The following is a 57,671-nucleotide window of genomic DNA, read 5'->3' as shown; positions in this document are numbered from 1 at the left end:
GAGGAGGTCGTACGCCTTGCGGGTGGTGGTGTCGGCCGCGTCGGTGCCCGCGTCGGCGAAGGCGAGCCGCATCTGGGAGACCGGCACGCAGAGCGCGCCCACGACCACCACGGCGGTCAGCAGCGCCGCGACGGGGCGGCGCTGCGCGCCGGCGGCCAGCTTGCGCCAGGCCGTGCCCTCGGTGCTCCTGCCCTTGGCCACGCGCTTGGCGGCGCGGGCGGTGAACTGGCGGGCGAAGCGTTTGCCGAAGATGCCGAGCAGGGCCGGCAGCAGGGTGAGTGAGGCGATCATCGTCAGCAGCACGGTCATCGCCAGGGCCAGCGCCACGCCGCGCAGCGAGCCGAGGCCGAGGGTGACCAGGCCGAGCAGGGCCACGATGACCGTGCAGCCGGCGAAGAACACCGACCGGCCCGCCGTGTCCAGCGAGTCCTTGGCGGCCTTGTCCGGCTCGACGCCCTCGGCCAGCTCGTGGCGGTACCGGGCGAAGATCAGCAGGGCGTAGTCGATGCCGACGCCGAGGCCGACCAGGACGATGACGTACTGGATCCACTCGGCGATGGTGAACGCCTGCGAGGCGAGCATGATGCCGCCGACCGCGGATCCGACGGCGAAGACCGCGGTGATCAGCGGCAGCCCCGCGGACAGCAGCGTGCCGAACATGAAGACGAGGATGACCAGGGCGGCGAGCAGGCCCAGCAGTTCGGCGGTGTACTCCTGCGACTCGGCCAGCTTCCGCGCCGCCTGGCCGCCGACCTCGACCTGGAGTCCGTCGCCCTTGGCCACCTGCGAGGCGTCGTAGATCGCCTCGGCGTCCTCCTTGGTGAACTCCTCGGCGGGGACGGTGAGCGCCACCGTCGCGTAGCCGGTGGTGCCGTCCTCGGAGATACCGGTCTCGTCCGCGTACGGGCTGTGGACGAAGGCGACCGTCTCCTCCTTCGCGACGTCGTCGAGCATGCTCTCGATGCGCTGCTCGACGTCGCCGCCGGCGAGCCCCTCCTCGTGGTGGAGGACGATCTGGATGGTGTCGCCGACCTCGCCCCCGCTGTGCCTGGCCAGGGTCTCCGCGGCCTGCTGGGACTCGGTGCCGGGCAGCGAGAAGTCCTCGCGGTAGTCGTCGCCGAGCGCCGACGCGCCGGCCAGGATGCCCACGACCAGGAGCACCCAGACGCCCACGACCAGCCACTTCCTGCGAAGTGACGCGCCGGCGATGCGTCCGATGACCCCTTCCTTGCGTTCGATGCGGGTGAGCTCTTCGGTGGCTGTCATGGTCTCCTCGGATTCCTTCGCTCGCATCTGGTCGGGCACGGAAAACAGCCGTGCCCCTGCCTGGAGCGGCAGAGGCACGGCTGGATGGACGCGTCACCGGTCGACCGCCCTCGGGCACGTGGCTGAACGATGCTCCAGTACTAGAACACTGTACGGGTACCGGAACAACGTACCAGAGGGGCCGGCCGGCACGCAGGTGGGGCGTGTCGTTCGGGGTATCGGCCGGTCAGACGTCCATGGACATGTCGGAGAAGTTGTCGAGCACGTCCTGGACGGAGGCGTACTCGATCTTCGACTCGGTCTGCTGGAGCCCGAGCTGGAGAGCGGTGGTCACCTCCAGCACGCGCTGGGTCTGGAACTCCATCAGCGCGAGGTTGTCCTCGTGGACGTGGCCCACCTTGTGCCGCGAGATGCTGCACGTGCCGTACGGCGAGCCGTTCTCGGGCGAGAGCTGGAGCTTGACGCTCGCGCCGGTCGGGACGATGACGCAGCCCCAGTGGGCCAGCATGTTGTAGAGCTGGATCAGCGTGGTCTGCGCGCCGGAGTGCGAGGCGGAGCCCGACGCGAAGACGCTCGCGGTCGTGGTCATCAGATGCCCCGGCACCGCGATCGGCGCGGTGTGGTCGAAGAAGTGGACGATCTCCGGCGCCGGCCCGCCGAAGTGGACGGGGGAGCCGATCATGATGGAGTCCGCCCAGATCAGGTCCTCGTCCGTGACGAAGCCGTTCTCCTTCGTCTCCTCCGCCAACTGCGCGTAGGCGTCCTTCGCCACCACCATCGTCTGGGGCAGCTCGGGGAACCGGCGCAGCCGCACCTCGGCGCCGGCCTTCTCGGCGTAGGCCGCGGCGGTGGTCGCGAGCTTGTGGACGTTCAGGCTCCGGGAGTGGTAGAGGATCGCAATCTTGACCATGGGACATTCCTCCTAGGCCGCCGCACATTCGAGTGCACCACTGCGCAGCGCTCGTCGATGCTATTGCTGGGAGAATCGACACGTTTCCGGTCGGGCCATAAGCATCGTCGGCGCCCGGCAGGGGCGTCCAGATGAGCGCGGAATAGTTCGTCAGGTACGTGTTCCAAGGCGCTGCCGCTATGACCGCCGGGACCTGCGTAAACGGGTTCCTTCGCGGACGCGCGGGGGCGTTGGCGGACGACCTGACAGACTCGCCGGAACGCCGTTGAGCAGCCAGTCCCGAGCGACTTTTACTGGCCGCATGTCGAATCCTAACGGCAATGGAAAATACGAACTGCCGCGCACACCGCGGGAACTCATCGAGGTGTGCGAGAAGGCATGGAACGACGGTAACTTCGAGGAACTCGACCACCTGTGGGAGCCGGGCGCCGTGCTCGTCGAACTCCCCGGGAAGATGCAGTCGATCCAGGAACTGCGGGCGTCGAGCGAGAAGTTGCACGTCCGGTCCCTGTCCGCCGAGATGAACGTGCAGCACGTCTACGAGGTCGGCGACCTCGCGCTCGTCATCACGGACTACGTGCACGAGGGCAAGGGCCCCGACGGCCGGCACATGCGGCTGGCGGGCACCGCGACCGACATCGTGCGGCGCGGCGGCGACGGCGTCTGGCGCTGCGTCATCAGCAACCCCGCCGGCATCCGGCGCTGACCCGCCGGCCGCCCAGAATCCAGAACCCCCTTCGGTCGCAATCGAGGTTCCGCACATGCAGCCAGACGGGCAGGTAAAGAGCGGCAGGCCGTGGGAGCGCGCGGTCGACGTGCACCACCACATTCTCCCGGACTTCTACACAGAAGAACTGGAGAAGATGGGCGTACGGACGATGGTCTCCGGCATCAAGAGGCCGTCGTGGAACGCCGGGAGCAGCCTTGCCATGATGGACCGCCAGGGAATCCGGGCGGCCGTGGTGTGCGTATGGCCGGGCGTACCCCCGATGCTGGAGGAGAAGCCCGCCGCCGCTTTCGCGCGGCGGGTCAACGAATACCTCGCGGAACTCGTGGCGGCCCATCCCGGGCGGTTCGGTGCCTTCGCCACGCTGCCGTTTCCGCACATGGACGCCGTACTGGAGGAGTTCCGGTACGCGGTGGGCCCGCTGGGCCTCGACGGGGTCGGCCTCATCAGCAACTACGCCGGCGTGTACGTCGGGGACCCCTCGATGGACCCCCTCTTCGCGGAGCTGGACCGCCGGCGCACCCCGGTGTTCGTCCACCCGACGGCCCCGCCGTACGGCGACCGGGCCACCGCGGGTCTCCCGCTGCCGCTCTTCGAGTTCCCCTTCGAATCGGTGCGGGTGGCCGCCCAGCTCCTCTACAACGGGGTGCTCGACCGCTACTCGGACCTGCGGCTGATCCTGCCGCACGGCGGCGGCGGCGTCCCGTACTACGCCGGCCGGCTCGCCGCCGGCGCGGACATCACCCCCACCCTGGCCGACCGGCTGCCGGCGGACCCCGTCCGCTCGCTCCAGAGGCTCTACTTCGACACCGCCATGGTGAGCGACCGGCTGGTGCTGACCGCCCTGCGGGCCTTCGCCGCGCCGGACCGCGTCCTGGTCGGCTCGGACTTCCCGGCGATGCCCGAGCCGTACATCAGCGGCGCCGGGCACCACGTCGTCGCCAACGCGGGGTTCAGCACGGAAGAGAAGAAACGCGTGGACCACGAGAACGCCTTGGAACTCTTTCCTCGGTTCAACAAGGACGGAGAGTGAGCAGCTTGCTGAGCGATGAGAAGGTTGCCGCCTACCTGGAGCGCATCGGGGCGAGCCGGCCGGAGAAACTCGACGCCGCCGCGCTCCGCATGCTGCACGAGCGGCACGTGCTGTCGGTGCCGTTCGAGACCCTCGACTACCACCTCGGCCGGGAGATCTACCACAAGGACGAGCGGGCCGTCGACAAGATCGTCTACGAGCACCGCGGCGGTGGCTGCGGCGAGGTCAACACCAGCTTCTACTTCCTGCTCCTGGCCCTCGGCTTCAACGCCAGGCTGCACCACGGGCGGGTCTGGTTCGGCGACCACCTGCACGGCCCGTACAACCACATCGTGGGCACGGTGGAGATCGACGGCGAGCACTGGATCGTCGACGTCGGCTTCGGCAAGATCAGCCGGTACCCGCTGCTGCGCAACGACGGCACGCCGCAGAAGAACCGGCACGGCGAGTTCTCCGTCCGCAGGGTCGACGACCGCACCACGGACGTCTACCGCAACGGCACCCCGCAGTACCGGTTCTACGAGGACGAGGTCGACCTGGAGCGCGACTTCGACCAGGTGGTCTGGTACTTCCGGTTCTCGCCCGACTCGCCGACGCTTCAGAACCTCGTCTGCTCCCGCCCCACCGAGGACGGCTGGGTGACGCTGAAGGACGACGTCCTGATCCTGGTCACCGGCAAGGAGCGGACCGTCGAGAAGCTCGCCGACGACGGCGAGGTGCTGGCGGCTTACGAGAAGTGGTTCGGGTTCAAGCTGGAGCAGCGGCCCGTGCCCAGCCCCTACGTGTCCACCGACCCCGCCCGGGTGATGTCCGTCGAGCAGGACTGACCCGGGCCCCGGAACGACGGGCCGAGCGGCCGGTCCGGTTGCGCAACCGCCTGCGCAACCGGGCCGCTTCGTGCTGTCCGGGGGCCGGCGGACGCCGTACTACTGGCGAGTACTCCCGCGGGAGTAGCGGCCGGCCCGGGTCGCCCGGGGAGGTAGGGCGGGTCTCGATCGCGGGAGCGAAGACATCCCCCGGGGCACGCGGGACGCTGGATACGTACAGCACAGGACCAGCAGTCGTCCCGAACGGGTGGGGGAGGTGACCGGGTAGCGGCGGCGCGTCCTCCCCCCTCGGCAGGCCCGCTTCCCCCGGCCGGGCCCGCCGCGGAGGAGGAGCCGGCGCCGGCCCGGTGCACAACCCACCATCGTGCGGGCCCGGTTCCCCCGGCCGGGCTCGCCGAGCGGGTGGGCGGCGGCCGTGCACGACGGCCGTACGCTCCACCAGCCTGCGGGCTCCGGTTCCCCCGGCCGGAGTCCGCGGTCCCCGCCCCGCCGGGCGGCCGGCCTCTCGAAGGCCGCCCGGCGGGGCTGCCGCCGTCGCCCCGGGGCGCACCGGTGGGAATGACACGATCGGGCCGTCTGGGTGAGGATGAACCGCATGCCGTCACCGTTATCGGGACAGGGGAGGCTCGTCCTGCCCCTGCGCAGGGACCTGGCGCTCGCGGCGGTCGTGGCGGCCACGGCGGTGGGGATGGCGCTGCTGGCGGAGGTCGAGGTGGGCGCCCACCGCCCGGACGTGCCGGGCTGGATCATGCTGGTGGCCGCCTGCGGTGCGCTGGCGTGGCGGCGGCAGGCGCCGATGCTGACGTTCGCGGCGGTGATCGGCTGCCAACTCCCGTACCACGCCCTCCAGAACATCCACAGCGCGCCGGTCCCCGCCACCGTCCTCGCCGTCTACTCGCTCGCCTTCGCCGGGCCCCGGCTGCGCACCGCGCTGGTCGTCGGCGGGATGCTCGCCGGGCTGATGGCGGTGCTGACGACGGTCGACATGAGCCGGGCCATGGACATCCTGCGGATCTCCGGCTGGGTCATCGCCGTCGCCCTGTTCGGCGAGGCGGTACGGGTGCACCGCAACTACCTCTCCGCGATCGTCGAACGCGCCGAACGGGCCGAGCGCACCAGGGAGGAGACCGCCGCCCGGCGCGTGGTCGAGGAGCGGCTGCGCATCGCCCGCGACCTGCACGACCTGCTGGCGCACAGCATCACGCTGATCGGCGTGCAGACCTCCGTCGCCGCCCACCTCGTCGTCTCCGACCCGGACCGGCTGGACCGCAAGGCGATCGCCGAGGCGCTGGACGGGATCGCCGGCACCTGCCGCAGCGCCCGCGCGGAGCTGCGCACGACGCTCCAGGTGCTGCGCGCCGGCGAGGGCGGCCAGGACGGCACCGGGCCGCTGCCCGGGCTCGCCGGACTCGACGGGCTGGCCGAGGCGGCGGAGGCCGGCGGCGCCAAGGTGGCGCTGTCCGTCACGACGGACCTGGAGGTGCCGCAGGCGGTGGGGGCGGCGGCGTACCGCATCGTGCAGCAGTCGCTGACCAACGCCGTGCAGCACGCCGGACCCGGCGTGCGGGTGCTGGTCGAGGTCCACTACGACGAGGACGCGGAGGCGCTCTCGGTCTCCGTCACCGACGACGGCCCGGCGAACCGCAGGGAGCCGCCGCGCCCGGCGGGCCCGCGCCACGAGGGGTACGGCATCGCCGGAATGCGCGAACGGGCCCGGAGCGTGGGCGGGTTGCTGGACGCGGGCCACCGCCCGGGCTCGTACGGCTTCGCGGTGGCCGCCATGCTGCCCTGCGGTCAGGAGGCGGACCCGTGAGCGGTCCGGACCGCGCGGCCGGGAGGCGCCCGGCGGGAATCTGACCCAACGACCGTCCGTCCTCCATCCGGTCGAGATCACCGCAGCGGACAGTTGAGGTGATCGAACGGCCACCATGGGTGACCATGGCGACCGCCCCACTTTGGGTGGTCACGGCGCGGGGGCGGCCTTGTTCTCCTGCTACCCGTACGCTGTGCTAGAGCCCGTACGTTGTGCCATAGCTCGTACGACGTGCTGTGACTCGTACGCTGTATGTGTGGGGGGCAGTTGGTCCGAGAAGGAGGAGTGGATGGGGAAGCAGAGTCAGGTCGTGGCTTCGGTCGGTTGGAACCACGCCCCCGGCGCCGCGGTGGCCGGCAAACAGCAGGCCGCGCTGAGCGCGGCGCAGGAGTTACTGCTCGACGGCGGCTGGTCGGCGGTGACCCACCTCGCGGTGGCCAGCCGCAGCGGCGTCGGGCGCACCACGTTGTACCGCTACTGGCCGAACTCCGCCACCCTGATCCGGCAGGTGCTCAGCCAGATCTTCGGGGTGGAGCACGCCGTGCCGACGGGGCGGCTGCGGGAGGACCTGATCGCGGAGTTGCAGACGGTCCGGGTCATGCTCCAGGACCCGACGCGCGATCGCGCGCTGCGGCTGCTCATCGACCGGTCGGCCATCGACCCGGCGTGCGCCAAGGTGCTCGACTCGTGCCGGCAGAAGGGGTCGGAGGTGGTGAGCGAGATCCTCAGCCGGGCGGAGGCCGAGGGGCGGCTGGTCGAGTCGTTCGACCTCGACGAGGGGATCGAGCGGCTGCTCGGGCCGGTCATCTTCCGCCGGCTGTTCGGCGGGGAGGACTTCCCTGCCGAGGAGGTGCCGTTGCTCGTGGACGCGTATCTGCGGGTGAACCTCCGCGGATCCGCCGCAGCCTGACGGGGGCCTGCACTTTCATCGATCCTTCAGCGGGTCTGGATGTGCGAGGCGCACTCTGGTCACGCGATTTGTGGAACGAGATGCACCGGAGAGAGGCGACGTTGTTGGTGCTCTCGGGGGACCACCTGATCGACGCTTACAAGGGGGCATTCTGGTGAGCATTCTCGTGGAACTTAGCCGCTGCACAGTGCCGAGCGAATGGTCCGCCGACATCGCGCCCGGCCACGCCCCGGCCCTCAACGACACCCTGATCGGCCGGGAACGGGAGATCGACGAGGTCCGGGCCAGGCTGGCGGCCCCCGGCTGCCGGCTGCTGACGGTCACCGGGCTGGCGGGCGTGGGCAAGAGCGCGCTCGTACGCGCCGTGCTGGCCGAACGTACGGGCAAGGACCCCGACGCCGCGCTGAGCGTGGACCTGGCCGCCGCCGCGGACGCCGGCGGGGTCTGGGCGCGGGTCGCGGCGGCCCTGTGCCTGCCGCAGGACGGCGACGCCCGGGAGGCGGCCTGGACGGCGCTGGCCGAGCGCGCCGCCGACCGTGAACTCCTGCTCGTACTCGACAACGGAGACCTGGCCGCACGCGCGGTCGCCGGGGACATCGCCGCGCTGCTCCAGCGCACGCCCCGGCTGCGCGTGGTGTTCACCAGCCGGGTCGCACTCGACATCCACGCCGAGCGGATCTTCCCGCTCGGCCCCCTGTCCACCGGCGAGTCCGGCCCGTCGGCCGGCTCGGACGCGGCGCGGCTGTTCGTCGCCCGCCTCCAGCCCCACTACCGCTGGGCCGCCACGTCGGCCGCGGACCGCGACGGCATCGCGGAGATCTGCGCCCTGCTGGAGGGGGTGCCGCTGGCGGTGGAGGAGACGGCCCGCTCGGTCGGCGCGCTCAGCCCGCGCACGATGCTCAAGCGAATACGCGACGGCGAACAGCTCTACAGCAGGCGGCTGGTGGACGTACCGTCCCGGCACGGTTCGATGAACGCCGCGCTCTCCTGGGGCGACGCCGCGCTCACCACCGGCGAGCTGCAACTGCTGCGCCGCCTGTCCGTCTGCGAGTCCACGTTCGACCTGACCGTGGCCCAGCACGTCGCGGGCCTCAACTGGGTGCAGACCGTGCAGGGCCTGGACGCGCTGGTACGCAAGAGCCTGCTGCACAGCGTCAAGCGCGAGGGCGCGGAGCCGGAGTTCCGGATGTTCCGTGCCACCCGGCACTACTACCGCAAACGGTTCGCCGGCGACCCCGCGGACCTGGCCGCCACCAGGGCGCGGCACGCCGCCCACACGATGGAGTTCGCACTCCAGGCCCGGCAGGGGCTGCGGGTGCCCAAGGAGCGCGAGTACTGGCTCGAACTCGTCGCCGAACGCACGCCCGACCTGTACGCGGTGGCCCGGCTGTACCAGGAGGACGGCAACCACACGGCCGTCGTACGGATGCTGCTGGCGCTGGAGGAGGCGTGGACCGTACACGACCTCCTCGGCGTCGCCGGCACCCTGCTCGACGGCTCGATCCCGGCGCTCAAGGGCGCCGAGGCCGCCGAGGCCGCGGAGGCCGCCGCCCGCTGGTCGCTCACCGAAGGCGACCTGGGGCGCGCCGAGGAGTACGTCGAACACCTCGGCCGCAGCCGCGACTTCGCCACCCGCGCCGCGGCGCTCCGCGCCGAGCTGATGCTCGGCCTCGGCGACGCCGCGGGAGCCGTACAGCAGGCCGAGTTCGCCCTCGGCGGCAAACGCGGCCCGGGCGACACCGTGGCCGCCGCCCGCCTGCTGCGCACCCTCGCCGCCGCCCGCGCCGCACTCGGCCGGCGGCAGCCGGAGGAGCCGCTGGCGAAGGCGGCGCAGGGGCTGATGAACGCCGGCGAGCCGCGGCACGCGGCGCTGACCCTGGCCGCCCTGGCCCGGGAGCAGCGCGGCGACGCCCGGGCCCGGGCCAGCGTCGGGGAAGCGGTGGAACTGCTGCTCGCGCACGCCGGTCCGGTACGGGACGTACGCGCCGTGCTGGCCACCGCCGCCGAGGCGGTGCCGGCCGACGGCGAGGCGTGCCGGCGGCTGCGCGCGCTGGCCGACGAGATCCCCTGCCGGGGCGACGACGCACCGCTGGGCGCGCCCGAGCGGGCCGCCGTGGCGGACCGCAGGGCCGTGCTCGTCACCGCGCTGGCCACCCTGGCCGAGGAGGCGCGCGACGAAGCGGAGGCCGCACCCGACGACGGTCTGGAGCGGCTGACGCACCGGCAGCGGCAGGTCGCGGAACTGGTGGCGGAGGGGATGACGAACCGGCAGATCGCCCGCTCGCTGGAGCTGTCCGAATGGACGGTCGTCAACCACCTGCGCCAGGTCATGCAACGGCTCAACTGCCCCTCGCGGGTGCACGTGGCACGGATCGTGCAGGGGCGCGCCACCGCCCGCCTCTCCGGCTGACCCCCCTCCGTCACCGACCCCCCGCACCCCCCTCGCCGACCACACACCGACCCCCCGCAGCCCCCCACCGCCCCCACCGGCCATCAGCCCCCCACCACCCCCACCGACCATCAGCCCCCACCCGCAAGCAGCGGGCCCGTCCGGATACCCCGTGATGCCCTAAAGACCGGACGGGCCCGCTTTCCCCTGCCCCGGACTCCCGCCGCGTACCGGCGTACCGGCGTACCGGCGTCCCGGCGCACGGTCGCCACGCAGGAAACCGCCGGCCCCCGCGCGTCAGCGCGGTGACCGGCGGTTTCCGTCCGAGCACAGCCGTGCGGTGGCGGTGCCGTACGGTCGGCTCAGCTCTTGCGGTGGGCCGCGGCGACGGCCATGGCCCGCAGCTCCTCGGCCCACTCCGGGTGCAGCGCCCGCTCCGCCACCGCGATCGCGGCCCTGAGCCGCTCGTCGATGACGTTCTCGACCCGCTCCTTCATGCCCGTCGCGAGCAGCAGCTTGTGCAACTGCTCGGGGTCGGTGCTGCGCAGGTCCGTGCGGACGAGCGCGGCGACCTCGGGCTCCTCGTGCAGGGCGATGGACATCAGCAGCGTCATCTTGTGGCTGCTGAAGTCCAGCCGGGCCGACTTGCCGGTCTCGGCCTCGTCCCCGAACGCGTCCAGCAGGTCGTCCCGGAGCTGGAACGCCTCGCCGAGCGCGAGGCCGTACTCCTCCAGGGCCGGCCGCAGCGCCTCGTCGCCCGCCAGGGCCGCGCCCATCACGAGCGGCTGGGCCACGGTGTAGCGGCCGGACTTGAACAGCGCGATCCACCGGGCGAGATCGGGGTCCGGCACGCTGCGCGCGGCGCTGCGCGCGTCCAGGAACTGCCCCATCATCACCTCGGTGGTCAGGTCGGACCAGACCCGCCGGGCGGCCAGGGGGCAGTTCTCCAGCAGCCGTTCCGCCTGCACCAGCGCGAGGTTGCCCGCCAGCAGCGCGACGCTCTCGCCGTAGTGCCCGCTCTCGCCCTGCCAGCCCAGCTCGCCGTGCAGGTGCGCGTGCCGCCGGTGCGCGGTCGGCCGGCCGCGGCGCAGGTCGGCCTCGTCGATCACGTCGTCGTGCAGCAGCGCGGAGGTGTGCAGCAGCTCGACGGCCGCCGCCGCGTCGACCGGGAGGTCGGACTCCGGATCGCCGCCCGCGGCGAGGTAGCCGGCCAGCAGGAACGACGGGCGCAGCCGCTTGCCGCCGCCGCCGACCATCTCGGCGACGCAGTCGACGAGTTCGACGGAGTCGGGGTTCTTGGCGCCCCAGTGGGCGCGGTCCGCGGCGAGGAAGGCGGCGAGCCGCTTCTCCACCCGGGCGAGCATCGTCTCGCGGAGCCGCCGGGGTGCCGCGATCGTGGTCGTCGTCGTCATGCCAGGCTCCCGGGCATCGCGAAGGTGATGTCCTCCTTGGTGGTGGTCAGGGTGTCCACGTCCCCGTACCCGAGTTGGCGCAGCCGTTCCAGCAGCCCTTCCACCAGCACCTCGGGGGCGCTGGCGCCGGACGAGACGCCGACGGTACGGGCCCCGCCCAGCCACTCCGGGTCCAGCTCGGCGGCGTTGTCGACCAGGTGGGCCGGGGTGCCGTAGGAGCGGGCGACGTCCACCATGCGCTGCGAGTTGCTGGAGTTGGCGGAGCCGACCACCAGCACCACGTCGGTGCAGGCCGTCAGCGCCTTGACCGCGTTCTGCCGGTTGGAGGACGCGTAGCAGATGTCGTCGGAGCGGGGCCCGCGCAACTGCGGGAAGCGCTCCTCCAGGATGCCGACGATGCCGGCGGTCTCGTCGATCGACAGCGTGGTCTGCGTCAGGTACGACAGCGCCGCGCCCTCGGGGAGTTCCAGCGTACGGGCGTCCTCCTCGGACTCCACCACCACGATGTGCTCGGGCGCCTCGCCGACGGTGCCCTCGACCTCCTCGTGGTCGCTGTGGCCGATGAGCAGGATGGTGTCCCCGGCGGTCGCGAACCGCTTGGCCTCCTGGTGCACCTTGGACACCAGCGGGCAGGTCGCGTCGATGACCTGAAGCTCGCGGCTCGCCGCGTTGCGGCGCACCTCGGGGGCGACGCCGTGCGCGGAGAAGACGCACACCGCCCCTTCGGGCACCTCCTCCTCGGAGTCGACGAAGACGACGCCCCGGTTCTGGAGGCCGTCGACGACGTACTGGTTGTGAATGATCTGTTTGCGTACGTACACCGGGGGGCCGTGCAGCTCCAGGGCGCGTTCGACCATGCCGACCGCCCGCTCCACGCCGGCGCAGAAGCCGCGGGGCTCAGCCAGCACGATGCGCTTCTTCGGCTCGGTGTCCTTGCTGGTCATCAGGTCCTCCTGGGAATCGTCTGGTCGGGGCGAGGACGGCGCGGGCGATCGCGTGGGTGTCGGTGAGCGTCACCGAACCCACCGCCGGGCGGATCGCGGCGGCGGTGACCCCGTGCGCGGACTCGGTGGGCACGCCGACGGCGAACCGCCGCGGGTGCGGCGCCCCGTCGCCGCCGACGACGTGGAACGGCCGCCGGGTGACGGCGAGTCCGCCCGCGACGTAGCCCGTCCGGCCGGGCCCCAGTTCGTACGGGCGGCACTGCCCGGTCGCGAGCAGGTGCCGCAGCAGCGGGTCCGCGGTGCGGCGCAGGTCGACGCCGGGCAGCCGGCCCTCGATGAGGACGCGGGCGGTCTCGCGCGAGCCGGTGACCCGCGGCGACTCGCAGGCGAACATGCCCGCCTCCCGGTCGGCCGCCACCTGCATCGCCGGGCCGACGATCCGCACCACGCCCGCGTGGACGAGGGCGATCAGCTCCTCGGTGCGCCGGGCCGGCGGGCCGAGGGAGAGGTAGGAGTTGAGCGGCGTGAACCAGCGGTCGAGGTCGCGGCGGCGCGACTCGCCGCCCAGGCCCGCGTGGTCGACCGCCAGGCGGACCTCGTCGCGCAGGTCGTGCAGCACGTCGAGGGCGGCCCTGACCGGCCCGCCCACGGTGTCCGTACGGGCCTCGGCGGCCCCGCGGGCGTCGCGGAACTCCGCGGTGCGCTCCGGCCGGTGGCGGCCCGGCAGCAGCGCGGTGTAGTACGCGGACTCCATCTCCCGGGCGATGAGCGGCCACAGGGACTCGCGGAAGTCGAGCCGTTCGCCGTCGTCCTGCGCGCGGAGCCTGGCGATCAGCTCCTCGGTGAAGACCTGCGGCATGTGCCGGCCGGCGGCCCCGTTGCCCGTCTCGCCGCCCGTACCGTACGGCACGCCGCGGCGGGCGCCGCACAGGACGCGCGGCTCGCGGCCGGAGGGCCGGTAGCCGAGCCGGCCGCTGCCGTCGCGGTGGAACCGGCCGCCGCGGCCGGTGGTCAGCAGGGTCATGTAGTCGAAGAAGTTCAGCCCGAGGCCGCGCAGGATCACCGGCTCACCCGGGGCCACCGTGCTCAGGTCGACGTCCGCGGGGTTGGCCGGGTCGAGGTAGACGAGCCCGTACTCGGCGGCGAAGGCGGCGTGTTCGCGCTCCTGCGCGGTCGGCCGCACCGGCACCCGGCCCTGCGCGAGCACCACGGCGTCCAGCCCCGTCAGCCGCCGGCCGTTGTCGAGGACCAGCTCCTGGGTGCCGTCGGGACCGTCGTCCAGCGACACCGCGCGCGCCGCGTGCACCCGCAGGGCGACGGTCTCCGCGGCGTGCACGGCGACCCGGCGGAACACCCAGCGGTAGTAGCGGGAGGCGAGCGCCCTGCTCGGGTACGAGTCCGGGGTCAGGCTCCGCGCCTCGGCGGCGTCGGCGCCGGCGGCGCCGAGGCCGCCGGAAGCTGCCAGCGAGCGCGCCCACTCGTACAGGCCGGGCCCGGGGAGCTGCGGCACGCCGTCCAGCTCCACGCCCTCGCCGGCGAACGCCGTCACCTGCCCGGCCACGGTGTTCAGCGGCAGCGAACGGTCCTGCCCGGTGCGCCACACGCCGCCCGCGCCGGCCGGCTGGGGGTCTATGAGGTGGACCGTCACGGCGCGCCCCGCGGCGAGCTTCCCGGCGTTCGCGGCGAGCCGTTCGACCACCGAAAGGCCGCGTGGCCCGGCGCCGACGACGCCCACCACGAGTGACTTCTCGCTCATCAAAGGATCTCCCTCTCCGGGGAGGTCACCCCGGTGTGCGGCGCCTGCCGGCATCAGCCGCCGAGCAGCGGACGGATCCGGGCGGAAGGCACCGGTACGGGGTGTTCGGGGTCGAGGGCGTTGAGGGTGAGCGCCAGGGCCCGGCGGTTGTAGAGGACCGCGTAGTGCTCCGAGCGGTCCTTCCGGCAGGTGTCCTGGAGCGTGATGTTGGTGACCCGCGGCCCGTCCAGGAACGCCTGGCGGTAGGACGGGGTGATGACCTTGTCGTGCTTGCTGGCGATGACGGTGTAGTCGACGCCGGGCAGGGTGTCGCCGCCCTCGTTCACCTCGCGGAGGTAGGCGGAGCCCACGACCAGTTGCGCGGTGCCGGGGACGAAGCGGTCGACGGCGCGCCGGGTGGGGCCGAAGCGGGTGAGGGCGGTGCCCATGCCGTTCGCGGTGCTGCCGTGGTTCGACGGCGACAGGCCGACGAGGGTGGCGACCTTCTCCGCCCCGCCGAACCGGCGCATGTAGTACCGGGTGACCGGGCTGCCCTGCGAGTGCGCGACGACGTCGACCTGTTCGGCGCCGGTGCGCTCCAGCACGTCGTCGACGAACCCGGCCAGCAGGCGCGCGCTCGCCACGTTGTCGCCGAGGCCCTTCAGCCCGCGGCCCGTCCTGCCGCCGTAGTTGAGCGCGAAGACGCAGTAGCCGTGGTTGACCAGCAGGGGGGAGAGCGCCGCCCAGCTCACCGCCGCCGTCATCGCCATGCCGTGCACCAGCACGACGGGCCGCGGATGCAGGTCGGTGAGCTTGCGGTCGGGGTCGTTGGCCCCGGGCGGGTCGGCGTCCGGATCGGCGAGCGACAGGGACAGCCCCGCGAGCAGGTTGTACGTGACGGGCAGGTCGTGCGGGTCCTTCCGGGGCTCGGGGGGAGGCGCGAACCTCCGCGCCACCGCCGACAGCACTCCGCCCACCCGTCGCCGTCCGCCGGTCCTGGGCACTCCTGCGACTTTCGCCACTGCGAGTCACCTTCCGCTCAGGGAGATCCCGACCAGCCATCCTGAACGCGCCCACAGGCCCGGGATAGCGGCTAATTCTTGCTAGCGGACGGGGCCCACCTGCCATGCGGATTGCCATGTCGCAGCTCGAATCGCACTCGTAGGCTGACCGGCACGACTCCGTCCGAGTGGAGGATTCAAGTATGCCCATTCGGAGACATCCGATGAACATCGGTGAGCTTTTCGACTGGCACACCGAACTCGACCGCCAGACGGTCACTTATCTCGACCGTCCTTTTGACATAGCACCGACTGGCGGTGTGCGCTATAACGCGGAATCACTGGCCACCCTGGTACGTGATTTCGCCGGCCGGCTCCATGCCGCCGGGGCGCGTTCGGGTGACCGGGTGGCCATCATCAAAGAGAACCACCTGGACATCACCCTCGCCGCGGCTTCCGCGGCCCGTATCGGCGCGCTGCCCGCCACCATCGCGGCACTCGGCGCGCCCGAGGCGCACCGGGCGATGATCGAGCGGCTCGACCCCAGCGTGGTGGTGGTCTCGCCCGCGGTGCTGGAGCGGGCCGACGCCGCCGGGGTCAAACTCGGCGGCCCGCACATGCAGTTCCTGGTCCTCGGCGAGCCGGGGCAGGGGGCGCCCGAGGGGGCGGTCACCCTCGGCGACCTGGCCGGGGCGGGGGAGGCGCCGGTGCACATGCGCGGCCCCGACGAGCCCATGCTCGTCATGCACACCTCCGGCACCACGGGCGTGCCGAAGCTGGTGGTGCACTCCGGCAACAGCCTCCTCGGCGGCGCCGCCAAGCTGGAGCGGGTGCGGATACCCGTGCTCGCCAGCAACCACAACACCGTCTACGCCTCCTCGATCTCCTTCGCCCACGGGCGCACGGTGACGTGGATGATGGGCCAGTTCTCGCTGTCCCCGCGCAAGCTCGTCGTCATCTCCCGGCACGACCCCGAGGGCGTCGCCCGGGTGCTCGCCGAGCACCGGCCCACCACGCTGGAGGCGTGCCCGAACATCTTCCAGCGCTGGGAGTCGCTCGCGCACAGGAAGCCCGAGCTGTTCCACCAGGTACGGCTGTACGTGGGCACGTTCGACGCGGTGCACCCGCGGACCGTACGCACCTTCCTGGAGGTCTCCCGGCGGCGCTTCCCGCTGTGGGCGCAGAGCTGGGGCCAGAGCGAGGCGGGGCCGATCTGCCTGACGGTCTACACCCGCCGGCAGTTGCGCCGTACCAGCGAGGCCGGCGCGGTCACCAGCCTGATCGGCCGGCCGGTGCCCGGCTTCGCCACGGTCAAGGTGGTCGACGTCGACACCGGCCGCACCCTGCCCAAGGGCGAGCCGGGGATGATGATGGTCGCCACCAAGGGCCGCTGCCTCGATTACCTCGGCGAGAGCGAGCGGTACCGCGAGAAGGCCGTCGGCAAGTGGTGGAACACCGGCGACATCGGCGAGTGGGCGGAGAACGGGCAGCTCAAGCTCATCGACCGCGAGGTCGACGTGATCCCCGGGATGAGCGGGATCGAGCTGGAGAGCATCCTGCTGGACCGGCTGCCCGACGCCTCCGACGTCACCGTGCTCGGCACGCCCGGCGAGAAGCCGGTGCCGGTGCTCTGCATGAGCGGCAGCGGCGGCCTCGACCCGCAGGCGTGGCAGCGCGCGACGGCCGACCTGCCCGACCTCGGCGAGCCCCGGGTGATCCCCTGGGAGGACGTGCCCCGCACGGCGACCTGGAAGGTCCGCCGGCTGGAGCTGCGCGAGAAGGTGCTGGGCAGCACGACGACCATCGGCACCGGCCGCTGGACGTGAGGATGCGGCGCTCCGGCGCGTAAGGCCCCCGCGGCCCGGTGTCCCCCCGGCACCTGGGCCGCGGGACGTCTCCCGGCGGCGGGCGGTGGTCAGCCCGCCCGCCGCCGGTGCAGTGCCAGGTGGGTGAGCACCCCGGCCAGTAGCCCCCAGAACGCCGCCCCTACGTCGAGGAGTTCGACGCCGGAGGCGGTGACGAGGAACGCGACCACCGCGCCGTCCAGCCGGTTCGGGTCGCGGGTGGCCGTGGCCAGCGCGCCGCCGGTCGCGCCCAGCAGCGCGATGCCGGCGATGGCCGCCACCAGCGCGGCCGGGAGCACCGCGAACAGGCCGAGGAACGTCGAGCCGAAGATCCCGACGACGAGGTAGCCCACGCCGGCCGCGACCCCGGCCCCGTACCGCCGGTCGGGGTCCGGGTGCGCGGAGGGGCCGCTGCATATGGCCGCGGTGATCGCGGCGAGGTTGAGGGCGTGCGCCCCGAACGGGGCGAGCACCAGCCAGGCGGCGCCGGTCGAGGTGACCAGGCGGTCCGCGCCCGGCCGGTAGCCCGCGGCGTTCAGCACCGCGAGCCCGGGGGCGTTCTGCGACGCCATGGTGACCAGGAAGAGCGGCAGCGCGATGCCCACCGCGGCGTCCACGGTGAACTCCGGCGTCGTGAACGACGGTACGGCCACGCTCAGCTCGCCCGACCAGGTGCCGAAGCCGCCGTCCGCGGCGGTCCACGCCAAGCCCGTGAGCAGCGCGAACGCCGTCGCCCAGGACGCGGCGAAGCGGCGTCCCGCGAGATAGGCGGCGAGCATCAGGACGACCAGCGCCAGGTCCCCGTCGGCGGTACGGAACAGCCGCAGCCCGAACTCCAGCAGGATCCCGGCCAGCGTGGCCGCCGCCACCTCCGCCGGCAGCAGCCGCATCAGGGTGCCGAAGAGCCGGCTGAGGCCCAGCAGCACGGTGAGCACGGCGGCGATCACGTACGCCCCGACCGCCTCCGCGAAGGAGTGCGTGGCCAGCGCCGTCACCAGCAGCGCCGCGCCCGGCGTCGACCACGCGGTCACCACCGGGGCGCGGTGCACCAGGCTCAGCAGCACGCAGGTCAGGCCGCTGCCCACGGACAGCGCCCAGAGCCACGACTCCAGTTGCCCCGCGCCGAGGTCCCCGGCGCGCGCGGCCTGGAGCACCACGGCCACCGGGCCGGTGTACGAGACCACGACCACGATGACGCCGGCCACCACCGTCGAGACGGTGATGGCCGGCCGCTGCTTTTCCGCCGGTGCCGCGTCAGGGGTCAAGGCGCGCTCCGGTCAGGCGTGTTCGACGAGCAGGTTGAGGCCGATCAGCACCGGCACGCCCCACCGGTGCAGCCGGATGCCCAGCAGCCGGGCCCGCAGCACCTCGTTGCGTGCCAGCCCGGAGCGGGCCTGCACGAAGCGCATCACGTACAGCGGGATCATCGGCAGCACGAACCAGAACGGCACGGCGCCGACCGCGATGCCCACGGCCACCGTCAGCGGCTCCAGCACGTGCACCGCCACCACGACGCGCCGGTAGCCGGCCGCCGTGGTGAGCGTCGCCAGGTTGCGGCGGCCGGCCAGGCGGTCGCCCTCGACGTCGTTGATGTTGGAGTAGATCGACACCAGCAGGCTCCACAGTCCCACCAGTATGGTCTCCACCACGATCAGCCCGCTGCCGGAACCGTCGATGAGCGCGAACGGCAGCAGCACCGCCAGACCCGGGGTGAGCAGCACCAGCTCCTGCCCGCCGCGGTAGCTCACCTTCAGGCCGTACGAGTACTGCACGTTGCTCAGCAGCACCACCAGCAGCACGACGGCCGCCCACGGCGGCGGGTCCGGCGCCGTGACGTACGTCAGCGACCACAGGACCAGGCCCCACAGCGCGGCGGCCCAGCCGAACCGTTCCGCCTGCCGCACCGTCAGCGCGCCGCTGAGCAGCGGCTTGCGCGAACGGTCGCGCAGCGCGCCCTGGTCCGGCGAGTAGTTGCGCTCGTCGCTGCCGTCGCGGATGCCGGTGACGTCGTCCAGCGCCACCGTGGCGGCGACCACGCCGACGTAGCCGGCGAAGTACAGCGCCAGCGTCACGTAGCTGCCCACGTCGTCGAGCCGGGACGCGGGCAGCGCCGCGACCACGATGAACGCGGCGAGGTAGTAGTCGTAGAAGGCGAGTTTGCCCAGGACGGTGTACGCCTTCAGGCGGCTGGTCGCGTCGGGGCGCGACGAGGACTCGGCTACGGTCATCGCTACCCCTCAGCGCGGCCGGCGGCCGTAGGTGGAGATGAGGATCTGGCTCAGCCAGCGGTTCGCCGGGTCGGCCATCTCCTCCAGCGCCTCGTCGATACGGGCGTCGTCGAGGAGCCCGGCGGCGGTGATCCGCGGGCGCATGAACTCCAGCCAGAGCTGGTAGTGCCGGGCCTGCGGCGAGCCGCCCTGCATCATCACCGTCCGGCCCTCCGCGGACACGTCCTCAAGACCGCACTCCAGCGCGGCCTGGAGGTCGTAGTGGCCGCCGCGGGGCTCGTGCCCCGACTCGCGCATCAGCCCGTACCCGGCCGTGCGGATGTCCTGGAGGAAGTCCTCGGAGACCACGCTGCGGAAGAGCGGCAGCGAGTCCGTGTCCTCCAGGAACAGCCAGCCGCCCGGCTTCAGGGCGGCGACCATCTTGCGGACCGCCGCGGGGCGGTCGGGAAGGTGCTGTACGAGCATGCGGGAGTGCACCAGGTCGTAACGCCCGGCCGGCAGGTCGTCGGCCGTGATGTCGACCTGGAGCACCTCGATGCCTTTTTCCTTCAGCCGCCCGAGGCGGCCGGTCTCCAGGTCGGCTGCCGTGACCTGGCCGCTGGGACCCACGAGTTCGGCGAGGCGCTCCGCGGTGCCGCCGTGACCGGCGCCCACCTCCAGCACGGACCAGCCGGCGGACACGCCGATCCGGTCGAGCCGCTCTGCCGTACCGGGATCCCAGATTGCCTCATTGGTAAGCAACCGTTCTGTCTCCTGATCCCACAGCGGGTCGAAGACATAACGCTTGGCTGCCTGCTCGGAGATGGACACACGCGCCCCCAGAGATAATCCGGTTTCGCGTTGGGAGCGTAGGAGTTGGAATTGCCGGTGGCCATGGCAAGTCCGTGTCCCCGCCCGAGAACGGGCGGCAGATATCTGCCACCGTGGGGCCCGGATTCTCCGCGTAGCCTGATGTGCCTCGCTTTCGTACGGACGATACGAACGTAAGGATGCGGTGTTGCATACATTCATCGTCGGGTTGGGACGCTCCGGCCGGGAGCTCCATCTGCCGGTGCTGCTGCGGCTGCGGCACCGGTTTCCCGAACTCTTCTCCGTGACGCCGCCGATCGGGTTCGACGTGCGGCCGGCCGACGTGCCGGACGCCGGCCGGGACCGCCGCGACGAGCACCCCGGGATCCGGACGGCCGGCTCCCTGGCCGCGGCCCGGGCGCAGCTCGACCCGGCGGCGACCCTCGTGCACGTGTGCACCCCGCCCGGCGAGCGGGCCGGCGTGCTGACCGACCTCGGCGAGCTGGGGTTCGTCAACGTCCTGGTGGAAAAGCCGCTCGCGGACACCGTCGAGGCGCTGGAGGAACTGGCGTCGGTGCGCGAGAAGTACGGGCTGCGGATGGCCGTCGTCGCGCCGTGGCTGCACAGCTCCCTCACCGAGCGGCTCGCGGCCATCGTGGAGAGCAACCGCTTCGGCCCGCTGCGGCACATCGGCATCCGGCAGCACAAGCCCCGTATCCACCGCACCCTCAACAGCCGCAGCCACGACACGGCCTTCGACGTGGAGCCGCCGCACGCCGTCGGCGTCATGCTGCGGCTGGCCGGCGACGCCGAGGTGGCCCACGCCGCCCTCACCGACGTGGACGTCGGCGGCCGGCGGGTGCCGGGCATGGGCGGGGCCGAGCTGACGCTGCGGCACGGCTCCGGGGCGGTGAGCCAACTGGAGTGCGACCTCACCTCGCCGCGCCGCGAGCGCCGGGTCGAGCTGGCCTTCGAGTCCGGCCGGGTGGTGGGCCACTACCCCGTCAGCAGCGAGGACCACTACGCCCACCTGACCGTCAGCCCGGTGGGCGGCACCCCGGCGAAGTCCGTCTTCCCCGACCTCGCCCTCGACGCCTGCCTGCTCGACACCTACCGGCACTTCGCCGGTACCGGCGGCGACGACGCCGCGCTCGACGCGCAGTTGCAGCGCCAGATGCGCGTCGTGCGGCTGCTCGACGCGGCCAAGCACATGTCCGGTTCCAGGACGGAGTCACTTGATGTCGGCTGAAACCCTCCCGCTGTGCGGCATCGGCGACGAGGCGGGCGCCTCGGCGGCGGTCCAGACCTCGGCCCTGAACGAGCTGGGCTGGCCGCTGATCGAGCTGCGCTCGGTGGACGGCACCGCCCTCGCCGACCTGGACGACACCGCCTTCGCCGACCTGGCCGCGTCCGTGCGCGCCGCCGGCCTCGGCGTGCACTGCGTCGACTCCCGGATCGCGAACTGGGCCCGCCCGGTCACCGGCGACTTCGACGAGGACCTGCGCGAGCTGGACATCCTCGCCGAGCGCTGCGCGACGCTCGGCACCCGGTACGTACGCGTCATGTCCTATCCCAACGACGGGCTGAGCCCGGGCGCGTGGCGCGCGGTGGTCCTGCGGCGCATGGCGACGCTGACCGCCCGGGCCGAGCGAGCCGGGCTCGTGCTGCTCCACGAGAACTGCGCCGGCTGGGCCGGCGCCAGCGCCGAGCGGATGCTCCAGCTCCTGCGCTACGTCGACAGCCCGGCGCTGCGCCTGGTCTTCGACACCGGCAACGGCCCGGCGTACGGCTACCGCGCCTACGACCTGCTGCCCCGGCTCACGCCGTGGATCGAGCACGTCCAGATCAAGGACGCGGTCGTCGAGGGCGACGAGATCCGCTACACGCTGCCCGGCCACGGCGAGTGCCGCGTGCTGGACTGCCTGCGCCACCTGCTGGACCGCGGCTACACCGGCGCGCTGTCGATCGAGCCGCACGTCAAGGTGCGCCCGCACGAGTCCGCGACCGCCGGCGACGACGAGACCCGGGCGGCCTTCGTCGCCTGCGGCCGGGCGCTGGAGGAACTGCTCGCGCGGATCGGCAAGGTGGCCGTATGACGGCGGGGATACGGCTGTCGCCGGCGGATCGCGAACTGCTGCTCCACCTGGTCGAGTTACCGACCGCGGGGCCGATGGAGACCGGCCCGGACGCCGGGCCGCCGCGGCTGCACGAGGCGCAGACGCTCTACGCCAAGGCCGCCGCCGAGCTGGGCTTCGAGGTGGTGCACCACGCCGCGCCGGGCCCCGAGTGGCTGGACCGCCCGGACGTGCCCGCGCAGGTGCGCGACATGGCGCGGCGGGTGGACGGGTTCCTCGACGGCCAGCCGAGCCTGGTGCTGCGGCTCGGCGGCGCGCAGCCGCCGGAGCGGACCCTCATGTTCAACGTGCACCTCGACACGGTCGCCGGCGGCCCGCCGCCGCGGCTGGCGGGCGACCGCTTCCACGGCCGCGGCGCCGTCGATGCCAAGGGCCCGGCGGTCGCGCTGCTCGCCGGGCTGCGCGCGGCGGTGGACCGGGTGCCCGGGCTCGGCACGGACGTCGGCGTCCTCGTCCAGGCGGTGGCCGGCGAAGAGGGCGGCGCCATGGGCGTCTTCGGCACCCGGCCGCTGGTCGAGCAGGGCTGGACGGGCCGTATCAACGTGTTCTGCGAGCCGACCCGCGGCCTGCTCGTGCCCCGCGCCACCGCGGCGGCCACCGCCCGCGTCGCCGTCGCCGGCACCGACTCCATCGACGACCACCCGGAGGCCGGCCACAACGCCTCCGTACTCCTCGGCTTCCTGGCCCAGCACCTGGCCCGCACCCTGCCCGGCGCGGTGACCGACGGCCGGGTCTGCGTCGCCGGGCTGCACACCGGCGACGCGCACAACAAGGTGTACGGCACCGGCGCGCTGCTGCTGAACCTGGCGTACCGCACCGCCGACGCCGGCCGCGCCCAGGAGCAGGCGCTCGAACGCGCCCTGCACGCCGGCGTCGAGGAGTTCGCCGCCGCCTTCGCCGGCCTGCCGGACTTCGCCCGTACCGCCCGCGACGCCCGCCGGATCACCGAACTGGCGTGGCTCAAGCGCGGACTGCCCGCGCTCGACAGCCGCGACCCCTGGGCGGAGCGGCTGCTGACCGGAGCCGGGCTGAGCTACGCCCCGGCCGACGCCCCCGCCTGCACCTGCGACGCCATCTGGACCCACGCCCTGCCGAACGCGCACACCGTCGTCTACGGCCCGGGAGACCTCGACGCCAACGGCGCCCACGCCGCGGACGAGTACGTCGACGCCCCGGACCTGGAGCGCTACGCCGACGGCGTCGCGTCCCTGGTGGCCGCCTTCGCCTCCGCTACGAACGGATCGTCATGACCCTGCTGCCGTATCACCAGTTGACCGACTTCACCACCGAGGTCTTCCAGGCCCACGCCGTACCCGAAGCCCGGGCCCGTACCGCCGCCGAAGCGCTCGTCTACGGCGACCTGGTGGGCATGCGCTCCCACGGCCTGGCCAACCTCACCCGCCTCTACCTGCCGCTCTTCGAGTCCGGCCGGGTGGCGCCCGCGGCCGAGCCCGCGGTGCTCGCCGACCGCGGCGCCACCGTGCTGCTCGACTCCGCCAAGGGCCTCGGCCTGTGGACCGCCGCGGAGGCCATGGACCTCGCCGTCGAGCGGGCCGGGCAGTACGGCATCGGCATGGTGTCCGTACGCGACGCGACCCACCTGGGCTGCGCCGGCTTCCACGCCGGCCGCGCCGTCGAGAGCGGCATGATCGGGCTGGTCGCCTCCAACTGCGGCCGGCAGCGCATCGCCCGCCCACCGGGCGGACGCGTCGCCATGCTCGGCACCAACCCGCTCGCCGCCGCCGCCCCGGCCGGCCCGGGGCAGGCCCCGTTCGTGCTCGACATGAGCACCACGGTCGCCCCCACCGGCAAGGTGCGCGAGGCGGCGCGGGCCGGCCGGTCCATACCCGAGGGCTGGCTCCAGGACGCCGACGGCCGCTGGGTGACGGACCCGCACGCGCTCGACCGCGGCGAAGCCTTCCCGCTCTTCCTCGGCGGCCACCCGGAGACCGGCGGCTACAAGGGCTACGGCCTGGCGCTGCTGGTCGAGGTGCTGGCCGCGCTGGTGCCCGGCGCCGGACTCGGCCCCGACCCCGAGGCGTACGCCGGCACCGGCGGCCCGAGCGGCCGGGACGACGACATCGGCTTCTTCGTGCTGGCCGTCGCCCCCGCCACGCTCCGCCCCGAGCAGGACTTCACCCGCCAGGCGGCCGGGCTCTTCGCCGCCCTCACCGGCAGCCCGACGCTGCCGGGGACCGACCGCGTCGCCTACCCCGGCTGCCGCGAGGCGGACCTGAAGACCGCGGCACTGGCCGAGGGCGTGCCCGTGGCGGACGCGCTCCTCGGTGAACTGCGCTCCGTCGCCGACGACCTGGGGCTGAAGCTCCCGGAGGGAGACCAGAAATGACCGGTGACGAGACGACCCGCCCGCTGCGCATCGGGCTGATCGGCCTGGGCGTCATCTCGCGCTTCTACGCCGCCGCCCTGGAGCGGTTGCCCGAGGTCGAGCTGGCCGCGGTGTGCGACCTGCGGGACGAGGCGCTGGCCCCGTACCGGGACCGCGTCCCCTGCTACACGAGCCACAAGGACCTGCTCGCGGCCGGCGGCCTGGACGCCGCCGTGGTCAACGTGCCCAACGACGCCCACGCCGCGGTCTGCGGCGACCTCGTCGCCGCCGGGCTGCCGGTGTGCGTGGAGAAGCCGCTGGCCACCCGGCTGTCGGACGGCCGCGCCCTGGTGCGCGCCGCCCGCGCCCGGAAGGTCGTGCTCTTCACCGCCTTCCACCGCCGCTACAACGGCAACGCGCTCGCGCTGCTGGAGGCGATCCCGCCCGGCGTCGGCATCGAGTGGATGGTCGTGCGCTACCTGGAGAAGATCGAGGAGCACGCGGGCGCGGACGCCTGGTACCTCGACGCCGACCGCTGCGGCGGCGGCTGCGTCGCCGACAACGGGCCCAACGCCTTCGACACCGTGCGCCAGTTCCTCGGCCCGGTCGAGCTGGAGAGCGCCGAGGTGGTACGCGACGAGGCCGGCACCGACCGGCAGGCGAAGGTCTCGCTGACCGCCGCCTCCGGCGCCCGCGGCCGGGTGGAGCTGGACTGGTCGTACGAGGGCGAGCGCAAGGACATCACGCTCCGGCTCACCGACGGCTCCCTGCACAGCGCCGACATGCTCGACGGCTACCCCGAGTTCAAGCAGTCGCTGTGGCACGAGTACCGCGGCATCGTCGCCGACTTCGCGCAGGCCGTACGCGGCCGCGAGGACCGCGCCGAGGGCGGGCTCGCGGCGCTGGAGCTGGTCGCCGAGATCTACCGCAGGGAGAGCCCCGCGGGCGATCCGAAGACGACGGGAGCACTGAGGTGAACGCGCAGGAGGACGGCGACAAGCTGACGGTCTCCGGGCGGCTGGTGAAGATCCTCGTCCACCGCCGCGAGGACCGCGGCATGGAGGTGGACGAGTGGGCCAGCCGCTGTGTCCGCCGCGGCGAGGTGCACGAACTCGTCACCACCGACCAGCACGACACCACCACCGGCGCGCGCGTGGACCGCGTCGGGTTCCTCGGCTTCGTGGAGATCGCCGGCGCCGGCGTCATCGACCGCGGCGACGCGGTGCTCGTCGACGGCAAGCCGGTCGGCTGGGTCCTCGGCTTCGACTCCTGCCACTTCCCCAACCACTACAACATCCTCATCGCGGTCGACGTGACCCTCACCGGCCGGGACCTCGGCCTGCAACCGACCATGGAGGTGTCCTTTGGCCCCCAGCCGTGACCACGACACCGCGCGGGGCGCCCCGTCCCCCGTACTCCAGGACATCCGCGGCCCGGAGGAGCTGCGCCGGCTGAACCCGGAGCAGCTCGGCGCACTCGCCGGCGAGATCCGCGACTTCCTCGTCGACGCGGTCTCGCGCACCGGCGGCCACCTGGGGCCGAACCTGGGGGTCGTGGAGCTGACCATCGCGCTGCACCGGGTGTTCGACTCGCCCAAGGACCGGATCATCTGGGACACCGGCCACCAGGCGTACGTACACAAACTGCTCACCGGCCGCCAGGACTTCTCCCGCCTGCGCAAGCGCGGCGGCCTGTCCGGCTACCCCTCGCCGGCCGAGTCCGCCCACGACTTCGTGGAGAACTCGCACGCCTCGACCGCCCTCTCGCACGCCGACGGCGCCGCCAAGGCCAACCGGCTGCGCGGCCTGGACGACCGGCACGTGGTCGCCGTCATCGGCGACGGCGCGCTGACCGGCGGCATGGCCTGGGAGGCGCTGAACAACATCGCCGTCGACGAGGACCTGCCGCTGGTCATCGTCGTCAACGACAACGGCCGCTCCTACGCGCCCACCCTCGGCGGCCTCGCCCACCACCTGTCCACGCTGCGCACCAGCAGCGGCTACGAGCGGTTCCTCGCCTGGGGCAAGGACACCGTCCGGCAGACCCCGGTGATCGGCGACGCGCTCTTCGAGAGCCTGCACGGCATGAAGAAGGGGCTGAAGGACTTCGTCGCCCCGCAGGGCATGTTCGAGGACCTGGGCCTGAAGTACCTCGGCCCCGTCGACGGCCACGACATCGAGGCCGTCGAGACCGCGCTCCGCCAGGCCCGGGGGTTCGGCGGCCCGGTGATCGTGCACTGCATCACGCGCAAGGGCGAGGGCTACCCGGCGGCCGAGCAGGACGAGGCGGACCGCTTCCACGCCGTCAGCGCCGCCAGGCCCGCGGGCGCCACCGGCGCCCCCGCGACCTCCTGGACGTCGGTCTTCGCCGACGAGATCGTCAAGCTGGGCGCCGAGCGCGACGACCTGGTCGCGCTGACCGCCTCGATGCTGCGGCCCGTGGGGCTCAAGGACTTCCAGACGGCGTACCCGGACCGGGTCTTCGACGTCGGCATCGCCGAGCAGCACGCGGTCACCTGCGCCGCGGGCCTCGCGCTCGGCGGGCTGCACCCGGTCGTGGCGGTGTACGCGACGTTCCTCAACCGGGCCTTCGACCAACTGCTGATGGACGTGGCCCTGCACCGCCACGCCGTCACCTTCGTGCTCGACCGGGCCGGCGTCACCGGCGACGACGGCCCGAGCCACAACGGCATGTGGGACCTGTCCGTACTCCAGGTCGTCCCCGGTCTGCGGATCGCCGCGCCGCGCGACGCCACCCGGCTGCGCGCGCTGCTGCACGAGGCCGTGGCCGTCACAGAAGGGCCGACCGTGGTGCGCTTCCCCAAGGGCGCGGCGCCCGCGGACGCCGAGGCCGTCGGCACGGTCGGCGGCATCGACGTGCTGGCCCGCGCCGAGGGCGAGCCGCAGGTGCTGCTCGTGGCCGTCGGCCCGATGGCCGGGCTGTGCCTGGAGGCCGCCGGACTGCTCGCCGCGCGCGGCGTACGCGCCACGGTGGTCGACCCGCGCTGGGTCAAGCCGCTGCCCGCGGAGCTGGTGGACCTCGCCGCCGGGCACCGGCTGGTCGCCGTCGTGGAGGACGGCGTCGAGGCGGGCGGCGTCGCCGGCGCGGTCACCGCCGAGCTGACCCGGGCCGGCGTCCGGGTGCCGAGCCTCGGCTTCGGCCTGCCGGTCCGCTTCCCCGACCACGCCAGCCGGGCGGAGGTCCTCAAGGAGTCGGGGCTGACCGCCGCGGCCGTCGCCGAACGCATCGCCTCGACCCTGGGTGAGGAGCCCTCATGACCGCCGTATCGCTGGGTATGCCGTCCGTTCCGCTGAAGCTGTCCGAGCGCCGGGTGAGCCGGCAGCTCCAGGTCGGCACGGTGGCCGTGGGCGGGGACGCGCCCGTGTCGGTGCAGTCGATGACGACGACCCGTACCTCGGACATCGGGGCGACGCTCCAGCAGATCGCCGAACTGACCGCGTCGGGCTGCCAGATCGTACGGGTCGCGTGCCCGACCCAGGACGACGCCGACGCGCTGGCCGTGATCGCGAAGAAGTCGCAGATCCCGGTGATCGCGGACATCCACTTCCAGCCGAAGTACGTGTTCGCGGCGATCGACGCGGGCTGCGCGGCGGTGCGGGTCAACCCCGGGAACATCAAGAAGTTCGACGACCAGGTGAAGGAGATCGCGCAGGCGGCCTCCGCCGCGGGGACGCCGATCCGGATCGGCGTCAACGCGGGCTCGCTGGACAAGCGGCTGCTGGCGAAGTACGGGAAGGCGACGCCCGAGGCGCTGGTGGAGTCGGCGCTGTGGGAGTGCTCCCTCTTCGAGGAGCACGGTTTCCGGGACATCAAGATCTCCGTCAAGCACAATGATCCCGTGGTGATGGTCAGCGCGTACCGGCAACTGGCGGCGCAGTGCGACTACCCGCTGCACCTGGGCGTGACCGAGGCGGGACCGGCGTTCCAGGGGACCGTCAAGTCGGCCGTCGCCTTCGGGGCGCTGCTGAGCGACGGGATCGGGGACACGATCCGGGTGTCGCTGTCGGCGCCGCCGGTGGAGGAGGTCAAGGTCGGTGCCCAGATCCTGGAGTCGCTGGGGTTGCGGGAGCGCCGGCTGGAGATCGTGTCGTGTCCGTCGTGCGGGCGCGCGCAGGTCGACGTCTACAAACTGGCCGACGAGGTGACCGCCGGACTCGACGGCATGGAGGTCCCGTTGCGGGTGGCCGTGATGGGGTGCGTCGTCAACGGCCCCGGGGAGGCCCGGGAGGCGGACCTCGGCGTGGCGTCGGGCAACGGCAAGGGCCAGATCTTCGTCAAGGGCGAGGTGATCAAGACCGTGCCCGAGTCGAAGATCGTGGAGACTCTGATCGACGAGGCGATGAAGATCGCCGAGCAGATGGAGAAGGACGGCACCGCGCCCGGCGGCGCCGGCGAGCCGCACGTGGAGGTGGTCACCGGATAGTACTGTCGGCGCGCCTTTCTGATTCGCCTCCATGCGGCGGCCGTCCGGGTGCGTGTCCACGCGCTGAAGTGCGGCAGGTGTGGGGCTGAAGAACTGATGGCGGCCGACTGGATGCCGGGTGGTGCTCCGGAACCACCGCAGGTCGGGCGGGTGACCGCTGACCGCGAATGAGTAGTTCGACTTGTACCAGGGAACAGCATCCGTCGCGAGGGCTCGGCATTGATCAATGGACCTGGTAACGTGGTTAGCTTGTGAAACCGCTTGTGCCGAACGGCGTGTTCGGTTACGCTCCCGTTAGATCTCAGAGAGATTATCACGGGGGAGTGATCATCGATCGAGCCTCCGCTCACGTGCACGAGTTATCGGAAGGGTTCGAGAACGCGATGGAATTTTCCGTACTCGGTCCACTGCGCATGCACGAACAGGGGCGTTCTTATACCCCGACAGCGCCCAAACAACGACAACTCCTATCCTTACTCCTGCTCAACGCCAACCAGGTTGTTTCGACGCGCACGTGCATCGAGGAACTCTGGGAGGACACCCCGCCCAACACCGCGCTTTCGACCGTCCAGTCCTACATCCTCCAACTGAGGCGCATCCTGCGCCGGGTGCCGAGGGTGGGCAGCCTCCAGGCGGCCCGCAGGATCCTGGAGACGCGCGACGGCGGGTACCTGCTCACGGTGCGCGGAGACGAGCTGGACACCTACAAGTTCGCCACGCTGGTCGCGCGTGGGCGGGCGAAGCTGCATGTGGACGACGTTGCGGCGGCCGATCTGCTCGGCCAGGCGCTGGCGTTGTGGCAGGGTTCGGTCCTGGCGGACGTCCAGGCCGGGCCGGTGCTGCGGGCGTACGCGGTGGGCCTGGAAGAGGACCGCATGAGCGTCCAGGAGCAGCGCATCGACGCCGACCTGCGGCTCGGCCGGCACCGGGAGGTGCTCGGCGAGCTGAGTTCCCTCACCACCAAGCTGCCGACGCGGGAGAGCCTTCAGGCCCGGCTGATCCTGGCGATGTACCGGTCCGGCTGGCGCAGCCAGGCACTGGAGGTCATCCACCGGCTGCGCAAGACGCTCCGCGAGGAGCTGGGTCTGGAGCCCTCGCCGATGATTCGGCATCTCCAGCAGGCGGTACTGACGTGCGATCCGGAATTGGACGATCTGTCGCGCGGTTCCGAACTGACCAAGGCGGATGCCGCGAGCCAACTGGACGCCCTCACGCCGGCGAGTCTTGAGCGGCACGCGCTGGCGTCGGCCGCCTTCGGCAGAGAGGTTTAGCGGAGCCTGGATTCCGCTTGCAAGAGAAACGCACCTTTGGGGTTGTGTCGAGGTTGGGGAGGACCTCGAGGTGATACCCCAAGGGTGCTTTTTCTACGTCTGCGGGGAGGGCCGGCGGGGCCGCGATAAAGGATGCGTTGCCGAGGACGGGACACCGGCGCGGGACCGATGAAGGCCCTGCGCCGGACGGCTCGGTGAAATTGCAAAAGAAGTGACGGAACCGAGAGATTCGATTCCGGTCCGGATATTCGTCCCCCGGAGAAATCCGGGGGGCGAATCCGTTATTCCGTCACCATCCGCTCATCCCGCGCGGCCCGCCGGCCGTGGCACGGGGGAGCGTTCAGATGGATTCCACATTGGCCGCGGCCGGCACCCGGTGCCGGCAGTCGAAGACATAGCCGGCCTCCTCGACGATGTGCGTGTAGTCGAAGTCGTCGTGGTCCGTGGCGATCAGCACCACGTGCGCCGCGCGGATCTCCTCGTCCGAGACCTCCACCCGCACGATCCCCGTGTGCCCCGGGTCCTCCGAGACCACCGGGTCCGCGACCCGCACCTCGGCGCCCTCCGCGACGAGCTTCTCCGCGACGCGCACCGCGGGCGACTCCCGTACGTCCCCGGTGTTCGGCTTGTACGCCAGCCCCAGCATCAGCACCCGGGCGCCGTTGAGCGTCTGCCCGCGCTTGCCGAGGCCCCGGGTGAGCCGGCGGACCACGTACTCGGGCATCTGGGTGTTGAGTTCGTCGGCCAGCGCGACCATCCGGAACGGCTTGCTGAGCGCCTGCTCCACCTTCCAGGACAGGTACAGCGGGTCCACCGGCAGGCAGTGGCCGCCGACCCCGGGGCCCGGGGTGAAGCGCATGAAGCCGAACGGCTTGGTGGCGGCGATGTCCAGCGCCTGCCAGACGTCCACGCCGAGCGCCTCGGCGTGCATGGCCAGCTCGTTGACCAGGGCGATGTTGACGTGCCGGAAGGTGTTCTCCAGCACCTTGGCCATCTCGGCCACGCGGGTCGAGGGGGCGGGGACGACCTCGTCCACGATCGAGCCGTAGAAGTCGGTCAGCCGCTGCCGCGAGCGCTCGTCCACCCCGGCCACGACCTTCGGCGTGGTGGTGAACGTCCACCGGGTGTTCCCCGGGTCGATGCGCTCGGGGCTGTAGCCGAGGTGGAAGTCCGTGCCCGGCGCCAGCCCGGAGAGCCGCTCCAGCAGCGGCGCGAGGACGTCGTGCGTGGTCCCCGGGTAGCTGGTCGACTCCAGCGAGACCGCCGCCCCCGGCCGCAGCCAGCGGGCGAGGATGCCGCCGGCGGACTCGATGTACGACAGGTCCGGCAGACCGTCGCGCATCGGGGTGGGCACGGTGATCACCGCGATGTCGAAGCCCGCCAGGTCGTCCTGCTCCATCGTGGGCCGGTAGGCCCCGCTGTCCAGCAGCGCCGCGAGCCGCGCGGAGTCGATGTCGCCGACGTACGACTCGCCCACCGCGAGCTTCTTGACCCGGGCCTCGTCGACCTCGAAGCCGACGACCTCGTACCCGCGCTCCGCGGCGGCGACGGCCAGCGGCAGGCCCACGTAGCCCTGCCCCATCACGACGACCTTGGTGCCCATGCCCGTTCCCCCTAGTCGAAGAATTCGCACACTGAATCCGCTATGAACTCCACCTGGAAGTCCGTGAGATGAGGCCAGATCGGGATCGCCAGGTTCCGCGCGCTGACCTGCCGGGCCCGCGGCCAGTCCGCCCCCTCGGGGGCGTACTTCGCGAAGGCCGGCTGGAGCGGCAGCGGCACCGGGTAGTAGATGTGCGAGCCGATCTGCTTCTCGGTGAGCCAGGCGCGCAGATCCTCGCGCCGCTCGACGAGCAGCGAGTACACGTAGTAGCAGCGGCCGTTGCGGCCCGCGGGCGGCGCGACGAGGCCGCGGTCGGCGAGCGGGGCGAACCGCTCGGTGTAGTAGTCGGCGATCCGGGCCCGGCGCTCCAGGCGGTCCTCGAAGCCGGCCATCCGGTGCAGTTGGAAGGCGGCGAGGATCTCGTCGAAGCGGCTGTTCTGGCCGATCGCGTGGTGCAGGAACCGGGTGATGCCGTCCTGGCCGTGGTTGCGGAGCATCCGCACCCTGCGGGCCAGCTCCTCGTCGTCCGTCAGCACCATGCCGCCTTCGCCGGCCGTGCCGAACGCCTTGACCTGGAAGTAGGAGAAGACCCCGAGGTCGCCCCAGGCGCCGGACGGGGTGCCGTCGAGGATCGCGCCCTGGGCGACCGCGGCGTCCTCGATCACCTTCAGCCCGTGCGCCCGGCCGATCTTGTTCATGGCCGGCATGTCGGCCATGATCGAGAAGACGTGCGCGGGCATCAGGGCGCGGGTGCGCTCGGTGATCAGCTCCTCGGTGCTCGCCGGGTCCATCACCATGGTGTGCGGGTCGACGTCGGCGAAGACCGGCGTCGCGCCGAGGTTCGCCACCGAACTGGCCACCGGCTGGCAGCAGAAGGCCGGGACGATGACCTCGTCGCCGGGGCCCACGCCCACGGCCTGGACGGCGAGGTTGAGCCCGCCGGTCCCGCTGGAGCAGGCGATGACGTGCTCGACGCCCGCCGCGGCGGCCGTCTCGCGTTCGAGCTGCGCGGTGCGCCGGCCGAGGATGAACTTCTGCTCCTCGTCGGTGCCCACCTCGAACAGCAGGTCCAAGAACGCCTGCCGGTCCTTCTCGAAGAGGTCGTCGGGGAAGAACGGGATGGTCACCGGCCAGCACCTCCGGCGTAGAAGTCGGCGATGGCCCGGCACACCACGTCCACCTGGTCCTCGGTGAGGTCCGGGTAGAAGGGCAGGGCCAGCGTGCGCTTGCACGTCCGCTCCGCGACCGGCAGCGAACCCTCGGGGTGCTCGGGCCCGGCGTAGCACGGCTGGAGATGGAGCGGGCGGGGGTAGTACGTCTCGGTGCCGATGCCGCGGGCCGTCAGGTGCTCGACGAGCGCGTCCCGCTGCTCGACCTCGATGAGGTACACGTAGAACACCGGGTCGGAGGCCGCGGAACGGGGCACCAGGCGGGGCAGGGAGTGGATGCCCTCCTGCCCGCGCAGCCGCTCGTCGTACGCGGCGGCGAGCTCCCTGCGCCGGACGATGTCGGCGTCCAGCCGGGTCAGCTTGGCCAGCAGCACGGCGGCCTGGATGTCGTCCATCTTGCTGTTGGTGCCGGAGACGCCGGAGAGGTTGGAGATGCCGGCGATGTGGTCCAGCGTCTTCCCCATCCGCCCGTGGTGGCGCAGGATCGCGGCCTGCTGGGCGAGGTCCTCGTCGTCCGTGAGGATCATGCCGGCGTCGCCGAGCGCGCCGAGGGTCTTGGTGGGGAAGAAGGACAGCACCCCGCCGGCGCCCAGCAGTCCGGCGTGTACGCCGTCCCAGCGCATGCCGATGCCCTCCGCGCTGTCCTCCAGCAGCTTCAGGTCGTGGCGGCGCGCGAGGTCCGTCAGCCGGTCCATCGGGGCGAGCTGGTGGAACAGGTGCACCGGCATCACCGCGCGGGTCCGCTCGGTGACCAGGGACTCCGCCGAGTCCGGGTCCATGGCGTAGTCGCCGTCCGCCGTGATGTCGGCGAAGACGGGACGGGCGCCGGCCATCGAGACGGCGGACGCGGAGGCGAAGAAGGTGAACGTGGGCACGATGACCTCGTCACCCGGGCCGATACCGGCGGCCCGGAGCAGGAGGACGAGGGCGTCGGTGCCGCTGTTCACCCCGAGGGCGTGCCGGGCGCCGGTGTACTCGGCGATGGCGCGCTCCAACTGCCCGACCTGTCGGCCGTGGGAGTATTTGCCCCGGTCGAAGACGGCGTTGATGTGGTCGCTGATCAGCGGCCACAACTCGGTGAAACTCCGTGCCTGGGAGAAGAACGGCACAGGTGGGGCCGCCGTTTCGGATTGGGTGAGCACCATACGGGTCAGCGTAGGGAGCGCCCCTGGGGGCCACCACGGACAAGTATTTGCCTAACCGGGACGAACCCGGGTGACAGGCCCCTGCCGTGTGCTTCCGGACGTGGAACCGGCCCGTGCGTCCGCGCCGGGGGAACGCAGTCGCACGGGCCGGGGCCGGTGGGGCGGCGTCAGCCGGTCGGCTCCTTGACCGGCTCCGCCGCGGAGGGGTCGTCGCCCGTACGCACCGCGGACCTGCGCAGCGCCACGGCGCACAGCAGCGCGGTCGCGCAGAGCACGCCGACGACGAGCCACAGGGACGGCTCCATCGCGCCGACGAAGGCGTCGGGGTAGGGCTCCGACTTGAGGTTGTCGGTCAGCTCGGCCTGGAGCACGGCGCCGACCGCGGCGGCGCCCAGGACCGTGCCGATCTGCCGCGCGGAGGTCACCACGCCGGAGGCGGCGCCGGCCAGGTGCGGCGGGACGTTGCGCATGGCAAGGGCGTTGGCCGGGGCGAAGACCAGGCCGATGGCGATGCCGAAGAGCACCATCCCGGGGATCACCGCCCAGGTGCTGGAGTCGGTGTGGCTGGTGGCGATCAGCACGGCGACGGACCCGGCGAAGACCAGCAGCCCGGGCACGATGATGGCCCGGGGGTCCAGCTTGTCCGCCCACTTGCCCGCGAACGGCGCGATGAACAGCGAGACCAGCGGCGCCGGGCCCATGACGAGGCCGGCCTTGGTGGGGGAGAGGTCGAGTACGCCCTGGAGGTAGAGCGCGTACGGCAGCAGCAGGCCCATGGACGCGAACAGGTTCGTCATCAGCACCACGTTCATGACCGAGAACCCGCGGTCGCGCAGCAGCGTGAACGGCAGCAGCGGCTGGTGCTCCTGCTGCGCGCGCTGCTGGAGCACGAAGAAGACCATGACGAGCACGCCGGCACCGCCGATCACGGGGATGCTGACGATCCCCCAGACCTCGCCCCAGTCGTACCGCTCGCCCTCGATGAGGGCGAAGACCACCAGGAAGATGCCGACGGTGGAGAGCACCGTGCCGAGCGGCTGGAAGGAGGGCCGCTGCGGTGGCCGGGCGCCGGGGATGGTGCGCAGCGCGCCGACGATGGCGATCACGCCCAGCGGCACGTTGATCCAGAAGACCGACCGCCAGGTCAGCGCGTCCACGAAGATGCCGCCCAGGGTCGGCCCGGCGACCGCGGCGAGACCCGCCACGGCGCTCCAGATGCCGAAGGCGGCGCCGCGTTTGTCCGGCGGGAAGACCGTCATGATGATCGCGAGCGTCTGCGGCATGAGCAGCGCCGCGCCCACGCCCTGCACCACGCGCATCGCGATGAGCTGTTCCGGGTTCTGCGACAGGGCGCAGGCCGCGGACGCCGCGGTGAAGACGACGACGCCGAGCACGAAGGCGTTACGGGCACCCATGAGCACGCCGAGCCGGCCGGCGAACAGCAGTAACGCGGCGAAGGCCAGGGTGTAGCCGCTGGTGACCCACAGCACCTCGTCGAGCGAGGCGTCCAGCCGGTCGATGATGTCCTGGTTGGCCAGGTTGACGATGGTCGTGTCGAGCACCGTCATGAAGAAGGCCAGGATCAGGAAGGCCAGCACGACCCATGGGTTGGTGCGGGACTCCTCCGTTTGGGCAGGGCGCACGGGTAACTCCTTCGTCAAGCGGTTCAGTGGGGTTTGATCTGCCGCCAGGGCGAGTTGCGCCGGTAGCGCGGCAGCCAGACGGTGCGGCACATCAGGCGCAGCGGCGGCGGGAGAGCGGCGAGCACTTTGCGCCGGGTGTCTTCGGGTGCGCCGTCCAGCAGCCAGGGGACGTACGTCTCGGCCCGCGGCCCCAGCGCGCGGCGCTGGGCCGTCCGGAACGTCTCCCAGTCGGCGCGCGTCAGCACCTTGGAGAGCATCGGCAGCACTTCCTTCTCCTGGTGGTCGAGGTGCGCCAGAAGCCGTTTGGAGAGGTCTTCTATCCGCTCGCGCAGGACGACCGGGGAGCGGCTGCGCAAGGCCAGGTCGACCGCTTCGATCATCCGGTCGAGGGTGCTGTTCTCCGCCTCCGAGTTCCGCAGCACGGACACGTCGGCCAGGCCGGCCAGCCGGGACCGGAGCCCCGGGCACATGGCTCCCTCGGCCGTCTGGTGGACCCTCAGATAGTCCTTGAACGCGCTCCAGCCGGCAGCGAACGCGGAGTCTGCGGCGAAGTCGTCCCCGGTGGTGCTCATGAGCAGGGTGACGTCCCGGCGGAAGGCGTCGTGCGTGGCGTACACCATCGTCAGGCCGCTGCCTCGGTTCGGCTGCCAGCGAAGGGAGCAGTTCACGAGTCGTCTCCTGCAAGTCGGCTCGGGCGCGGGCTACACTGCCCGCGTTCGGGAGTCACGCGTGGGCACCGATGGATCGCGACCCCGGCACGGGGCATGTTGTCCCACAGGTATGGGGCAGTATGCACCACCGCAGGTTGTGGTGCAATCTGTTTCGCAGAAGTCCCCGGTCAGCGTCCCCCGGACGGCCCTCAATCCTCCTGTTCCACGACCGCCTTGGTGTACCGCATCGCCGCCTGGTTGATCGTCCCCAGCACCCTGCGCACGAACGCGCGGGCCTCGGCGAGCGGGGCGCCGGGACCCAGGAAGTCCGCGACCGCCGCCGGCTGGAGCACGATGGTCTGCCGGTTCACGGCCCGTACGCCGTCGGGGGTCTCCGTCAGCTCCCACTCCGCGGTGTGCGCGGCGATCAGCGCCGGCCGCCGGATGTGCTTGTAGACGATCCGCTTCGGGCCCAGGCTCACCCGCACCGACTCGGTGGTGTGCCGGGAGCCGTCGGGTATCCGCGTCTCCATCTCCAGGATCTGGGTCCGCGGCGAGATGTCGGTCAGCTCCACCCGTACGACGTGCGGCAGCTCCCGCCACGCCTCGGCCCGCCAGAGGAACTCGTGGACCTTCGCCGGCCCGGCCGCGATCTCCAGCTCGTCGGTGAAGGTGACGAGCACCTCGCCGATGCGGTCCGCCTGCTCGGCGGCCTGCTTCAGGTTCTCCAGATCGGTCTTGGCGTCGGCCTCGGCCGCCGCGCGGATCCAGGCCAGTTGCTCCGGGTCGTCGTCGACCGCCGCGTACGCCTGGTCGAGCACGACCTCGCAGCCGCCGTCGCCGGCCGGGCGGATCCGCCAGGTGCCGCCCTTGACGGCGACCGGGGAGTGCGGGGCGATGTGCCGGAAGCCGACGGTCAGCGCGTCCGGGTCCAGCCGGCGCCGTACGCCCCCGTTCGCGACTCTGCCGTGCGCGGTGGTCCACAGCCGCAGCGTGTCCTCGCCGGGTCCCGCCGGGGCCTGTTCCACGTGCACGACGGAGGGGAACAGCCGGGGCCAGCCCGGCGCGTCCGCGAGCAGCCCGTAGGCGACGGTCGGCGGGGCCGCGACGGTGGTGGTGTGCCTGACGTGGTGGGTGTGCACCATGGTGGATCGACTCCCTCTCCGCCGGAAACATGTGACGGTCTCGATCCTGAAGAGGGTCAGTGAGGGCTCGATCCTCTCCCGCTGGTGTCTCGACGGTGCCTGCCGTGACTCACCATCAGGTCTCCAGGTCAGAGGAGGATCATGGGGACGCTGTACGTCCATCGCTCGCTGGAGGTCCCGTGCCCGTACCGCCGCAACGAGACATCGACGCCACCCGCCGCCGCCTCGCGCAGTGGCTCGCCGACCGGCTGCCGGAGACCGGGGTCCCCGAGGTCGGGGTGGAGGCGCTGCGCGGCCGGGGCTTCGGCCCCGAGATCCTGATGGCCGCCGCCGAGTGGGAACGCACCGGAACGCGCCGGGACTTCGTCGTCCGGGTCGCGTCCCAGCGGCACCAGGTGCTGCCCGAGTCCCGGCTCGTCGACGAGTACCGGGTGCTGCGCGCCCTCGCGCCCACGCCGCTGCCCGTACCCGCCGTGCTCGGCTACGAGGCCGACCCCGACGTGCTCGGGGCGCCGTTCTACGTGAGGGAGCGCGTAGACGGCTGGACCCCCGCGGAGCGGCCCCCGTACCACCGGGCCGGCGCGCTGGCCGAGCGCGACGAGAGCGGCCGGGCGGACCTGTGGTGGGCCGGCCTCGGCGTGCTCCGCCGGCTCCACGGCCTGGACCCCGACCGGCTGAACGTGTCCTTCCTGGAGCACGCCACCGGCGCCCCGAGCGGTCCGGACGGCCAGCTCGCCTTCTACGAGCGGCACTTGGACCACTTCGCCGCCGACCGCTCCGGCGTCGTACTCGCCGCCCTGGACTGGCTGCGCGAGAACCTGCCGGAGCCGGCCGGCCCGCCCCGGCTGCTGTGGGGCGACGCCCGGCTAGCCAACATCGTCTTCAGGGACAGCCGCCCCGTCGCCGCGCTGGACTGGGAGACGGCCTTCCTCGGCCCGCCCGAGGCCGACCTCGCCTGGTTCCTCCACGTCGACCGGTACCTCGCCGGCGGCGGCCCCCGGCTGGCGGGCCTGCCGGACCGGCAGGCTACGATCGAGCGCTACGAGGAGTGGCTGGGCCGGCCGATCGCCGGGCGGCTGCCCTGGCACGAGGTGTTCGCCGGCTTCCGCTTCGCCCTCGTCGCCGCCCGTACCGGCCGCCTGCTGGCCGAACAGGGGCTGGTCGACGCGGGGTCGGAGATCCCCTTCGCACGCGACGCGGAGCGCCTGCTCGCCGCGACCCTCGCGCCCCTCGACGCCGTCGCCGTCTGACCACCGGGGGGCCGCGGCGCTTGCGACCTGCACCGGTGCGGTGGTGAAGCGGGCCCGTCGCGGACCCCCCTCGGCCTCGGGGTCGGCGGTACACTGCCGACTCTGGAACAAGGTGTACGGGTAGCCACCGAAGGCGACCGTACGTGATCGTCAGCCAGCCCCGGCCCTCGGGGACACGCGGGATGGAGTCGTGTTGTCGTCTCACACCGACACGAGATATTCGGGCTTGGAGCGCGGACCCGACCCGAGAGCGGTACGCAGCCGGGCCGCGGCACTCGACGCCGCGCGCGAACTGCTCGTCGAGCAGGGGTGGGCCGCCGTCACGCACGTCTCGGTGGCCGCCCGCAGCGGCGTCGGCCGCACCACCCTCTACCGCCACTGGCCGGATCCGGCCGAGATGATCCGCGACGCCATCACCGAGGGCCTGACGATCGCGCACGTACGCCGCACCGGGGAGCTGCGGCGCGACCTGCTGGGCGAGCTGAACGTGCTGCGCCGCTGGCTGCACGAGCCCACCGCGGAGCGCGCGCTGCGCGCCGTCATCGAGCGCGTCAGCGTCGACCCGGCGTACGCCGAGCTGAAGACGTCCCTGTACACGGCGGGCTCCGAGGGGCTGCGCGCGATCGTCGATGCCGCCAAGGAGCGCGGCGAGCTGCCCGCCGGCCTCGACACCGACCTGGCGATCGACCAGCTCTCCGGGCCGCTGATGTTCCGCCGCCTGGTGGCCGAGCGGACCTTCGACGGCAAGTTCGTGGAGTCCGTCGTCTCGTTCTTCCTCAGCGCGTACAGCGACGGCTCCTGAAGCCGCGGCGGCGGGCGGGGGACTGTCGGCGTCCGGCCGTAGACTGCACTCGTGGCAGGGCGGATCAACGACGACGACGTACGGGCGGTCAGGAACGCGGTTCCGATCGACGCCGTCGTCTCCGAGTACCTGCAACTCCGCCCCGGCGGCGGTGGAAATCTCAAGGGCATCTGTCCCTTTCATGATGAGAAATCCCCTTCCTTCCATGTGAGCCCGGCCAAGGGGCTCTACCACTGCTTCGGCTGCCAGGAAGGCGGGGACACGGTCGACTTCGTCATGAAGGTCGAGCACCTGTCCTTCTCGGAGACCATCGAGCGCCTCGCCGCCCAGGCCGGCATCACCCTGCGGTACGAGGAGGGGGGCTACACCCCCGGCCGCCAGCAGGGCGAGCGCACGCGGCTGCTGGAGGCGCACAAGGTCGCCGCGCAGTTCTACGCCGAGCAGCTCGGCTCGGCGGAGGCGGAGATCGGGCGCGCCTTCCTGGCGGACCGCGGCTTCGACCAGGCGGCGGCGGAGCGCTTCGGCGTCGGCTACGCACCGGCGGGCTGGGACCACCTCACCCGCTTCCTGCGCGGCAGGGGCTTCACCGACAAGGAGCTGACGCTCTCCGGGCTGTCGCAGGACGGTCGCCGCGGGCCCATCGACCGGTTCCGGGGGCGGCTGATGTGGCCGATCCGGGACATCACCGGCGAGGTCGTCGGCTTCGGCGCCCGGCGGCTGCGCGAGGACGACAACGGGCCGAAGTACCTGAACACGCCGGAGACCCCGATCTACCGCAAGTCCCAGGTGCTGTACGGGATCGACCTGGCCAAGCGGGACATCGGCAAGCAGGGCCGGGCGGTCGTCGTCGAGGGGTACACCGACGTGATGGCCTGCCACCTGTCCGGGGTCACGACGGCGATCGCCACCTGCGGCACGGCGTTCGGCGGCGAGCACGTGAAGATCCTGCGCCGGGTGCTGACGGACAACTCGCGCTCCGAGGTCGTGTTCACCTTCGACGGCGACGCGGCAGGGCAGAAGGCGGCGCTGCGCGCGTTCGAGGACGACCAGAAGTTCGCGTCCCGTACGTCGATCGCGGTCAGCCCGGGCGGCATGGACCCGTGCGACCTGCGGCTGGCCAAGGGCGACGAGGCGGTGGAGCAGCTCATCGAGGAGCGCTCGCCGCTCTTCGAGTTCGCGATCCGCTCGTTCGTCACGCAGCACAACCTGGAGACGGCCGAGGGCCGTTCGGCCGCGCTGGAGCAGGCGGCGCCGGTGGTGGCGCGGATCAAGGACGTCTCGATCCGGCACGACTACGCGGTGCAGCTCGCCGGGATGCTGGGAATCCTGGACGAGCGGTTCGTGGTCGACCGGGTGCGGCAGCTCGCGCGGTACGCGGCGCAGGGCGGCGCGACCCGCGGCCGGGGCGGACCGGGCCAGGCGCAGGGCCAGGGCCAGGCACAGGGCCGCGGGCCGGGGGAGCAGACGGCCGGCCGCGGCGCGGGTCCGGGACCGGCCGGCCCCGGACGTCCCACGACCGCCGCCGGCGGCCCCGCGCTGTACATGCGCACCCCGGCCCTGCACCGCGAGCGCGAGCTGCTGAAGCTCGCGCTCCAGCACCCCAAGCTGGTCGCCCCCGCCTTCGACGCCTACCTCGCCGACGAGTTCACCGCCGCCCCGTACGCGATCGTCCGCGCCGCCATCGAAGCGGCCGGCGGCGTGGCCGCCGCCGCGGGCGACGACGCCGCCTACCTGGCCCGCGTCCGCGACGCCGCCCCCGACGACGGCGTCCGCTCGCTGATCACGGAGCTGGCGGTGGAGCCCCCCCGCAGCCGCCGCGAACCGGACGCGATCTACGCGGGCGAACAACTCGCGGGCGTCCGCCTGGCCGCGGTGGACCGCCGCATCGACGACGTCCGCAGCACGGTCCACCGCCTGGGCGCCCAGGGCCCGGCGGACCGCTTCGAGGCGGCCCAGCGGGAGCTGTGGACGCTCCAGCAGTACAGAGAATCCCTCCGCGCCCGCGGCGCGGCAGCACTCTGACCCGGGCGGGGAGGGGCGGCGCCGGGTCAGTCGCCGCCGGCGGCGGTCTCCGGCGGGTTCATGCCGAGGTGCTCCATGATGGCCACCTGTCCGGACACCAGCACCCCGAGCACCTTGCCCTGCTCAAGCTGGGTCTGCCGCAGCGCCTGGAGAAGCTGTATGTCGGCGCGGCGCTGCTCCTGAAACGCGGCCACGTCACGGTCCGAATTGACCGCCAGGTGCCGGGTGGCCGCCTGCTGTTCGGTCAGCTCGTGCACCTGTGCCTCCAGCGCCTCCACGCGCCGACGAAGCTCGTGGATCTCACCCATGAGCAGTGGTTCCTCCCGTGCTGATGGCCCAAGTCTGGCCGCCGCGATATGCGGCGGTCACTTCATCAGTGTGACCATCGGGTTACGTTGGGCGACGACTCGCGCTGCCCCGAGAGTGCACATTCGTCCGTTGCGTAACCATCCGGTCACGGCACGGGCACAAAATGTGGTCGCACGACCCTACTGCCGGGCGTGTGTCGTACCCCACACTGGGGGCGGTGCCTGAGTCCTCGGAGCGTGGCGGTGCTGCCCGGAAGGGGCGAGAAGCCGCCAGGGATCCGCTATCCACGATCGGGACGGAAGGCGGCGAGTCCGCCGCAGCCGTTCCGCTGCCCCACGTCCCCGAACCGGCAGTGACCACCCTGGAGGTCGCCCCCGTGCAGACCCAGACCCTCAACACTTCCGTACGGGCCGGGCGCGAGGGCGCGCCGGACGTCCTGACCCTGCCGAACGGGGCTCCGGCGGGGCTCGACGAGCCCGCGGGCGAGCCGGTGCCCATGCCGCCGCCGCCCGCCGCCGTGCGGCCGGACCGCAGCGGGCCCTCGTCCGACCTGTTCCGCCAGTACCTGCGCGAGATCGGCCGGATTCCGCTGCTCACGGCCGCCGAGGAAGTGGAGCTGGCCCGCCGCGTCGAGGCCGGGCTGTTCGCCGAGGAGAAGCTGGCCGGGGAGCCGGAGCTGACGCAGCTCGCGCTGGACCTGGACCGGCTCGTCGTGCTGGGCCGGATGGCCAAGCGCCGGCTGATCGAGGCCAACCTGCGTCTGGTCGTCTCCGTCGCCAAGCGGTACGTGGGCCGCGGGCTGACGATGCTCGACCTCGTGCAGGAGGGCAACCTCGGCCTGATCCGCGCGGTGGAGAAGTTCGACTACGCCCGCGGCTACAAGTTCTCCACGTACGCGACCTGGTGGATCCGCCAGGCGATGTCCCGCGCGCTGGCCGACCAGGCCCGGACCATAAGGGTCCCGGTGCACGTCGTCGAGCTGATCAACCGGGTCGTACGCGTCCAGCGCCGCATGCTCCAGGAGCGCGGCTACGAGCCGACGCCCGAAGAGGTCGCCACCCATCTCGGGCTCGCCGAGGAGCGGGTGAGCGAGGTGCTGCGGCTGGCGCAGGAGCCGGTCTCGCTGCACGCGCCGGTCGGCGAGGAGGAGGACGTCGCGCTCGGCGACCTCATCGAGGACGGCGACGCCGCCTCGCCCGTGGAGTCGGCGGCGTTCCTGCTGCTGCGCGAGCACCTGGAGGCGGTGCTGTCCACGCTGGGCGAGCGGGAGCGCAAGGTCGTGCAGTTGCGGTACGGGCTGATCGACGGCCGGCCGCGGACGCTGGAGGAGATAGGCCGCATCTTCGGCGTGACGCGCGAGCGGATCCGGCAGATCGAGTCCAAGACGCTCAACAAGCTGCGGGACCACGCCTTCGCGGACCAGCTCCGCGGCTACCTGGACTGATATTCCGCGCACCCACGCGCACGCGCACGGCCGTCGGTGGAACCGGTCCGGCCGGGCGGGCGCGTGGGGCCTGTGAAGGACCCCCGACCGGCCGGACCGGCGTCGGGGGCGGCGGTGGTGTGTGGGGGGCCGCGTGCGAGAAGTTAACACCGCCGGGCCGGAGTTGAAAGACCTTGCAACCATCTTTCCCACGGGTTGACCGTGCTCCGGCGCGCCCTCTACCGTCGTCCGGGAACGTGGGGCCCGGATCGTTCTGCAAAATCTTGCGAGCCCGGGTTCCGGACTTGTACACCGATGTGGCTGTGGCGCGTCAGCTCTCCGAAGGACCAGGAGGGTACACATGGCTCATCCGGTACGTGCACGGCTGCGCGGCACACGCCTGCTGCTCGGGACGGCCCTCGCCGCTCTCGTGCTCGGGCTGCTGCCCGCCGCCGCGACGCACGCCAGCACGAAGCCGCAGGCCGCCGGGAACGACGTGATCGCCAACCTGTGGTCGTGGAACTGGAAGTCGGTCGCCGCCGAGTGCACCGACGTCCTCGGCCCCGCCGGGTACGCCGCCGTGTGGGTGGCGCCGCCCGCCGAGTCGCTGTCCCATCCCCGGCACCACTGGTGGGACGTCTACCAGCCCTACAGCTACGCCCTGAACGGCCGGCTGGGCAGCGAGGGCGACTTCACCGCCATGACCGCCGCCTGCAACGGTGCCGGCGTCGCCGTCTACACCGACGCCGTCGTCAACCACACCGCCGCGCAGACCGGCACCGGCTACGCCGGCACCGCGATCGGCGACAAGTACGCGCCGCCCATGTACTCCCGGGCGGACTACAACGTCGATGTCTGCAACCGCGAGATCGCCGACTGGAACGACAAGTGGGAGGTGCAGAACTGCGAACTGCTCGGCCTGCCGGACCTGAAGACCGGCAGCGACTCCGTACGCGACAGGATCGCCGGCTATCTGAACTCCCAGATCGCGCGCGGCGTCTCCGGCTTCCGCGTGGACGCGGCCAAGCACATCCCGGCCGCCGACCTGGAGGCGATCGTCGGGCGGCTGGACGACACCGCGGCCGGCTCGCCGCCGTTCGTCTTCCACGAGGTCTTCCCCGGCGGCACCCCCGCGCCCGACGAGTACTACGGCAGCGGCCGGGTGCTGGACTTCTTCATCGGCGACCGGCTGAAGGCCGCGTTCCACAGTGACATCGCGCAGTTGGAGAACCTGGGGGACCAGGGGCTGCTGCCCGCGCGGAACTCGGTCTCCTTCGTCACCAACCACGACACCGAGCGCAACGGCCGCCACCTGACGAACAAGGACGGCGACACCGCCGTGCTGGCCAACGTCTTCCAGCTCGGCTGGACCGCCGCGCCGCCCACCGTGTACGCGGGCTTCGCGTACGCCGGGAACGACGACTCGCCCCCCGCCGACGCGGGCGGTTTCGTCACCGGCACCGACTGCGGCGCCGGCTGGTACTGCCTGGACCGCGACCCGCGGATCACCGGGATGGTCGGCTGGCGCAACGCCGTCGGCGACGCGGCGGTCACCGACTGGCAGTCGCCGCGCGGCAACGTCGTCGGCTTCGGCCGCGGCGACCGCGGGTTCGTGGCGCTCAACAACACGGGCGGGGCGGTGAGCCAGGAGTTCGGCACGGCGGTCGCGGACGGCGTGTACTGCAACGCGCTCGACGGCTGCGCCACCAAGGTCACCGTCGCGGGCGGCCGGGTCGCGCTCGACCTGCCCGCCAAGGGCGCGGTCGCCTTCCATCCGTAGGGGGTCCGGGGGCACAGCCCCCGGATTCATTCTCCTTGCACCCGGGCCCGGGGGAGCCGCTTCGGCACCCGGGCCCGGCGGCGGAGCCGCTTACGCGGGCGCCGAGGCCGTCGAACCCCGCACCACCAGCTCCGGGTGGAAGACGAACTCGGCGTGCGGCGCCGGTGTGCCGCCGATCTCCTCCAGCAGGGCCCGTACCGCCGCCTGCCCCATGGCCGTGACCGGCTGGCGCACCGTGGTCAGCGGCGGGTCGGTGAAGGCGATCAGCGGCGAGTCGTCGTAGCCCACCACCGACACCTGCCGCGGCACCGCGAACCCCCGCTGCCGCGCCGCGCGGATCGCGCCCAGCGCCATCATGTCGCTGGCGCACACGATCGCCGTGCAGCCGCGGTCCAGCAGCGCCGCCGCGGCGGCCTGCCCGCCCTCCAGCGAGTACAGCGAGTGCTCGATGTCCGCCCGCGCGTCCTGTTCGGGTACGGACAGCACGTCGCGCATGGAGTCCAGGAACCCCTCGACCTTCCGCTGTACGGGCACGAAGCGGCCGGGTCCGAGCGCGAGCCCGATCCGGCGGTGCCCCAGGGAGGCCAGGTGGGTCACCGACAGCCGCATCGCGTCCCGGTCGTCGGGGGAGATGAACGTGCCCTGGAACTTCTCCGAGTAGCCGTTGATCATCACGAACGGCACGCCCTTGCCCCGCAGCCGCGTGTAGCGCTCCATGTCGGCGGTGGTGTCGGCGTGCAGCCCGGAGACGAAGACGATGCCGTCCACGCCGCGCTCCACGAGCATCTCGGTCAGCTCGTCCTCCGTCGAGCCGCCGGGCGTCTGCGCCGCCAGCACCGGCGTGTACCCCTGCCGGGTCAGCGCCTGGCCGATGACCTGGGCGAAGCCGGGGAAGATCGGGTTGTCCAACTCGGGGATGAGCAGGCCGATCAGGCCCGCGCTGCGCCGGCGCAGCTTCACCGGCCGCTCGTAGCCGAGTACGTCGAGCGCGGCCAGCACGGCCTGCCGGGTGGTGTCCGCCACGCCCGGTTTGCCGTTCAGCACCCGGCTGACCGTGGCCTCGCTGACCCCGGCCTGGGCCGCGAGGTCGGCGAGCCGCGCGGTCGCGGGACCTGACTGTTCCTGGCGCACGTCGTGCCTCCCTGGTTCTCGGAAGTGACCGTAACTCCTTGCAGAAATCTGTTGCAAGGTCTTTCGGTCCGTTTTCAATCCTGTTAGCTTCCTCGGCGTCCGGCGCCGCGCTGTGCGGTCGCGGTTCCCTGCTGAAGGAGAGTTCACTATGCGACGTGGCATAGCCGCCACCGCCCTGGCCGCCTCACTTGCGCTGGTGGCGACGGCATGCGGTGACGACGGGGACGGCGGCGACGGCGGAAGCGCCGGCGGGCAGGTGACGATCACCTGGTGGGACACCTCCAACGCCACCAACGAGGCGCCCACGTACAAGGCGCTGATCAAGGAGTTCGAGAAGGCGCACCCCGGCATCAAGGTCGAGTACGTCAACGTCCCCTTCGACCAGGCGCAGAACAAGTTCACCACCGCCGCCGGCACCAAGGGCGCCCCCGACGTCATCCGCACCGAGGTCGGCTGGACCGCCTCCTGGGCCAAGTCCCAGTTCCTCGCCCCGCTCGACGGCACCGCGGCCCTGGCCGAGCAGGACGACTTCACGCCCTCGCTGCTCAAGCAGGCGCAGTACGAGGGCACCACCTACGGCGCCCCGATCGTCACCGACACCCTCGCGCTGATGTGGAACAAGGACCTCCTGAAGAAGGCCGGCCACGACGCGCCGCCCGCCGACTGGGACCAGCTCATGGACGTCGCCGCCGACGTCGAGGACAAGGCCGGCGCCGACGGCTTCTGGGTCAACAAGGACCCGTACTACACGCTGCCGTTCCTCTTCGGCGAGGGCACCGACATGGTCGACGCCGAGGCGCAGAAGATCACCGTCAACTCGCCCGCGGCCGTCACCGGCGTGGAGAAGGCCAGGGAGATCGTCGAGGCGCCGGGCACCGCCGACCTCGACGTCACCGCCGACGCGTACGCCCACATGCAGGACGCCTTCGTCAACGGCAAGGTCGCCATGGTGATCCAGGGCCCGTGGGAGCTGACGAACGTCTACGCCGGCTCCGCCTTCAAGGACAAGGCCAACCTCGGCATCGCGCCCGTCCCGGCCGGCTCCACCGGCAAGGCCGGCGCCCCCACCGGCGGCCACAACCTCTCCGTGTACAACGGCTCCGACGAGGCCCACCAGGAAGCCGCGATCGAGTTCGTCGGCTGGATGACCTCCGCCGACACCCAGGCGAAGATCGCGGTGAAGAACGGCACCCTGCCCACCCGCACCTCCGCCTACACCGACGAGGTCAAGGCCGCCCCGGGCGTCGCCGACTACCAGCAGGTGCTGGCCGACACCGCACAGCCGCGCCCCGCGCTGCCCGAGTACTCCACGCTGCTCGGCGACGACTTCGCGCAGAGCCTCGCCGCCGTCCTCAAGGGCGACACCGGCGTCGAGGACGGACTCGACGCAACCGCCGAGAAGTTCGGCGAGCTGGTCCCCGACTTCGCGTAGCGCCGCAGCGGGCCGGAAGGGCACCAAGTGATCAGCAGCCTCAAGCAGTCGTACAGCCGCCACTGGTACGCCTACGCCATGGTGGCGCCCGTCCTCGCCGTCCTCGGCGTGCTCGTGGCGTACCCCCTGGGCCGCGGCATCTACCTGTCGCTGACCGATGCCACGAGCGACAACGTCGGCCGCACCATCGGCGTCAACGAGATCCCGGACAGCTTCTCCTTCGTCGGCCTCGACCACTACGTCGAGATCCTCACCGGCAGCGGCGCCGACACCTTCTGGAAGCAGTTCGTCTGGACGCTCTTCTGGACCGCCGCCTGCGTCGCCCTCCACTACGGCATCGGACTGGGCCTGGCCGTCCTGCTCAACCGCAGGATGCGCGGGCGCACCCTGTACCGGCTGGTGCTGATCCTGCCCTGGGCGGTGCCGACGTTCGTCACCGTCTTCTCCTGGCGGATGATCCTCGCCGACGGAGGCGTGCTGAACTCCGCGTTCGCCTCCGTCGGCATGCCCGAACCGGCCTGGCTCAGCGAGCCGTTCTGGCAGCGGACGGCGGCGATCGTCGTCAACACCTGGTGCGGGGTGCCGTTCATGATGGTCTCGCTGCTCGGCGGGCTCCAGTCGATCCCGGGCGAGCTGTACGAGGCCGCCGAGACGGACGGCGCCACGCCCTGGCAGCGCTTCCGCTACGTGACCCTGCCCGGGCTGCGCGCGGTGAGCAGCACGGTGATCATGCTGGGCGTCATCTGGACGTTCAACCAGTTCATCGTCATCTTCCTGCTGTTCGGCTCCACCGCGCCCGACACCGAGATCCTGGTCACCTGGGCCTACCGGCTCGGCTTCGGCCAGACGCCGCGGGACTACGCGGGCTCCGCCGCGTACGGCGTGATCATCCTGTCCATGCTCGTCGTGCTGGTGTCGGTCTACCGGCGCTGGCTGAACCGCAACGAGGAGGCGGCCGTCCGATGACCCGCTCCGCTACCTCCGGCCCGACCCGCCCGGCCACATCCCCGCGCCGCCCCGCCGCCTCCCGCCCCTCCCGCCCCGCGACCTCCCGTCCGCGCCGCCGCGGCGAGCGCAGCACGGCCGGGTCCGTCGCGCTGCACGGCACGCTGCTGCTGGCGAGCTTCGTCGCGCTCTTTCCCGTCGCCTGGCTCGCCTGGATCTCGCTCGGCCCCGACAAGACCGACTTCCTGCACGCCGGCGAGATCGCCGGGAAGGCGAGCCTGTCGAACTACACCACCGTCCTGTCCGACACCGACTTCCTGCACTGGGTCGGCAACTCGCTGATCGTCAGCCTCGGCACCTGCCTCGTCGGCGTCTTCGTCTCCGCCAGCGCCGCCTACGCCGTCTCGCGCATGCGCTTCCCCGGCCACCGGCAGCTCATGTGGACGTTCCTGGTCACCCAGATGTTCCCGTTCGCGATCCTCATCGTGCCGCTCTACAACATCCTCGCCGGGCTCGACCTGCTGGACACGTACTGGGCGCTGATCGCGGTCAACCTCACCCAGGCCGTGCCGTACTGCGCCTGGCTGCTCAAGGGCTACTTCGACACCATCCCGCACGAGATCGACGAGGCCGGCCGGGTCGACGGGCTCACGCCCTTCGGCACGTTCTGGCGGCTGGTGCTGCCGCTGGCCCGGCCGGGCATGGCGGTCGCGGCGTTCTACACCTTCCTCACCGCGTGGGCGGAGTTCGCCTTCGCGTCGGTGTTCCTGCTCAGCTCCGACAAGTACACGCTGCCCATCGGCCTGGCGACCTTCGTCAGCGAGCACGACCAGCAGTGGAACCTGATGGCCGCCACCGGCGTGCTCATCGCGATCCCGGCGGCGGCGTTCTTCTACCTCGTCCAGCGCCACCTGGTGACCGGCCTGACCGCCGGCGCCGCCAAGTCGTGAGTCCCTACACCCCTCCCGCACCCCCACCGCTCTTACGCCCCCACCTCCCGCAAGCCACTGGACGCGGCCCGCGCGGCCGCCCGCCCACCGACGACCCGGGGAAGACATGACCCAGCACCTTGCCGCCCGTACGGCCGCCGACTCCGCCGACGCCCTCGACTGGTGGCGCGACGCGGTGATCTACCAGGTCTATCCGCGCAGCTTCGCCGACGGCGACGGCGACGGCACCGGGGACCTGCCCGGCATCCGCGCCCGGCTGCCGTACCTCGCGAACCTCGGCGTAGACGCGGTGTGGCTCAGCCCCTTCTACGCCTCCCCGCAGGCCGACGGCGGCTACGACGTCGCCGACTACCGCGCCATCGACCCCGTCTACGGCACCCTCCACGACGCCGACGCCCTCATCCGCGACGCCCACGAGCTGGGCCTGCGGATCATCGTGGACGTCGTACCCAACCACTCCTCCGACCGCCACGAGTGGTTCCGCCGCGCCCTGCGCGAGGGCCCCGGCTCCCCCCTGCGGGCCCGCTACCACTTCCGCCCGGGCAAGGGCGCGCACGGCGAACTGCCGCCCAACGACTGGGAGTCCATCTTCGGCGGCCCCGCCTGGACCCGCTGCCCCGACGGCGAGTGGTACCTGCACCTCTTCGCCCCCGAGCAGCCCGACTTCGACTGGGAGCACCCGGCGGTCGCCGACGAGTTCCGCTCCATCCTGCGCTTCTGGCTCGACATGGGCGTGGACGGCTTCCGCGTAGACGTCGCCCACGGCCTGGTCAAGGCCGCCGGGCTGCCCGACATCGGCGGCGACGACCAGCTCAGGCTGCTCGGCCACGCCGCCGTGCCGTTCTTCGACCAGGACGGCGTGCACGAGATCTACCGGAGCTGGCGGCGCGTCCTGGAGGAGTACCCCGGCCGGCGCATCGCGGTCGCCGAGGCGTGGACGCCGACCGTGGAGCGCACCGCCAACTACGTCCGGCCCGACGAGCTGCACCAGGCGTTCAACTTCCAGTACCTCGGCACCTACTGGGACGCCGCCGAGCTGCGCTCCGTCGTCGATGCCTCCCTGGCGGCCATGCGCCCCGTCGGCGCGCCCGCGACCTGGGTGCTGTCCAACCACGACGTCACCCGGCACGCCACCCGCTTCGCCAACCCGGCGGGCCTGGGCACCCAGTTGCGCTCCGCCGGCGACCCGGTGCTGGGCCTGCGCCGGGCCCGCGCGGCGACGCTGCTGATGCTCGCGCTGCCCGGCTCCGCGTACCTCTACCAGGGCGAGGAGCTGGGCCTGCCGGACGTCACCGACCTGCCCGACGAGGTGCGGCAGGACCCGGCGTTCGCGCGCGGGGCGGGGCAGGACGGGTTCCGCGACGGCTGCCGGGTGCCGATCCCGTGGACGGTGGCGGGCAGTTCGTACGGCTTCGGGGACGGCGGGAGCTGGCTGCCGCAGCCGGCCGGGTGGGGGGAGCTGAGCGTCGAGGCGCAGACCGGCGACCCCGGCTCCACGCTGGAGCTGTACCGGGCGGCGCTGGCGGTACGCCGCGAACACCCGGCGCTGGGCGCGGGGGACGGGGTCGAGTGGCTGGACGCACCGGCGGGGGTGCTGCTGTTCCGGCGCGAACCGGCGGACGGCGGCGCGGCGTTCGTCTGCGCGGCGAACACCACGGACGCGGCGGTGCGGATCACGGTCCCGGCGGGGCGGCTGCTGCTGGCCAGCGCGGAGGGCGCGGGCGGTGAGCCGGTCGGGCAGCAGGGCGGCGAGGTGGAGCTGCCGGCGGACAGCACGGTGTGGTGGTCGGCGGAAAGCGCCTGAGACGGCGGTACGGAGCGGGGGAGCGCCCGGTCCGTACGGAGCGGGGAAGCGCCCGTGCGCGTACGGACCGGGCCCGGCCCGCGGCGTACGGCACGGGCGCAGACCCCCGGCGTGTACGGCCCGGGCCCGCCTCCGCGACGTACCGGACGGATCGCCGGGGTGGCGGGTTCCGCCCGTCCGCCGCCCCCCGGGCCCCCGTTGCCGATAGCCTCGGTGAGCTGGACTGGGGCGAGCGCGGAGGCAGTTGATGCCGGGTCGGGACACGGGGACGCCGGACGTCCGCATCGGACGGGGCAGAGGCCGCGACCTGCGGGGCCGGCCCTTCCCCGGCGCCGCGCTGGAGGCCACCGGCGGGCAGCGGGAGATCCTGCGCGAGCTGCGGGCGTGGGCGGAGCGCGAGGCGGAGGACGCCATCGAGTGGTATCTCAACGACAAGCGTCTCAAGCGCCGCGGCTCCCGCGTGATCAGCGCGCTGACGATCCTCCTCGCGGTCGCCGGCACGCTGATCCCGCTGGCGAGCGTCGTCTCCGGCGGCCCGCCGCAGGGCTGGGGGTACGTCCTGCTGGCGCTGGCGGCGGGCTGCAAGGGCTTCGACCACTTCTTCGGGCTCTCCTCGGGCTGGATGCGCGACATCACCGCGGCGCACGCGCTGCGCGCCGAGCTGAACGACTTCCGGATGGCCTGGGCGGCGGAACAGCTCCGCGCGGCGGAACCCGCTTCCGGCACCCTCGACCCGGCGGCGCTGGAGCGCCGGCTCGCGCTGCTCACGTCGCTGGTCGAGGCCGTACGGAGGCAGGTGGAGTCGGAAACGGCGGAGTGGCTGAGCGAGTTCCGCGCCACGGCGCAGCAACTCCAGGACCACGCGGGGCCGCCGCCCGGCGAGCGGGTGTGAGGCGCGGGTGGCCACGGAGCGGTTGCTGACGGTCGTCCTGCCGGACGGCAGGGAGCGGGACGTCGTCCTGGAGGCGCCGGACGGCGCGTGGTTACCGCTGGTGTCCCGGCGGCTCGCGGAGTGGTTCGGCCGGCCGCACAGCGCGGACCGGCTGTTCTTCGCCGACGGCACCGAACTGCCACGCGACGCTACGCTCGCGGACGTGCCCGTACGGCCCGGCACCCGGCTCTGGCTCGGCGAGCCTCCCGCCGGCCCCGACCTGGGCGGCGGAGCCCCCCAGGCGATCCACCGCGCACTTCTCCAGTCGGGTTTGGCCGAAGAGGGCGGAGGCGGCACACTGCTCTTCTCCCGTTCGCGCGGTGGGACGGACGCCGCGGCCCCCGAGCGCGGCGGCTTGCGCCGGCTGCTGGGGGGTGGGCGGCGGCGTCCGGGCAACGGGCCGGCCCACCGGATGGTCTACACGGATTCCCGTCAACTACTCGCCGACGCCCGGTGGGCCGCGGAGGAGCTGTGGCACCGGACCCCGGGCAGCGCCGAGTTCCTCGGCCTGGAGCTGGGCTCCACCACCGACCCCTACGGGGTGCGGCTGCCGGTCATGGTGGACCTGCCCGCCGCCGGTGTCCTCGGCGTCGCGGCGCGTGAGGCCGTGGACGGCGTCGGCGCGTGGCTCGTCGCCCAGATCCTGGCCACCCACAGCCCTGCCGACGTCGACGTACGCGTCCTGACCACCGGCCGGGACCCCGCCGTCTGGGGCTTCCTCCGCCTGCTTCCCGCCACCGCCGCCGGCCCCCGGATCGCCGATGCCGGGGCGTCGGCCCTGCACATCGACGACCTGCTCGGCCGCACCCGCTCCCGGCCCGGGAGCCCCCGGCCGGCCGCCGCCGTCCTCGTCCTCGACGGCGTCCGCCAGTTGCGCGAGCTGCCGGGGGTCACCGAACTGCTCCGGAGCGGGCCCGAGTACGGGGTGTTCACGATCTGCCTGGAGTCCGAGACGCGACTGCTGGCCCCGGAATGCCGCGCGGTGGCCGAGATCGACGGCGGTACCCGGCTGACGCTGGGGGGAGAGCACGCCCACCAGGGCTGGCGTCCGCACCGGGCCCACCCCTCCCTGTCCGACCGCGTCGGCCGCATCCTTGCGCCCCTCCGCGATCCCGCTGCCGTCGGCGAGCCGGCGGGCAGCCCCCGCCTGCTCGACCTCCTCGGACTCCACGGCCCCGGCCCCCACGACCTCGTCTCCCGCTGGCGGCTCCGCCGCCCCGGGCTTTCCGCGCCCGTCGGCGAGTCCCTGGGCGTACCCCTGTTCATCGACCTCGCGCGCGACGGCCCGCACGCCCTCGTCGCGGGCACGACCGGCTCCGGCAAGACGGAGTTCCTGCGCACCTGGATCGCCTCCATGGCCGCCGCCCACCCGCCCGACGCGGTGTCCTTCCTGCTGGTGGACTACAAGGGCGGCAGCGCGTTCGCCGACTGCACCCGGCTGCCGCACACCGTGGACGTGCTCGGCGACATCGACGGCTATGTCGTCGAGCGAACCCTCACCGGTCTGGCCGCCGAGCTGCGCAGGCGCGAAGAAGTGCTGACGAGGGCCGGGACACCGGACATCGGCGCCTACGCCGACCTGTACACGGCCGGGGACCCGCGGGCGCCCGAGCCGCTGCCCCGGCTGGTGGTCGTCGTGGACGAGATCGCCTCGCTCACCCGGGAGCTGCCCGACTTCGTCACCGGTCTGGTCGACCTCGCGCGGCGTGGCCGCTCCCTCGGAGTCCACCTGGTGCTCGCCACCCAGCGGCCCGGCGGCGGCGTGGCGACCGCCGAGATCAGGGCCGGCACCAACCTCCGTATCGCGCTGCGCCTTGCGGACCGGAACGAGAGCGCGGACGTCATCGACGCACCGGACGCGGCCTGGCTCGGCAAGTCCGAGCCCGGCGCAGCGTACGTACGCACGGGCGCCGAGACCCTCGTGCGCCTGCGCACCGCGCGCGTGGGCGACCGCCCCGCGCCCGTCCAGGTCGGCAAGCATCCGGTGCAGATCCGCGGCGCCGATGGCACGGACCACGAGGACACCGGCGGTTCGCTGCGCGTGGAGCCGGAGCCGACCGGGCCGACGGATCTCGCCGTTTTGGTCGACTCCGTCCGCGACGCCACCGCCGTCCTCGACATCGCCTGGCCCACCGCACTCTTCCCGCCCCCGCTCGCCGACGAGATCCAGCTCCGCGGGCCGTTGACCGAGGACAACCTGGCCGAGCACGCGCGCGACCTCCTGCCCGTGCCCATCGGGCTGGCCGACGTGCCCGAGGACCGTTTCCAGAGCTTCGCCGTACTCGATCTCGCCGACACCCTGCCCCTGCTCGTCTCCGGCGGCCCGCGCAGCGGGCGCTCACAACTGCTGCGCACGGTCGCCGGCTCGGTCGCCCGCCAGCACAGCCTCGCCGACGTGCACCTCTACGGCATCGACTGCGGCAACGGCGGACTGCAAGCGCTCGCCGAACTGCCGCACTCCGGCGCCGTCGTCTCCCGCAACGAGCCCGACCGGCTGACCCGGCTGCTGGACCGGCTCACCACCACCGTGCGCGTCCGGCAGTCGGAGCTGGCAGCGGAGGCGTTCGCCGACGTCGCCGCCCAGCGGCAGGCGGTGGCCGCGCACCGGCGGCTGCCCTACCTGCTGGTGCTCGTGGACGGCTGGGAGGGCTTCGTCGACGCGATGGCGGACGTCGACTACGGCAAGCCCGTGGACGACTTCATCCGGCTCTGCCGGGAGGGGCCGCGGGTCGGTGTCTGCCCCGTCGTCGCGGGCGGGCGGGCCGTGGTCCGCGGCCGCATCAGGGCGGCGGCGGCCGAGGTGCTCGTGCTGCGGCAGGCGGACGAGACGGACTACCTGGATGTGGGTATCAAGCCGTGGTACGTGCCCGGCCGCATGCCGCCGGGCCGCGCGCTCTACGCCGAGGGCAGGGACCGTACCGTCGTGCAGATCGCGCTGCTGGCCGGCGACCCCACCGCCCGCGGCCAGGCCGAGGCGCTGGCCCGGATCGGCGCGGAGGTGCGCGAACGGGACACCCGTGTGCCGCCGACGGGGCGACCGTTCCGCGTCGACGCCCTCGACCTCGCGGCCGACCGCTTCCACGTCGGCGGCGGCACCGGCCGCCCCGTGGGGCGCGAGGCGGAGCTGGCGTGGCTGCGCGACCGGTACGCCACCGGCACCTCCGTCGCGCTGCTCGGCCCGCGCCGGGCGGGCAAGACGTGGGTGCTCGGCGAGCTGGAGCGCCGCCTCGTAGCGGACGGCGCCGGCCGGGTCCGCAAGCTCACCGTCCCGCACCGCGCCACCCCCGTCGACAGCCCCGACCAGCTCGCCGCCCTCCTCGACCCCGCCGTACGCGGTGCGGCGAGCCCCGCCGAGGCGCTGCTGACCCGGGCGAACGAGCCCGCGGCGCGCGCCGACCGGGAGGCGTTCCTGCTCGACGAGGTGGGCCGGCTCGCCGAGTACCACCCCGCGGCCGTCTCCTGGCTGCGCGACCTCGGCCAGGCCGGCGCGTGGCTCGTCTACACCGGCACCGAGAAGGACTGGCAGACCGTCGTACGCTCCGCGCTGACCGCCCCCGGCTCCAGCTTCGGCAACGACGTCGACAAGCGCATCCTCGGCCCCCTCGGCGAACCGCACGCGCTGGCGTTCCTCACCGGCACCGCCGCCAACCTCGGCGTCGACATCGAACCCGACCGCGCGGCCGCCCGGATCCTGGCGCTGGTCGGCACCTGGCCGTTCTACCTCCAGGTGATGGGCGACGCGGTCGTACGTGCCGTCCAGGCCGACGACCGCCGCCCCCTGACCAGCGGGGCCGCGCTCGAAGAGCTGCGCAGGCAGGAGCTGTTGATCGGGCGCAGCGAGCAGTTCCAGTCCCGCTGGGCGGAGATCGGCCCCGCGGGCCGCGCCGCGCTGCTGCACACCCCCGGCGAGCCCCCGCCGGAGCCGGCGCCGGCGCAGCGGATGGAGCTGCGGGACGTGGGGCTGCTGCGGCCGGGGGACGTGTGGCTGGCGGACCGGCCGTTCTTCGACTGGATCGCGCTCAGCCAGGTGTCGCTGCACGACGAGTCGTTACGGGGCGGGGTACGCGGCGAGATGCCGGGCCCGCGTACGGCGGCCACCCCGACCCCCCTATCCGCCCCCGCACCCGCTCCCGCACCGGCCGAGCCGCCGCCGGACGACCCCCGGGCCGAGGGCCCCCGCACCGACGAGGAGTCAGCCCCATGAGCCGCTTCCGGCCGAGCCGGACCTACCAGCACGAGCTGGACGTCCGGTTCCCCGGCGACCACGTGCCCGGCTGGGCGCGGCCCCTGGTCGAGGGCCAACTGCCCAACTCCGCCGCGTGGCTGGTGGAGCTGCCCCGCCGGGCGGGCAAGACGTGGCTGGCGCACGCCGTCGAACGGGCCCGGGCCGACCGGCCGTCGCTGCGGGTCGACCTGCGCTCGACGGCCGAGACGGTACGGCGCCGGGGCCTGGCCTGCCTGCGCGGCGGCCGGCAGGCGCCGGCGGTGTCGCCGGGGTGCGTGGTGCTGGTCGACGAACCGGCCCTGGTGCGCGGCGCGGACGGCGGGCCCGGCGGGCCCGGCGGCCTGGGCGGTTCCGCCGGCGGAGCCCGTACGCACCGCACCGCCTGGGGAGACGGCGCCCCCGCCCTCGGCGGCGTCGGCCCCGCCGCCCTCGCCGCCGGGCTTGAGCAGGTGCGCGACGCGGGCGCCGTGCCCGTCGTCTTCGCCACCCCCGCCGAGCAGTTGCTCCTCGCCCCCCACCTCGGCGCCGACGCCCCCAAGGACGTGCTGCGCCCGCCGCGGCTGACCGACGCCGAGTGCGCCCGCATGGCCGACCGCGTGCCCGAGTGGGCGCCCGGCGTCGTGGCCATGCTGCGGGAGGCGGAACCGGCGTGGCTCCAGACGCCGTTCCTCCTCGAACTCGCCCTCCAGACCGCCGAGGAGCACCCCGCGCTCCGCGCCGACGCGGCGCGGCTGGCGACGGCCGCGTACGAGGAGGCGTGCGGCCGGCACCAGTACGTGCCGCAGTGGTTCCACGACGGCCTCGCCGCCGAGCACCGCGCCGCGCTGCGGGCGCGGCGGTGGCGCGACGCGGGCGTCGAGGCCGGCGTACGGGACGCGCACACGCCGCCCGCCGACGACCCCGTGATCGTCCGCCATCTGCCCGACGTGCTCCGCATCCACCACATCACCGACCTCCACCACGGCGGCGGGCTGCGCGACAACGTGGACGCCAAGGACACCTCGCAGGCCGGGCAGCGGCTCGCGGAGCTGGCCGGCGCGGGCTCGCCGCTCGACGCGTACCTGGAGCACGTACGCCAGCTCGCCGCCCGGGGCCGGGCCCCGCACCTGGTCATCGCCACCGGCGACCTCGTCAACCGCCCCGTCGACGCCGACGGCGAGACCGCGCTCGCCTGGCTGCGCGCGCTGGAGGACCACCTCGCCGACCACCCCGACCTGCGCCCCGACGACCCGCGGGTGCTGCTGACCGGAGGCAACCACGACGTGTCGTGGGAGCTGTGCCTGGACGAGGACCCGCAGGCGCGGCACC

General features: G+C 72.8%; 45 protein-coding genes (2 of these 45 running past the window's edge). 28 read left to right on the top strand and 17 right to left on the bottom strand.

The window, feature by feature from the left end; all coding sequences use genetic code 11:
* Together QBL21_RS26820 and QBL21_RS26815 are read right to left on the bottom strand one after the other, a co-directional pair.
* A protein-coding gene (locus QBL21_RS26820; protein ID WP_407564800.1) for an MMPL family transporter crosses the window boundary here: on the bottom strand, positions 1–1,266 show its 5' portion. It extends 894 nt beyond the left edge of the window; only the first 1,266 of its 2,160 coding nucleotides appear in the window; it begins with the start codon at positions 1,264–1,266; its stop codon lies off the left edge, out of view.
* 226 nt (positions 1,267–1,492) lie between these two features.
* Complete coding sequence (locus tag QBL21_RS26815) at positions 1,493–2,176, bottom strand: flavodoxin family protein (RefSeq protein ID WP_407564799.1); 684 nt, start codon at positions 2,174–2,176, stop codon at positions 1,493–1,495.
* A gap of 301 nt (positions 2,177–2,477) precedes the next feature.
* Here QBL21_RS26815 and QBL21_RS26810 point away from each other — a divergent pair, with 301 nt between their 5' ends.
* From QBL21_RS26810 to QBL21_RS26785, 6 genes are all read left to right on the top strand, one after another.
* Positions 2,478–2,882 (top strand): YybH family protein, encoded by a 405-nt coding sequence (locus tag QBL21_RS26810; RefSeq protein ID WP_407564798.1) that lies wholly within the window; start codon positions 2,478–2,480, stop codon positions 2,880–2,882.
* Between the two features lie 55 nt (positions 2,883–2,937).
* Positions 2,938–3,936 (top strand): amidohydrolase family protein, encoded by a 999-nt coding sequence (locus tag QBL21_RS26805; protein WP_407564797.1) that lies wholly within the window; start codon positions 2,938–2,940, stop codon positions 3,934–3,936.
* Complete coding sequence (locus tag QBL21_RS26800) at positions 3,933–4,763, top strand: arylamine N-acetyltransferase family protein (protein WP_407564796.1); 831 nt, start codon at positions 3,933–3,935, stop codon at positions 4,761–4,763. Before QBL21_RS26805 ends, QBL21_RS26800 begins: the two co-directional genes overlap by 4 nt.
* A 595-nt stretch (positions 4,764–5,358) precedes the next feature.
* The gene (locus QBL21_RS26795; protein ID WP_407564795.1) at positions 5,359–6,576 is read left to right on the top strand and encodes a sensor histidine kinase; all 1,218 of its coding nucleotides are present in this window, start codon (positions 5,359–5,361) and stop codon (positions 6,574–6,576) included.
* 289 nt (positions 6,577–6,865) lie between these two features.
* Positions 6,866–7,486: a TetR/AcrR family transcriptional regulator gene (locus QBL21_RS26790; RefSeq protein WP_407564794.1), complete on the top strand. Its 621-nt coding sequence runs from the start codon at positions 6,866–6,868 to the stop codon at positions 7,484–7,486.
* 187 nt (positions 7,487–7,673) lie between these two features.
* Positions 7,674–9,896, top strand: a complete 2,223-nt coding sequence (locus QBL21_RS26785) for an ATP-binding protein (RefSeq protein ID WP_407564793.1) — start codon at positions 7,674–7,676, stop codon at positions 9,894–9,896.
* Positions 9,897–10,237: 341 nt separating this feature from the next.
* Here the strand turns inward: QBL21_RS26785 and QBL21_RS26780 are convergent, their stop codons facing one another.
* From QBL21_RS26780 to QBL21_RS26765, 4 genes are read right to left on the bottom strand one after another with little or no spacing between them, the layout of a single operon-like run.
* Entirely contained in the window at positions 10,238–11,287 is a 1,050-nt protein-coding gene (locus tag QBL21_RS26780; RefSeq protein ID WP_407564792.1) for a polyprenyl synthetase family protein, read from the bottom strand.
* Positions 11,284–12,231, bottom strand: coding sequence for a 4-hydroxy-3-methylbut-2-enyl diphosphate reductase (locus QBL21_RS26775; protein WP_407564791.1), 948 nt, complete (start codon positions 12,229–12,231; stop codon positions 11,284–11,286). Before QBL21_RS26775 ends, QBL21_RS26780 begins: the two co-directional genes overlap by 4 nt.
* On the bottom strand, positions 12,185–13,987 hold the full coding sequence (locus QBL21_RS26770; RefSeq protein WP_407564790.1) for an FAD/NAD(P)-binding protein: 1,803 nt from the start codon (positions 13,985–13,987) through the stop codon (positions 12,185–12,187). The genes QBL21_RS26775 and QBL21_RS26770 overlap by 47 nt, the downstream gene beginning before the upstream one ends.
* A gap of 53 nt (positions 13,988–14,040) precedes the next feature.
* Positions 14,041–14,988 carry an esterase/lipase family protein gene (locus tag QBL21_RS26765; RefSeq protein WP_407564789.1) on the bottom strand — a complete coding sequence of 316 codons (948 nt, stop codon included), beginning with the start codon at positions 14,986–14,988 and terminating at the stop codon, positions 14,041–14,043.
* 182 nt (positions 14,989–15,170) lie between these two features.
* On the opposite strand from QBL21_RS26765, the gene QBL21_RS26760 reads away from it, so the two are divergent.
* On the top strand, positions 15,171–16,793 hold the full coding sequence (locus tag QBL21_RS26760; RefSeq protein ID WP_407564788.1) for a class I adenylate-forming enzyme family protein: 1,623 nt from the start codon (positions 15,171–15,173) through the stop codon (positions 16,791–16,793).
* 89 nt (positions 16,794–16,882) lie between these two features.
* Here QBL21_RS26760 and QBL21_RS26755 read toward each other — a convergent pair whose 3' ends face one another.
* Genes QBL21_RS26755 through QBL21_RS26745 form a run of 3 tightly spaced genes read right to left on the bottom strand, consistent with a single transcriptional unit; the run spans position 16,883 to position 19,780 of the window.
* The gene (locus QBL21_RS26755; RefSeq protein ID WP_407564787.1) at positions 16,883–18,076 is read right to left on the bottom strand and encodes a benzoate/H(+) symporter BenE family transporter; all 1,194 of its coding nucleotides are present in this window, start codon (positions 18,074–18,076) and stop codon (positions 16,883–16,885) included.
* A 12-nt stretch (positions 18,077–18,088) separates the two neighbouring features.
* On the bottom strand, positions 18,089–19,039 hold the full coding sequence (locus tag QBL21_RS26750; protein WP_407564786.1) for a UbiA family prenyltransferase: 951 nt from the start codon (positions 19,037–19,039) through the stop codon (positions 18,089–18,091).
* Between the two features lie 9 nt (positions 19,040–19,048).
* Positions 19,049–19,780, bottom strand: a complete 732-nt coding sequence (locus tag QBL21_RS26745) for a class I SAM-dependent methyltransferase (protein WP_407564785.1) — start codon at positions 19,778–19,780, stop codon at positions 19,049–19,051.
* Between the two features lie 256 nt (positions 19,781–20,036).
* On the opposite strand from QBL21_RS26745, the gene QBL21_RS26740 reads away from it, so the two are divergent.
* From QBL21_RS26740 to QBL21_RS26700, 9 genes are all read left to right on the top strand, one after another.
* Positions 20,037–21,077 carry a Gfo/Idh/MocA family protein gene (locus QBL21_RS26740; protein WP_407564784.1) on the top strand — a complete coding sequence of 347 codons (1,041 nt, stop codon included), beginning with the start codon at positions 20,037–20,039 and terminating at the stop codon, positions 21,075–21,077.
* Entirely contained in the window at positions 21,067–21,924 is an 858-nt protein-coding gene (locus tag QBL21_RS26735) for a sugar phosphate isomerase/epimerase family protein (protein ID WP_407564783.1), read from the top strand. The genes QBL21_RS26740 and QBL21_RS26735 overlap by 11 nt, the downstream gene beginning before the upstream one ends.
* A complete protein-coding gene (locus QBL21_RS26730; protein WP_407564782.1) occupies positions 21,921–23,213 on the top strand; it encodes a M20/M25/M40 family metallo-hydrolase in 1,293 nt (430 codons plus the stop codon). Before QBL21_RS26735 ends, QBL21_RS26730 begins: the two co-directional genes overlap by 4 nt.
* A complete protein-coding gene (locus tag QBL21_RS26725) occupies positions 23,210–24,310 on the top strand; it encodes an Ldh family oxidoreductase (RefSeq protein WP_407564781.1) in 1,101 nt (366 codons plus the stop codon). The genes QBL21_RS26730 and QBL21_RS26725 overlap by 4 nt, the downstream gene beginning before the upstream one ends.
* Positions 24,307–25,266, top strand: a complete 960-nt coding sequence (locus QBL21_RS26720; protein ID WP_407564780.1) for a Gfo/Idh/MocA family protein — start codon at positions 24,307–24,309, stop codon at positions 25,264–25,266. Before QBL21_RS26725 ends, QBL21_RS26720 begins: the two co-directional genes overlap by 4 nt.
* Positions 25,263–25,670, top strand: a complete 408-nt coding sequence (locus QBL21_RS26715) for a DUF6917 domain-containing protein (protein ID WP_407564779.1) — start codon at positions 25,263–25,265, stop codon at positions 25,668–25,670. The genes QBL21_RS26720 and QBL21_RS26715 overlap by 4 nt, the downstream gene beginning before the upstream one ends.
* Positions 25,654–27,567 (top strand): 1-deoxy-D-xylulose-5-phosphate synthase, encoded by a 1,914-nt coding sequence (gene dxs / locus QBL21_RS26710; protein ID WP_407564778.1) that lies wholly within the window; start codon positions 25,654–25,656, stop codon positions 27,565–27,567. Before QBL21_RS26715 ends, dxs begins: the two co-directional genes overlap by 17 nt.
* On the top strand, positions 27,564–28,733 hold the full coding sequence (gene ispG, locus QBL21_RS26705; protein ID WP_407564777.1) for a flavodoxin-dependent (E)-4-hydroxy-3-methylbut-2-enyl-diphosphate synthase: 1,170 nt from the start codon (positions 27,564–27,566) through the stop codon (positions 28,731–28,733). The genes dxs and ispG overlap by 4 nt, the downstream gene beginning before the upstream one ends.
* Before the next feature lie 383 nt (positions 28,734–29,116).
* The gene (locus tag QBL21_RS26700; protein ID WP_407564776.1) at positions 29,117–30,004 is read left to right on the top strand and encodes a BTAD domain-containing putative transcriptional regulator; all 888 of its coding nucleotides are present in this window, start codon (positions 29,117–29,119) and stop codon (positions 30,002–30,004) included.
* A gap of 340 nt (positions 30,005–30,344) precedes the next feature.
* On the opposite strand, the gene QBL21_RS26695 is transcribed toward QBL21_RS26700, so the two are convergent.
* The 6 genes from QBL21_RS26695 to QBL21_RS26670 form a co-directional block, all read right to left on the bottom strand.
* Positions 30,345–31,607, bottom strand: a complete 1,263-nt coding sequence (locus QBL21_RS26695; RefSeq protein WP_407564775.1) for a nucleotide sugar dehydrogenase — start codon at positions 31,605–31,607, stop codon at positions 30,345–30,347.
* A gap of 11 nt (positions 31,608–31,618) precedes the next feature.
* Positions 31,619–32,734, bottom strand: coding sequence for a DegT/DnrJ/EryC1/StrS family aminotransferase (locus QBL21_RS26690; protein ID WP_407564774.1), 1,116 nt, complete (start codon positions 32,732–32,734; stop codon positions 31,619–31,621).
* Positions 32,731–33,921, bottom strand: coding sequence for a DegT/DnrJ/EryC1/StrS family aminotransferase (locus QBL21_RS26685; RefSeq protein WP_407564773.1), 1,191 nt, complete (start codon positions 33,919–33,921; stop codon positions 32,731–32,733). The genes QBL21_RS26690 and QBL21_RS26685 overlap by 4 nt, the downstream gene beginning before the upstream one ends.
* A gap of 167 nt (positions 33,922–34,088) precedes the next feature.
* Positions 34,089–35,564, bottom strand: coding sequence for an MFS transporter (locus QBL21_RS26680; protein ID WP_407564772.1), 1,476 nt, complete (start codon positions 35,562–35,564; stop codon positions 34,089–34,091).
* Between the two features lie 23 nt (positions 35,565–35,587).
* Complete coding sequence (locus QBL21_RS26675; protein ID WP_407564771.1) at positions 35,588–36,232, bottom strand: hemerythrin domain-containing protein; 645 nt, start codon at positions 36,230–36,232, stop codon at positions 35,588–35,590.
* A 191-nt stretch (positions 36,233–36,423) separates the two neighbouring features.
* Positions 36,424–37,359, bottom strand: coding sequence for an aromatase/cyclase (locus QBL21_RS26670; protein ID WP_407564770.1), 936 nt, complete (start codon positions 37,357–37,359; stop codon positions 36,424–36,426).
* 179 nt (positions 37,360–37,538) lie between these two features.
* On the opposite strand from QBL21_RS26670, the gene QBL21_RS26665 reads away from it, so the two are divergent.
* From QBL21_RS26665 to dnaG, 3 genes are all read left to right on the top strand, one after another.
* A complete protein-coding gene (locus QBL21_RS26665) occupies positions 37,539–38,609 on the top strand; it encodes a phosphotransferase family protein (protein WP_407564769.1) in 1,071 nt (356 codons plus the stop codon).
* Between the two features lie 226 nt (positions 38,610–38,835).
* Positions 38,836–39,411: a TetR/AcrR family transcriptional regulator gene (locus QBL21_RS26660; protein WP_407564768.1), complete on the top strand. Its 576-nt coding sequence runs from the start codon at positions 38,836–38,838 to the stop codon at positions 39,409–39,411.
* Between the two features lie 51 nt (positions 39,412–39,462).
* Complete coding sequence (gene dnaG / locus QBL21_RS26655) at positions 39,463–41,433, top strand: DNA primase (protein ID WP_407564767.1); 1,971 nt, start codon at positions 39,463–39,465, stop codon at positions 41,431–41,433.
* Positions 41,434–41,459: 26 nt separating this feature from the next.
* On the opposite strand, the gene QBL21_RS26650 is transcribed toward dnaG, so the two are convergent.
* On the bottom strand, positions 41,460–41,741 hold the full coding sequence (locus QBL21_RS26650; RefSeq protein WP_407564766.1) for a hypothetical protein: 282 nt from the start codon (positions 41,739–41,741) through the stop codon (positions 41,460–41,462).
* A gap of 353 nt (positions 41,742–42,094) precedes the next feature.
* Here QBL21_RS26650 and QBL21_RS26645 point away from each other — a divergent pair, with 353 nt between their 5' ends.
* Together QBL21_RS26645 and QBL21_RS26640 are read left to right on the top strand one after the other, a co-directional pair.
* Positions 42,095–43,186 carry an RNA polymerase sigma factor gene (locus QBL21_RS26645; protein WP_407564765.1) on the top strand — a complete coding sequence of 364 codons (1,092 nt, stop codon included), beginning with the start codon at positions 42,095–42,097 and terminating at the stop codon, positions 43,184–43,186.
* Between the two features lie 340 nt (positions 43,187–43,526).
* Entirely contained in the window at positions 43,527–44,945 is a 1,419-nt protein-coding gene (locus QBL21_RS26640; RefSeq protein ID WP_407564764.1) for an alpha-amylase, read from the top strand.
* 90 nt (positions 44,946–45,035) lie between these two features.
* On the opposite strand, the gene QBL21_RS26635 is transcribed toward QBL21_RS26640, so the two are convergent.
* The gene (locus QBL21_RS26635; protein WP_407564763.1) at positions 45,036–46,076 is read right to left on the bottom strand and encodes a LacI family DNA-binding transcriptional regulator; all 1,041 of its coding nucleotides are present in this window, start codon (positions 46,074–46,076) and stop codon (positions 45,036–45,038) included.
* Between the two features lie 148 nt (positions 46,077–46,224).
* Between QBL21_RS26635 and QBL21_RS26630 the strand changes: the two genes are divergently transcribed.
* The 7 genes from QBL21_RS26630 to QBL21_RS26600 all read left to right on the top strand — a co-directional run.
* A complete protein-coding gene (locus tag QBL21_RS26630; RefSeq protein WP_407564762.1) occupies positions 46,225–47,508 on the top strand; it encodes an extracellular solute-binding protein in 1,284 nt (427 codons plus the stop codon).
* 78 nt (positions 47,509–47,586) lie between these two features.
* Positions 47,587–48,474 carry a carbohydrate ABC transporter permease gene (locus QBL21_RS26625; protein WP_407566568.1) on the top strand — a complete coding sequence of 296 codons (888 nt, stop codon included), beginning with the start codon at positions 47,587–47,589 and terminating at the stop codon, positions 48,472–48,474.
* On the top strand, positions 48,471–49,403 hold the full coding sequence (locus QBL21_RS26620) for a sugar ABC transporter permease (protein ID WP_407564761.1): 933 nt from the start codon (positions 48,471–48,473) through the stop codon (positions 49,401–49,403). The genes QBL21_RS26625 and QBL21_RS26620 overlap by 4 nt, the downstream gene beginning before the upstream one ends.
* A gap of 106 nt (positions 49,404–49,509) precedes the next feature.
* Positions 49,510–51,207, top strand: a complete 1,698-nt coding sequence (locus QBL21_RS26615; RefSeq protein ID WP_407564760.1) for a glycoside hydrolase family 13 protein — start codon at positions 49,510–49,512, stop codon at positions 51,205–51,207.
* Between the two features lie 247 nt (positions 51,208–51,454).
* The gene (locus QBL21_RS26610) at positions 51,455–52,099 is read left to right on the top strand and encodes an SLATT domain-containing protein (RefSeq protein ID WP_407564759.1); all 645 of its coding nucleotides are present in this window, start codon (positions 51,455–51,457) and stop codon (positions 52,097–52,099) included.
* Positions 52,100–52,106: 7 nt separating this feature from the next.
* The gene (locus QBL21_RS26605) at positions 52,107–56,342 is read left to right on the top strand and encodes an FtsK/SpoIIIE domain-containing protein (RefSeq protein WP_407564758.1); all 4,236 of its coding nucleotides are present in this window, start codon (positions 52,107–52,109) and stop codon (positions 56,340–56,342) included.
* Positions 56,339–57,671, top strand: the 5' portion of a protein-coding gene (locus QBL21_RS26600; protein ID WP_407564757.1) for a metallophosphoesterase family protein. It continues 734 nt past the right edge of the window; the window shows 1,333 of its 2,067 coding nt (coding positions 1–1,333); its start codon is at positions 56,339–56,341; its stop codon lies beyond the right edge, outside the window. Before QBL21_RS26605 ends, QBL21_RS26600 begins: the two co-directional genes overlap by 4 nt.

The sequence above is a fragment of the Streptomyces sp. 184 genome, from assembly GCF_045781775.1.
GTDB lineage: Bacteria > Actinomycetota > Actinomycetes > Streptomycetales > Streptomycetaceae > Streptomyces.
The sequence above is the reverse complement of the archived record's forward strand: the minus strand, read 5'-3'. Positions and strand labels throughout refer to the sequence as shown.

Bases quoted from the DNA above. Each gene is read 5' to 3' on its own strand.
- QBL21_RS26815 (WP_407564799.1), bottom strand. From the start codon at position 2,176: ATGGTCAAGATTGCGATCCTCTACCACTCCCGGAGCCTGAACGTCCAC.
- QBL21_RS26810 (WP_407564798.1), top strand. From the start codon at position 2,478: ATGTCGAATCCTAACGGCAATGGAAAATACGAACTGCCGCGCACACCG.
- QBL21_RS26805 (WP_407564797.1), top strand. From the start codon at position 2,938: ATGCAGCCAGACGGGCAGGTAAAGAGCGGCAGGCCGTGGGAGCGCGCG.
- QBL21_RS26795 (WP_407564795.1), top strand. From the start codon at position 5,359: ATGCCGTCACCGTTATCGGGACAGGGGAGGCTCGTCCTGCCCCTGCGC.
- QBL21_RS26790 (WP_407564794.1), top strand. From the start codon at position 6,866: ATGGGGAAGCAGAGTCAGGTCGTGGCTTCGGTCGGTTGGAACCACGCC.
- QBL21_RS26780 (WP_407564792.1), bottom strand. From the start codon at position 11,287: ATGACGACGACGACCACGATCGCGGCACCCCGGCGGCTCCGCGAGACG.
- QBL21_RS26775 (WP_407564791.1), bottom strand. From the start codon at position 12,231: ATGACCAGCAAGGACACCGAGCCGAAGAAGCGCATCGTGCTGGCTGAG.
- QBL21_RS26770 (WP_407564790.1), bottom strand. From the start codon at position 13,987: ATGAGCGAGAAGTCACTCGTGGTGGGCGTCGTCGGCGCCGGGCCACGC.
- QBL21_RS26760 (WP_407564788.1), top strand. From the start codon at position 15,171: ATGCCCATTCGGAGACATCCGATGAACATCGGTGAGCTTTTCGACTGG.
- QBL21_RS26750 (WP_407564786.1), bottom strand. From the start codon at position 19,039: ATGACCGTAGCCGAGTCCTCGTCGCGCCCCGACGCGACCAGCCGCCTG.
- QBL21_RS26735 (WP_407564783.1), top strand. From the start codon at position 21,067: ATGTCGGCTGAAACCCTCCCGCTGTGCGGCATCGGCGACGAGGCGGGC.
- QBL21_RS26730 (WP_407564782.1), top strand. From the start codon at position 21,921: ATGACGGCGGGGATACGGCTGTCGCCGGCGGATCGCGAACTGCTGCTC.
- QBL21_RS26725 (WP_407564781.1), top strand. From the start codon at position 23,210: ATGACCCTGCTGCCGTATCACCAGTTGACCGACTTCACCACCGAGGTC.
- QBL21_RS26720 (WP_407564780.1), top strand. From the start codon at position 24,307: ATGACCGGTGACGAGACGACCCGCCCGCTGCGCATCGGGCTGATCGGC.
- ispG (WP_407564777.1), top strand. From the start codon at position 27,564: ATGACCGCCGTATCGCTGGGTATGCCGTCCGTTCCGCTGAAGCTGTCC.
- QBL21_RS26700 (WP_407564776.1), top strand. From the start codon at position 29,117: ATGGAATTTTCCGTACTCGGTCCACTGCGCATGCACGAACAGGGGCGT.
- QBL21_RS26695 (WP_407564775.1), bottom strand. From the start codon at position 31,607: ATGGGCACCAAGGTCGTCGTGATGGGGCAGGGCTACGTGGGCCTGCCG.
- QBL21_RS26685 (WP_407564773.1), bottom strand. From the start codon at position 33,921: ATGGTGCTCACCCAATCCGAAACGGCGGCCCCACCTGTGCCGTTCTTC.
- QBL21_RS26670 (WP_407564770.1), bottom strand. From the start codon at position 37,359: ATGGTGCACACCCACCACGTCAGGCACACCACCACCGTCGCGGCCCCG.
- QBL21_RS26650 (WP_407564766.1), bottom strand. From the start codon at position 41,741: ATGGGTGAGATCCACGAGCTTCGTCGGCGCGTGGAGGCGCTGGAGGCA.
- QBL21_RS26640 (WP_407564764.1), top strand. From the start codon at position 43,527: ATGGCTCATCCGGTACGTGCACGGCTGCGCGGCACACGCCTGCTGCTC.
- QBL21_RS26630 (WP_407564762.1), top strand. From the start codon at position 46,225: ATGCGACGTGGCATAGCCGCCACCGCCCTGGCCGCCTCACTTGCGCTG.
- QBL21_RS26625 (WP_407566568.1), top strand. From the start codon at position 47,587: ATGGTGGCGCCCGTCCTCGCCGTCCTCGGCGTGCTCGTGGCGTACCCC.
- QBL21_RS26620 (WP_407564761.1), top strand. From the start codon at position 48,471: ATGACCCGCTCCGCTACCTCCGGCCCGACCCGCCCGGCCACATCCCCG.
- QBL21_RS26615 (WP_407564760.1), top strand. From the start codon at position 49,510: ATGACCCAGCACCTTGCCGCCCGTACGGCCGCCGACTCCGCCGACGCC.
- QBL21_RS26610 (WP_407564759.1), top strand. From the start codon at position 51,455: ATGCCGGGTCGGGACACGGGGACGCCGGACGTCCGCATCGGACGGGGC.